Origin of the sequence: Pseudomonas sp. 58 R 12 (genome assembly GCF_900005865.1) — a bacterium.
Taxonomy (GTDB): Bacteria; Pseudomonadota; Gammaproteobacteria; order Pseudomonadales; family Pseudomonadaceae; genus Aquipseudomonas; species Aquipseudomonas tritici.
The window spans coordinates 1-55,051 of the sequence record NZ_CVTP01000019.1 but is presented as its reverse complement, the minus strand read 5'-3'; the positions used below and the strand labels follow the sequence as shown (position 1 = coordinate 55,051).

The following is a 55,051-nucleotide window of genomic DNA, read 5'->3' as shown; positions in this document are numbered from 1 at the left end:
ATACGCCAGGCTCAGCGCGTTGAGCAGGTCCAGGTCGAAAGCGTTGCGTTTGGCTACCCGGTCCAGGCCCAACAGCAGGACATGGCCCTGCAGTTCTCGGCTGACGCGGCTGCTGCTGGCTTGATTCATCGGGTGTGCCCTCGGGCGCGGGGAAGTGTTTCAGACCAAAGGGTCGGAAGGGTTGGGTGAACCGTTTAAGCGTAATGACCAACAGGGCCGGGCCTTTGAAAAATAGACCTTACACGCGTTATCTGCAAAGACTGTGACGCAGGGCGGTTTATCAATGCTTTACGATAAAAAAAGCTCCCTTTTTCAGCTATTTCCGGTATAGTGCGCGCCGGCCTTTAACCGGGCCGCGTTTAGGTAGCGCAATTCCCCGAAGTCAGCTTCGGCTGCACGTCCGCACAGCGGACTCTCCCTTGACGAATCTTTTTCATTCATTCGTTTTCGCAAATCCCCGCCGACAAAGCAGCCAGGGCGACTCTTGAGTCTCAACACGGCATGCGCAGCTTTGGAGCATGGGTCTTTGCGGATGCACTTAGAGGCAGACCCATGACCCAGGAAACCGGCGGCTTCGCCGCTTTTAATCTTAACCCGAACATTCTCGCTGCCGTCATCGCGACCGGCTACGAAGAACCTTCGGCGATTCAGCAGCAATCGATCCCGATCATCATGGCCGGCCAGGACATGATTGGCCAGGCGCAAACCGGTACTGGTAAAACCGCCGCGTTCGCCCTGCCTATCCTGCACTGCATCGATCCTGCCAAGCGCGAACCGCAAGCCCTGATCCTGGCGCCAACGCGTGAGTTGGCGCTGCAAGTAGCAACCGCTTTTGAAACCTACGCCAAGCAAATGCCAGGCGTTACCGTTGTGGCCGTTTACGGCGGCGCGCCGATGGGCCCGCAACTGAAAGCAATCCGTAACGGCGCACAGATCGTTGTCGCCACCCCGGGCCGTCTGTGCGACCACCTGCGTCGCGACGAGAAAGTCCTGTCGACCGTGAACCACCTGGTTCTCGACGAAGCTGACGAAATGTTGAAGCTGGGCTTCATGGATGACCTGGAAGTCATCTTCAAGGCGCTGCCACCAACCCGTCAGACCGTACTGTTCTCGGCCACCCTGCCACAGTCGATCCGTGCCATTGCCGAACGCCACCTGCGCGATCCGCAACACGTGAAGATCCAGACCAAGACTCAGACCGTTACCGCGATCGAACAGGCTCACCTGTTGGTTCACGCTGACCAGAAGACCTCGGCTGTATTGAGCCTGCTGGAAGTCGAAGACTTCGACGCCCTGATCATGTTCGTGCGCACCAAGCAAGCGACCCTGGACCTGGCCAGTGCCCTGGAAGCCAAAGGCTACAAAGCCGCTGCGCTGAACGGTGACATCGCCCAGAACCAACGTGAGCGCGTGATCGACTCCCTCAAGGATGGCCGTCTGGACATCGTTGTGGCGACCGACGTGGCTGCACGTGGTCTCGACGTTCCACGTATCACCCACGTGTTCAACGTTGACATGCCGTACGATCCAGAGTCCTACGTTCACCGTATCGGCCGTACCGGCCGTGCCGGTCGCGAAGGTCGTGCACTGCTGCTGGTGACTCCACGTGAGCGCCGCATGCTGCAAGTGATCGAGCGTGTGACCGGTCAGAAAGTCGCCGAAGTCCGCCTGCCGGATGCCCAGGCCGTTCTGGATGCTCGCATCAAGAAACTGACCAACAGCCTGTCGCCGCTGGTGGCTGACGCTGAATCGACCCACGGCGAACTGCTTGACCGCCTGACCGCCGATATCGGTTGCACCCCACGTGCCCTGGCTGCAGCCCTGCTGCGTAAAGCGACCAACGGTCAGGCCCTGACCCTGGCAGCCATCGAGAAAGAACGCCCACTGGTGCCGAACAACGCGCCACGCGGTGATCGTCCAGAGCGTACTGGCGACCGTCCAGACCGTGGTGATCGTGAGCGTCGTGCTCCGGTTCCATTGGCTGAAGGCCGTGCTCGTTGCCGTACCGCGCTGGGCGCGCGTGACGGTATCGCTGCCAAGAACCTGCTGGGCGCTATCCTCAACGAGGGTGGCCTGGCACGTGAAGCCATCGGTCGCATCCAGGTCCGTGACAGCTTCTCCCTGGTGGAGCTGCCGGAAGATGGTCTGGAAAAACTGCTGACCAAGCTGAAAGACACTCGCGTTGCCGGTAAGCAGTTGAAGCTGCGTCGCTACCGCGAAGATTGATCCGCCCTTGGGCTGATTGATCACACATAAAAAATCCCCGACTGGTTCGGGGATTTTTTTTGCCTTGGATTCAGGCTGTGTCCGGATCAGCACCCAATCCAATGTGGGAGCTGGCTTGCATGCGATAGCGATGTATCAGTGATAAATGTGCTTGACTGAACCACCGCCATCGCAGGCAAGCCAGCGCCCACAAGAGGAGGCGTTCGTTAGTCGAAGCGGTAAATGTCCATTCCTAGGGCGCCCATGGTGAACCCCTGGTGCGCCACGCTGAAATCGCCACCGGCGCCACGTGCAAAGTACAGCGGCAACAAATGCTCATCGCTGGGATGGCTACGTACCGCATGCGGTGCCTGACGGCGATAGTCGTGCAGCGCGGTCTCATCGTTGGCCGCCAGCTTATCCACCACCCAGTCCCGGAAATCCTGCGCCCAGGGCTCTATGCTCTCAGGCCCCGCGTGCCAGTCCAGTTCGCCCAGGTTATGGGTGATGCTGCCCGAGCCGATCAACAGCACACCTCTGTCGCGCAGGCTGGCAAGCGCATGCCCGACCCGCGTCTGCAGGGCAGGGCCCATGCGGCTGGGCAGGGAAACCTGCACCACTGGAATGTCTGCCGCCGGGTACATCAGCGACAACGGTACCCAGGTGCCGTGGTCGAACGGGCGTTGGTCGTCTATGCGTGCATTCAAATCATCGGCGTGCAACAACTCGACTATTTCGCCGGCCAACTGCGGATCGCCCGGCGCGGGGTATTGCACGGCAAACAATTCGCGGGGGAAGCCACCAAAATCGTGCCAGGTGTCAGGCGCGGCGCTGCCGCTGACCAGCAGCTCATGGCTTTCCCAATGCGCCGACACCACCACGATTGCCTTCGGCCGTGGTATCTCGGCGGCGAGTCGCTGAAGCGCCGGGCCGCTGGCGCCGGGTTGCAGGGCGAGCATGGGCGAACCGTGGGAGATAAACAGGCTGGGGAACATAAGTGGGGTCCTGAGCGTTAACATGGGCCCATCTTTAATCAGATCATTGATCTAAATCTAATATAAGTTTTAGCACCATTTGATCGAATTTTTGGGGGCATCCATGGAGCCTGAGTTTTGGCGGGAGCGCTGGGCGCGCAATCAGATCGGCTTTCATTTGCCCGAGGTCAATCCTTACCTGCAACGGCACTGGCCGAAGTTGGCCCTCGCCGAGGGCGCCAAAGTGCTGGTGCCATTGTGTGGCAAAAGCCTGGACCTGATGTGGCTGGCCAGCCTGGGGTTTCGGGTGCTGGGCGTGGAGCTGTCGGAACAGGCGGTGGAAGCCTTCTTCACAGAGCAGAGTCTGACACCGCGCGTCACCGAACGAGGCGCCTTCAAGGTGTATCAGGCGGATTTGATCGAAGTATGGTGCGGCGATTTCTTCGCCTTGGACGCGCAAGTCCTGGCTGATTGCACCGCGCTCTATGACCGCGCCGCGCTGATCGCCCTGCCACCGCTGCTGCGTGCGCAGTATGCCGAACACCTGAATACGCTTTTGCGGCCGGGTTGCCAGGGGCTGCTGATCACCCTCGATTATGACCAGACGCAAAAAGCCGGCCCGCCGTTTGCAGTGACGCATGATGAGGTGAAGGTGCTGCTTGGCTCGCATTGGGCCTTGGCGGTGCAGGAAGAGCAAGACATCCTGGGCGAAAGCTGGAAGTTCGTGCAGGACGGCGTTACGCGGCTTGAGGAGCGGGTGTATCAGCTGACGATGCGCTGAGCCCGCGATGACCACAGAGTAGGGTAGTGAGCGGGCTTGTCCCGCGCTGGGCTGCGGAGCGGCCCCAATAAGGCCGCTGCGTTTCTTCAGGTAAAGCTCGATATCAGGTTTTTAGGGCCGCTTCGCAGCCCAGCGCGGGGCAAGCCCGCTCACTACAGGATGCTTCTGCGCTTTCAAAAGAGGTGTAGATAGCTATGCCGCGATGGTCAAGGACGTACCCACGAAAAAGGGGCGATCAGATCGCCCCTTTCGGTGTCACTACCGAGCTATCAGCCCCGACGACGCAGTGCGTCGATACGCTCTTCCAGTGGCGGGTGGCTCATGAACAGGCGAGCCATGCCCTGCTTGATGCCACCGTTGATACCAAAGGCCGTCAGGCTGTCCGGCATATGCACCGGCAGGCCCTGTTCGGAGCGCAGGTGTTGCAGCGCTGCAATCATCGCCCCGGTACCGGCCAGGCGGGCACCGGCTTCGTCTGCGCGGAATTCGCGTTTGCGCGAGAACCACATGGTGATCGCGCTGGCCAGGAAGCCCAGCACCACTTCGGCGAAGATGGTTGCCACGAAATAGGCAATACCGCGGCCTTCTTCGTTCTTGAAGATCACCTTGTCGACAAAGTTGCCGATGATCCGCGCGAAGAACATCACGAAGGTGTTCACCACGCCTTGGACCAGCGCCAGGGTGACCATGTCACCGTTGGCCACGTGGCCGATCTCGTGGGCCAGCACCGCCTTTACTTCATCGTACGAGAAGCGTTCCAGCATGCCCTGGCTGACCGCAACGAGTGCGTCGTTCTTGTTCCAGCCGGTGGCAAAGGCGTTGGCTTCATAGGCCGGGAAGATCCCGACCTCGGGCATCTTGATGCCGGCTTCTCGGGACAATTGCTCGACGGTCTGCAGCAACCATTGCTCATGCCGGGTACGTGGCTGGGTGATCACCTGGGTGCTGGTGCTCATTTTCGCCATCCACTTGGAGATGAACAGCGAGAACAGCGAGCCGGCAAAACCAAAGACCGCACAGAAAACCAGCAGCTGATTGAGGTTCAGGTCAACCCCGTTGGCCGCCATGAACCCATTGAAGCCGAAAAGGCTCAAGGTAATGCTGGCAATCAGCACGACCGCAAGGTTAGTGGCCAAGAACAGCAGGATGCGCATCATGGTTGTAGAGTTCTCCTCATGCTTAATATGTCGCGTACTGCGGGGTATATAAGGTGCGGCATGGGGTGATTCAACCGAGCGACTATTTCAAACTGTGTCCTACAGCCTGAATGTAGAGCCTTGAAGGGATTTTCCGACGTGAAAAAGACCCCCTGATCGGTTCATCTATACCTTCCAGCCCAGTAATTATAGGGGGGAGATAGCTTTTGCTGCGCCAGCAAACGGCTGGAACGGAGAAGGGGCAGAGAAGTGTTGCCAGATACTCGCTGTACGACCGATTGTCGATCGTACAGCGCCGTTTCCGTTACTGGCGATAGGACTTGAGGAAGCTACCGATGCGACCAATGGCCATCTCCAGGTCATCCACACGCGGCAATGTGACCACGCGGAAGTGATCCGGCCACGGCCAGTTGAACGCCGTGCCTTGCACCACCAGCAGTTTTTCCGAGAGCAGCAGGTCGAGCACAAACTTCTCGTCGTTGAGAATCGGGCACACCTTCGGGTCGATCCGCGGAAAGGCGTACAGCGCTCCCATGGGTTTCACACAGCTCACGCCCGGGATGGCGTTAAGCAGTTCCCAGGTGCGATTACGCTGTTCCAGAAGGCGACCTTGGGGCAAGACCAGGTCGTTGATGCTCTGGTAGCCGCCCAGCGCGGTCTGGATCGCGTGCTGGCTCGGCACGTTGGCGCACAGGCGCATGTTGGCCAGCATGTCGATACCTTCGATGTAACTTTGCGCGTTGTGCTTGGGGCCGGAGATGGCGATCCAGCCGGAGCGAAACCCCGCCACGCGGTAGGACTTGGACAGGCCGTTGAAGGTCAGGCACAGCAGGTCTGGCGCCAGGGACGCGGTGCAGATGTGCACCGCGTCGTCGTAGAGGATCTTGTCGTAGATCTCGTCGGAGAACACCACCAAGTTGTGCTGGCGCGCCAGTTCGAGCATGCCCAGCAACACCTCCCTGGAATACACGGCGCCGGTCGGGTTGTTCGGGTTGATAATCACCAGGGCCTTGGTGTTCGGGGTGATCTTGGCCTTGATGTCGGCCAGGTCCGGGAACCAGTCGGCGCCTTCGTCACACAGGTAGTGCACCGGGTTGCCACCGGCCAGGGTCACGGCGGCGGTCCACAGCGGGTAGTCCGGCGCCGGCACCAGCACTTCGTCGCCATTGTTGAGCAGGGCCTGCATGGACATCACGATCAGCTCGGACACGCCATTGCCCAGGTAGATGTCTTCGATGCCAACACCTTCGACCTGCTTTTGCTGGTAGTACTGCATCACCGCTTTACGCGCGCTGAACAGGCCTTTGGAGTCGCTGTAGCCCTGGGCGGTGGGCAGGTTGCGGATCACGTCCTGGAGGATCTCGTCCGGCGCTTCGAAACCAAAGGGCGCCGGGTTGCCAATGTTCAGCTTGAGGATGCGATGGCCTTCCTCTTCCAGGCGTTTGGCGTGCTTGAGCACCGGGCCGCGAATGTCATAGCAGACGTTGGCGAGCTTGTTCGATTTGCTGACCTGCATGGCGATGTGATCCTGAAAATGAACGATCCAGACGGTGTGGACACTACCGTACTGTGAATCCCGCGGGGCCGCCCCCGTAAATACGTTTGAATGCCGGTAGCGCGGGTGCCAGACTGGCGTTTTGAAGAGGCGCAATCATACGTGCCGCCTGATCTACGGAAAAGACACAGATCAGGCTTTTTCAGTTGCCGAGGTGTACCGATGGAAAAGCTGCAGAAGACCATTGATGAATGGAAAGCCATGCTCGACCCCGAGCAGTACAACGTATGTCGTCTCAAGGGTACCGAGCGACCTTTCAGCGGCAAGTACAACGGCACCAAGACGGACGGTGTGTACCACTGCATCTGCTGCAACGAGCCGCTGTTCGATTCGACCACCAAGTTTGATTCCGGCTGCGGCTGGCCCAGTTTCTACGCGCCGATTGCCGACAGCGCGATGATCGAAATCCGTGACGTCAGCCACGGCATGATCCGCACCGAAGTTACCTGCGCCAAATGCGATGCCCACTTGGGCCATGTATTCCCCGACGGTCCGCCGCCGACTGGCCTACGTTATTGCATCAATTCGGTGTGCCTGGACCTCGTCCCGCGATAAACACATCTTCTGTGGCGAGGGAGCAAGCTCCCTCGCCACAGAAGCGGCTATCGTCTGATATCGGCCTATCATTCTGGTCAATTGAATTGCACACAATTGAATTGATCACTATGTTTATTCTTTCTTTCCGTTATCGAGGCACTGCCATGAGCGACAACCTGCTGAGCATCCCTTGCACCACCATCAAAGGTGAGCAAAAGACCTTGGCCGATTTTGCCGGCAAGGCCATCTTGGTGGTCAACACTGCCAGCAAGTGTGGCTTCACCCCGCAGTACAAGGGCCTGGAGCAACTCTGGCAGCAGTACAAGGACCAGGGGCTGGTGGTACTGGGGTTCCCTTGCAACCAGTTCGGCAAGCAGGAACCGGGTAACGAAGGGGCGATCTCCGAGTTCTGCGAGCTGAACTTCGGCGTCAGCTTCCCGCTGTTCAAGAAAATCGACGTGAATGGCAGCGATGCCCACCCGTTGTTCGTGCAACTGAAACAACAGGCCCCGGGCCTGCTTGGGTCCAAAGGCATCAAGTGGAACTTCACCAAGTTCCTCATCGGTCGTGACGGCCAGGTAGTCAAGCGTTTTGCCCCGACCACCAAGCCGCAGGACCTGACTCAAGAGATCGAAGCCCTGCTCAAATGAGCGTATCCCTGGCCCTCGATAACCAGCTGTGTTTCAAGCTCTACGCTGCGTCCAGGGCGGTGACCCGCGCCTATAAGCCGATGCTGGATCAACTGGGCCTGACCTACCCGCAATACTTGGTGATGCTGGTGTTGTGGGAATGGCACGACACAGCCCCCGCGCAACCCACGGTCAAGGCCTTGGGCGAGCGCTTGATGCTGGATTCGGGCACGCTGACGCCGTTGCTCAAGCGCCTTGAGCACCTAAAGTGGGTCAAGCGCCAGCGCAGCGCCAAGGATGAGCGAGAAGTGCACCTGAGCCTCAGCGAAAGCGGTGTGCAGTTGCGCGACCAGACCCATGCGCTCAAGACCCGGCTGCTGTGCGACAGCGGCATCGACCTGAACCAGGCCGATGCCTTGCGCGACGGCTTGGACCAGTTGCTGCTGCAGATCAGAGACGTGTCGTCTTCGGCACCCACACGTCCAGCAAAGCGCTGAGTTCCTCGCGCCGAAACGGCTTGGCCAGGTAGTCATTCATGCCCGCAGCCCGGCAACGCTCGCGTTCTTCGGAAAGGGCGTTGGCTGTCAACGCGACGATCGGCAGTTCCGGCCAGCGCCCGCTGCGACGGATCTGCCGGCTGGCTTCGTAACCGTCCATCACCGGCATATTGCAGTCCATCAACACCATGTCGAAGTGTTGTTCTTCAAGAAACTTGAGCGCCTCCCCACCGTGGGCGGCCACGATCACTTCACACCCCAGTTTGCTGAGCATGCCTTTGGCCACCAGTTGGTTGACCGCGTTGTCCTCCACCAGCAGGATGCGCGCCCGGCGTGCCAGGGGCACGGCTTCTATCTGGATGGGATCAAGGATGAGTGGGTGATCGCTGCGCAAGTTACGTTCCAGGATTTGATACAGCGCATTGCGGCTCAGCGGGCGCGCCTGTTGCTGCAACGGCGCCAGTGCCGCGACTTCTTCGCTGGGCATGAAATTGCCATAGGCGGTCACCAGCAGGATCGGCGCGGTGATGGAAGGCCGCAGGCGGAACAGGCATTCGGGGCAGTCGGTGATCAGCAAGTCCGGCGTTTGCCCGCTTAAATCCTCATCACGCGGGTAGCAGCGCGGTGTCAGCCCCCAGTGGGGCAGGAGGGTGGTCAGCAGTTCCGTCAGGCCGCTGCCGGCACTGGTGATGGCGATCACCTCACCCTTGAGCGGCACCTGTTGAACGGCGGGCAAATGGATCGGCAACGGCAGGTCGGCGCAGAACTGGCTGCCGAAGCCGACCTCCGAACTGATGCTCAGTCGGCCTTTCATCGCTTCGCACAGGTTGTGCGTCAACGCCAAGCCGAGACCCGTGCCGCCAAACTGGCGTGTGATACCGGCTCCGGCCTGGGTGAACGGTTGGAAAATCTTTACCTGGGCTTCCTGCGCAATGCCGATGCCGGTATCACAGACCTCGATGCGCACTCGGCCATCCAGCGCGCTGAGGCGCACATCGACCCGGCCGAAGCGCGTGAATTTTAAGGCATTGGACAGCAGGTTACTGACGATTTGCCGCACACGGGTCGGGTCGCCCAGCACCTGGGCGGGAAACTGCGGGTCGATCAGGCAGGTCAGTTCGACACTGGGTGCCGCGTTTTGTGACAGCAGGTTAGCGGTGTCCTCCACCAGCGAGCCGAGGTCGAAGGGGATGTGTTCCAGCTCCAACTGGCCAGCATCGAACTTGGACAGGTCGAGGATATCGTTGAGCAACTCCACCAGCACTTTGCCCGAGTCATGGGCAATAGACAGTTGCTGGCGCTGCTCGGCATTGAGCGGGCTGTCCAGCGACAGTGCGATCATCCCCAACAGGCCGTTGAGCGGGGTGCGAATCTCATGGCTCATGTTGGCCAGGAACGCCGCACGCGCCTGGGCCATGCCCAATGCATGCATCTTCGCCGCTTCCAATTCGTCGTTGGACTGGCTCAGCCGCTGGTTGCTGGCCTTGAGCTCCAAGGTGCGCGCGGAGACGATGTCCTCCAATTGCCCCAGGTATTCGGTCAGTCGGTCTTCCGCGTGGCGGCGTTGCTGGATCTCCGTCTCCATGTTTTCGAACTGTTGGTTGGCAACGTTCACCAGTACGCCGATTTCGTCGTGTTCATGGCCCGGCGGGCAATCCAGGCGTGCCTGCCTGCGGTTGCTCAGCTCGCGAATAATACACACCAGTGGCTGGGTCAGCATGACGTAGAACAGACCCAGCAGGATGCCGGTCAGCAGCAGGCTGCGGGCAAACCCGTTGAGCAGGGTGATCTCGGCACGGCGCAGGAAGCGGCTGCCAAAGGCATAAGTGTCCACGTCCAGCCGTAGCACGCCGAGGGACTCGTTGGGCATAGGGTTCAGGAACAGCCGATCTTCAAACTGGCGGTTGGCCCCAAACAGAAAATCGCTGAGGGGGCGGTAGGTGCTTTCTTTGCGCGGCCGGTCGACATCGGCCAGTACCACGCCATTATTGTCGATCAACTGGGCATGGATGATGGCGGGGGAGTGCAGCAGGCCCAGGGTCAGTTCCTGGGCCAGTTCGGCGTCGATGTTGTAGGCGATGCGTGACGCGGGGTTGTGGCTGATTTCGATCAGCGAGCGAATTTCACGGTTGATGGATGCGTCTTCGCTGGCATAATCAATGCCGATTTGGATCAGGCTGAGCAAGGTTCCCAACACGAAACCGACCAGCACAGTCAATCTGGCTTGTTTATAAGACAAGCGGTGGGCGAACTTGATATCCATTGAGTGTTGAACCACTTTACGTTTCCCTTCGCCCGGCAAGCATAGCTGAACATCCACAGGCTCTGGCTTACCCGGCATGAATCGTTTTTTACGCAGCCTCGTGCGGTCTGCCGCAGGGCTGCCAATACGCCATCTTTTGCAAGAACTTGCCAGAGGAATAATTGTGGATTCTCGATTGAGTGCCTTTCTTGAGCGGGCCGATGCAGTGCTCGCCCGCCTCGAACCCTTATTGCCTGCACCACGCCAAACCATTGATTGGAACCAGTGCCTGGCTGCCCGCTGGCAGCGCGAAGGCCGCAGTGGTTTCCTGTTGCCGTTGGACGTGAGCCTGGACATGCGCCTGTCGGACCTGATCGGTGTCGACAAGCAACGTGAAACACTGGCGCGCAACACCCAACAATTCATCGATGGCCTGCCCGCCAATCATGCGCTGCTATGGGGCTCGCGTGGCACGGGTAAATCGTCGATGGTGCGCGCCTTGCTGGCACAGCACGCCAAGGCCGGTTTGCGCCTGATCGAGATCGAACGCGACCATCTGGCCGACCTGCCGCGTGTGGTCGAGCAACTGCTCAAGCTGCCGCAGCGTTTTATCCTGTTCTGCGACGACCTGTCATTCGAGGCCGGTGAAGGCGATTACCGTGTGCTGAAAAGCGTGCTCGACGGCTCTCTCGAACAGGCCCCGGAGAACGTGCTGCTGTACGCCACTTCCAACCGCCGCCATTTGGTGCCGGAAAACCAGAGCGACAATGACAACTGGAAACGCGTGGATGGTGAATTGCACCCAAGCGAAGCGGTGGAAGACAAGATCGCCTTGTCCGACCGTTTTGGCTTGTGGCTGTCGTTCTACCCGTTTACCCAGGAACACTTCCTGGATGTCGTGGAGCACTGGATCGGCGAACTGGCGAGCAAGGCCGGTTTGCAGTGGCAGCGCGATGAAGCGCTCGACATTCTTGCGGTACGCTGGGCTACCGGACGTGGCAACCGCAACGGTCGTTGCGCGTACCAATTCGCTCGTTACTGGGTCGGCCTCAAATTACTGGAACGTCAACCATGATTGATTTACAAAGCGCCGGTACTGGCCTTGATGGCTATGCCATGCTCTGCGCGCAACTGGAGTCGCTGCTGGCCGATGAGCGAGATTTCATCGCCAACAGTGCGCAGTTTTCTGCCTTCCTGTTCAACCAGCTGGACGATTTGAACTGGGCCGGCTTTTACCTTAACCGTGACGAAGAGCTGGTGCTTGGCCCGTTCCAGGGCCAGATCGCCTGCGTGCGCATACCGTTCGGCCGCGGGGTGTGCGGTGCGGCGGCGGCGACGCGGCAGACCCAGCGTGTGGAGGATGTGCATGCGTTCCCAGGGCATATCGCCTGTGACAGCGCATCGAACAGCGAGCTGGTGGTACCCCTGGTCAAGGACGGCAAATTGATCGGCGTCCTTGACCTCGATAGCCCGTCGTTGGCGCGTTTTACCCCCCAGGACCAGGCGGGCATTGAACGGCTGGCAGCAATTTTCCTGCGCTTGACCAACTGCTGATCACGTAAGGGGCGGCAGCCGCCCCTTGCTGGCATCGAGTGCTTGAAGCTGCATCTGCAGTAACCTCTCCAGTTCCATCATGAGCTTTTCCAAGGATTTCGCACTGGCTTCAATCAACGCCCAGTCATCACCGCGGGCACAGGCTTGTTCAAGGGTTTCGCACTGCCTGGCCAATGGGGTCGCCTGAACAATACGGGCAGCGCCTTTGATTTTGTGAGCTTGCTCGATGATTTCCTGGAGCGGGGCATGTGCACTGATCAGCGCAGTCAGTTCCTGGCGATCATGTCGGCTGCTGCTCAACAGTTCCTCCAGCAAACGCCAGCTCAACTGTGGATCGCCGCCGGTCAGGGCCTCGAAGTTGCCGAGGTCCAGGTACAGGTCGCTGGGTTGAGGGGCGATCTTCGCCAGTTGTCGCTCCAATGCCGTCAGGCTGATCGGTTTGAACAGGCAATCGTTCATACCGGCTTCGGCGCAGCGTTGCTTCTCTTCGGGCTGGGCATTGGCGGTAAAACCCAGTACCACGCACGGTGCGAGTTGCTCACGCTGTTCGTATTCCCGGATCGAGCGACTCAGCTCGTAGCCATTCATGATGGGCATGTTGCAGTCGGCGATGATCAGGTCGAAGCGTTCCTGGCGCCAGGCCTGGAAACCGGTGGCGCCGTTCTGGGCGGCGGTGAACTGGTGTCCCAGGTAACCCAGTTGCTGGCACATCAGCAAGCGGTTGGCGGGATGATCGTCCACCACCAGCACATTGAGCACTGGCGCGGTCGCAGGGGCTTCGGGTTTCGGTTCGACCGTTGCCTGTTCCGGCTGCAGGCGCGTCATGTTCAAGCTGACATGCACCTGAGTGCCCACCATAGGCACGCTGCTCAGGCTCAGTTGCCCGCCCATCATTGCGCACAGGCTGCGGCAGATCACCAGCCCCAGGCCGGCACCGCTCCTGGCGAGCTGCCCGGAATTGTCGGCCTGGGCAAAGGGTTCGAACAGGCGTAACTGGTCATCCCGGCTGATACCTATCCCGGTGTCCTCGACCACCAGTTTCATCTCGACTTGCTGCGCCAGCTCGGTGGGCAATACCTCAACCTTGATTTTGACCTCGCCGCGCTCGGTGAACTTGATCGCGTTGCTGACGAGGTTGGACAGCACCTGCTTGAACCGCAGCGGGTCGATCAACACATCGGTGTCATCCAGGTTGGGCTTGAACTCAAGGGACAGGCTGAGGGTTTTCTGGCGGGCCAGGCCGTCGAACACACGCACCACCGACTCGATCACCTCTCGCAGGTTGACGCGTTCCGGCGCCAGGCTCAGGCGCCCGGATTCGATGCGCGCGATGTCGAGGATATCGCCGATCAGCTCCAGCAGGTCCTTGGCCGAGTTGTACGCCACTTCGATGGCCGGGCGATCAAGATGGCCCTGGTCGGCACGCTTGAGGGTCAGTTCGAGCATGCCAATCACCGCGTTCATCGGTGTGCGGATTTCATGGCTCATGGTGGCGAGGAACGTGCTCTTGGCCCGGTTGGCTTCGTCGGCGCGTTCTTTGGCGGCGCGGATTTCGTCGAACAGTTGGCGTCGCTCGCTGATGTCAATCCAGCCACCAATGATGCCCTGCACCTCTGCGGTAGAGTCGCGGTATGGCAGGATCCAGTGGTAGATCGTCAGTTTTTTTCCGTGGATATGCAGGGTGCGATCAAGGATCAGCGGGTTGCCTTCGGCCATCACCCGCTGGTAATCGGCGTGATATTGAACCGCGTCGGTTTCAAGGGCCTCACTCATCTGGATGGCGCTTTTGCCGATCACATCCTCGCGTTTGACGTCGAATACCTGCAGGTAGCTGTCATTGCAGGTCTGCAGCAAGCCTTTACGATCACGCACGTAGATCGGATGCGGGGTTTCATTGACCAGCGCACGCATGAACTCGAACTGGTCACTGAGCGCGCGCTCGGCCATCTTGCGGTGTTTGATCTGGCGACGCATATAGGCGTTCCAGCCCAGGGAGACCAACAGCAAAAGGCCCGTACCAATGATGATGCGTGCGATCAGTTGATGATAGTTGCGCCAGTAGCTATCGGAGGCGGAGGTGTAGCCTCGCCAGCGACTGTTGATCACCCCCAGTTCATCCGGGGCGATGCTCAGCAAGGCCTTGTCGAGAATCGAGCTGAGTTCGGTGGCACTGCGTGCGGTTGCCAGGGCAAACGTGGCGGGAAAGGTGCCGATACTGGTGCTGATCTGAAGTTTGTCCTGGAACATCTGGGACGACAGGAAGTAGTTGGCGACTACCAGTGAGTTCACTGCGCCTTCGACATGCCCTTGGGCCAGCATTTCCGAGGCCTTGAACGTGTCGCTGGCGTTGACCAGATGCACCTCTGGGAAGTCGCGGCGCAGGACGGTTTCCAGCGGGTTACCCGGCGTAATTGCCAGGCGCTTGCCGGCCATCTGCTCCAGGTTCAAGGGCGCATCGGGCTCTTTCCGGGTCAGCAGCACATAGGAATTTTCCAGGTAAGGTCGGCTGAAATTCAGCTGCGCTTCCCGTTCAACGCTGGGCACGATTGCGCCGATGATGTCGACTTTGCCGGCGTCCACCTGTTCGATCATCGCATTCACGTCACGCCCGCGCTCAATGTCGAAACGCAGCCCGGTGCGCAGGCGAACCAACTCCAGCAGATCGGCGGTAATGCCACGAAAATTGCCGTCGGTATCGAAGAACGTCAGGGGGGCGAAGGTTTCGTTCACCGCCACCTTCACCACCGGGTGGTCCTTCAGCCAACGCTCCTCACGTTGAGTCAGTTGTAGCTTCTCGTCGGTCAGCAGGATGTCGCTGCCGGCGCTCCAGCGCTTGGCGATCGCGTCCCGTTCAGCGGTAGGCACGGCCGTCATTACCGCATCGACGATACTCAAGAGGGTGCGCTGCTGCTGGGGCATGGCAAAGCTGAACCCATAGGCCTCGTGCTTGCCGAAATTGGCCATGCGGATGTTCTTCAGGTAGCCCTTGTTGATCATGTAATGGGTGGAAATGGTATCGCCGAGAAACACGTCCGCCTGGTCGAATGCCACCGCATTCAAGGCATTTTGATAAGAGGGATAGACGCGGATGCGCGCCTCGGGGTAAAGCTTTTCCACCTCGCCCAGTGGCAGGTAGTGGTAGACCAGAGCCAGGCGCATCCCGGCCAGGCCATCCTTCAGGCTGCGGGTCTCACCTTCGCGGGTGACCAGTACCGGCTGGTCCACTGCATAGGGTTCGGACAGCGTGAGATTCGGGTTTGCCGCCTCAAAGCCGTTGGACGAGCCCAGCAGGTCGATATCCCCCGCTTCAAGGGCGCGGATCGCGGCCTCTCGGGAGGGGTAGCGCAACACTTTCACCGGCAGTGCCAGTGCCTTGGACAGCAGGCCGGCGTAATCAGCGGTGAGTCCCTCGTAGTCGCGGCCGCTGGACGTGAGGTCAAAGGGCGGATAATCAGGGGACGCAGTGCCCAGCACCAACTCCCGCTTGTTTTGCAGCCATTGGCGTTGGGCCTTGTTGAGGTGGGTTTCCAGTTGAACCGAGCCTGCACGGCTCAACAAGGTGAAATGTTCCGGGCTCGCTGGGTGGTTCGCGAGCACGACCGTGCTGAAGCACAAGCCGGCACTCAATGTAATCAGATAGTCCTTTATACGCCTGGGCATCCGCTTTCTCACACTAGCGCGTTTCGTTTTGCCATCTCGATAAGTTCTACCAAGGATTTGGCTTGAAGTTTTTGCATCAGCCGCTTTTTATAAGTGCTTACTGTTTTATTACTCAGAAACATACCTTTGGCGATTTCCTTGTTGGTGCGGCCTTGTGCAAAAAGTTGCAATACCATTAGTTCGCGGTCGTTGACGGTCTTGAATAATTCGAGTTCCTGGGATTCCACACCGTCTACACCATTGCTGTTCAGTGCCTGGCTCGGGAAATAGTTGTAGCCGGACAACACCGCGCGAATGGCGCTCAGCAACTCACTCAAATCGCCTTCCTTGCACACGTAGCCATCGGCGCCCGAGCGCATGCAGCGTGTGGCGAAGAGGGTGGGGGACTGGGCTGTCAGGATCAGGGTCTTCATTGACGTGTTCATCGCGTTGAAGCGGCAGAGCACTTCCAGCCCATCCAGCTTGGGAATGCTGATGTCCAGGATAATCAGGTCAGGCAGGCATTCGCGGACCATTTGTATGGCGTCGCAGCCGTTATCCGTTTCGCCCACCACTTTGTACCCTTCGTGCTCCAGTAACATTCGGATGGCAAGTCGTATAACAGGGTGGTCATCGATAATAAAAACTGAGTTCATGATCACATTCCATGCAAGTGCAAATAAAGCGGGCACATTAGCTTAGAAGAGGAGGGAGGAGCATGAGTCGAGGGGGAAGTAGATATAAAACAGGAAAAGTCCTACATGAGAAAAGGTAAATGCCTACCGGCTGCTAAGGCGTTGTGAAGCGATATGTCAGTGCTGTGGCAGTGAGTGAACTAAATGCTGCTGTCATGGATTTAACGGGTGCGGCGCCGACGTTTTTCGTCAGTCCATGATGTTTAATTCCTACATTTGTAACTTAAGTAAAGGGCACAGCAAGTGCGCAAGTTCATTCTTGTTCAGTGGCTTTGATAAGTAACCGAGTAGTGGCAGGCCACGATCTGCCGCTTGGGATATCAGGCTGGCGAGTTCCGCCACGGGCAATCCGCTCAGCAGGATGGCGGTCGTGGTAAAGCGTCGGCGGCTGGCGATATCAATCAGTTCGAGTCCGGGCAGGTCAGGCAAGCATTGGTCACAGAGGATGATGTCGAAAGGCTCCTCGGCCCGTGACATCAAACAGATTGCCTGCTCGGCGTTTTCGGCTGGCGTCAGCCGGGCGAAGCCGAAGCTTCTGAGCAGGCACTGGGTGGCGAGAAGTTGAAAAGGATGATCCTCCACCAGCAGGATACGAAGTGGGTAGTTGGGCATTGGGGGCCACGCGGTGAGTCAAGCGTCGATGGGGGCGCGTAGGAACAGATCGCCAGGGTCGCCGGGAGCGTGCGTGATTATTCATCGGGTGGTTGTGCGAATTCGATCAGGCCGCTCTGTTCCCTTTGTAGGCAGATTCCTTTCAGGAAACAGGCGACGTGATCGTGCTCGTTATTGAGGGCTGGAGCGTCCGGTCATTTCCCGCGCCATCTCGGTGGCATAGCTGTCGGTCATGCCCGCGATAAAGTCGATCATGCGTAGGAACGACGCGTGTAACGGCCACTCGGGGTTCGGCGCGTTGTTGCCAAGCAAGTCGAGAATGCGCCGGTTCTTGAACGACGGCGTGCGCCCGCCATGTTGCTCAAGCGCGGCACCGCAGAAGGCGTTCAGGAGAATCTCGAGGGTGGTGTAGGCGCCGATCTCATGCAGGGTCTTGCGCTTGTCCTGAAAGATTTTCTTGCGCGCCATGTCTTTGGCATCCAGGACGCAGCGTTTGGCCGGGCCGTGCATATGCTCCACCAGATCCCCGGGCAGGGTGCCGGCCAACAAAGCGTCTTGCTGTTCCACGAAGGCCCGTGCCGCCGCGTTGGTCAAATGCTCGATGGCCTTGCCACGCAGGATCGCCAACTTGCGTCGACGGGAGTCCTGGGCGCCGAGCTGGCGATAGGTCTGTGGCAGGTCATCGCCCACCAGGTCCAGCAGCAGCGACTCGACTTCGGTGTACTCCAGCAACTCCATTTCCAGACCGTCTTCCAAGTCGATCAAGGCGTAGCAAATGTCGTCTGCCGCCTCCATCAGATACACCAGCGGATGCCGGGCCCAGCGCTGATCCTCGAGTTGCGGCAGGCCGAGCTTGTGGGCGATCTGCTCGAGGATCGGCAGCTCGCTCTGGTAGCAGCCGAACTTGTGTTTCTTGTACCCCAGCGAGTCCGCGTGCCGGGCGGTCCAGGGGTATTTCAGGTACGTGCCCAGGGTTGCGTAGGTCAGGCGCGTACCGCCGTCGAACTGGTGGTATTCCAGTTGGGTGAGCACACGAAAGCCCTGTGCGTTGCCTTCGAAGTTGAGGAAGTCATTGCGTTCGGCGCTGCTCATGTCGTCCAGCCAGCCGCGCCCTGCAGCCTGCTGGAACCAGTGGCGGATGGCGTCTTCGCCGGAATGCCCGAATGGCGGGTTGCCGATGTCGTGGGCCAGGCAGGCCGATTGCACCACCATGCCCAGGTCGCTCGGGTCGCACCAGTCGGGCAGGGCGCTGCGCAAGGTCTCGCCGACGCGCATGCCGAGGGAGCGGCCCACACAGCTCACTTCCAGGGAGTGGGTCAGGCGTGTATGGATGTGGTCGTTGCTGGAGACCGGGTGTACCTGGGTCTTGCGGCCCAGGCGGCGAAACGCGCCGGAGAAGATAATACGGTCGTGGTCTTTGTGAAACGGGCTACGCCCCAGTTCTTCCGGGCTGTGCAGCGGTTTGCCAAGACGTTCGCGAGTCAGCAGGGTGGGCCAATCCAAGGCGGGTACTCTCCGTACGGTGAATGACCCTCCCAGCTTCCCGGTTCAGCGCGGCCTGGGCAAGCGAAAATCTACAGCCCGGCTGCGTCGATATCGATTAACAGCAAACGCTGACCGTTATCGAAGAATTGTCCGGTCGTGAGGCAATACTGATTGGTGGTCGCGTCGCGGTAGGTCGAAGACAGGGTCAGGCGCCGCTCCTCCCACCCCTCGGCCAGCAGGTGATAGAAGTACGGGCGCCACGACCAGTTATGGCCCAGGTAGCGACTGTCGGCCTGCCAGGCGTCCTGGCGCCATTCGAAGTTGGGGGTCAGCTGCGTGCCATGCCGGTCGCACTGGTAGAAGCGCAGCAGCCAGGGAAAGGCCGGCAGTTGCGGCAACTCGCTCAGCGGCGCCTGGGCCTGCGCCCAGGTTTGCAGGATGTTCATCAGCTCGGCCAATTGCTGGCGCAATTGCATGATGCGCCCACGCTCTGCGAGCTTTTGTTGGACATACGCGGTGCGCAACTGGGCGAAACGCGAGACGAAGGCGTCGGCGGCGAACCAGTCCAGCTGCGCCTGGGCAAACAGATAGCCCTGCACATAGCGCGAACCACACTCCAGGGCGAAGCTTAACTGCGCCTCGGTTTCCACGCCTTCGGCGATGATCCAGCACCCGGTCTTCTCCGCCATTTGCGCCAATGCCCTGACCACTTCGCTGCTCGGCCCGCCGCGGGCGGCGGCCTGGAACAGGCGCATGTCCAGCTTGAGAATATCCGGCTGCAATGCCAGCACCCGGTCGAGCTGCGAATAGCCAGCGCCAAAGTCATCGATGGCGATTCGCGCGCCGGCCTCGCGATAACGCACCACCACGTCGGCCAGGCGCTGGATGTCGCCGCCCAGTTCGGTGATCTCGAACACGATGCGTCGTGGGTCGACGCCATGGCTGTGGATCTGCTTCAGGCTCGGCAAGGCTTGGCCCGGGCGCAGCCGATTGATCCAGCGCGGCGAGATGTTCAAGCTCAGGAACCAATCTTCGGGGGCTTCGTGCAAGCGGCTCAGTGCATTGTCACGGATCTGCCGGTCGAGACGGCGCAAGGTCACGCCCGGCGTGCGTGGGTCGGCGAACAGCGGGCCCACGGACTGCAAGAGGCCGTCAGCCTGGCGCAGACGGCCCAGGGCCTCAACGCCGGCGATGCGGCCGGTGGCGGTGTCGATAAATGGCTGGAAGCAGGCGAGCGGTTGCCCGTCGATCACGGGGCCTCCTTAAGCGAGGTGGCGAAAAAAAGGCCCGGCCCTCGAAAACGAGGGTCGGGCCGATTCTGTTAGCAAGAATGCAGCCAGCCAGGCTCAACCTTTGCGCGATGAACCCTGCATGGCCAGTTTGATCAGCGGGATCAAGCCGGCGCCCAGGCGCACCATGCGCGTCAGGCTGCCGATACCGCCGCCCTTGGCGCCCTTACCGGTAAAGAAGCCCATCAGCGTCACAGCGGCCACGCCCCACAGCGGCGCGTGCTTGATGCCCAGGCCGTCCTGAAAGTTCTGGCCCAGGTTGCGCACCTTGTTCAAGGGCGACATCAATTGCTGGGATTCGTGTCGAATCTCCTGGCGGTGCATTTCCATGCGCAGGCGAATCAACGCCTTGCGCATTTCCCGCCGTGAGGTGTTTGTCGGTAGTTGAGTCATGGCAGCAGGCGCTCCCGGTCATTGGCCAGCTCTTCGAGGGTGGCGTGGAACGGCGTGGACTCATCGAACACCGCCGCTTTCAAGCGTACCCCGCAGAACGCTGCGGCCAGCGTGTAGAACACGCAGAGGCAGATGATCCCGGTCAGGCGGTAGCCGGTGTCCCACACCAGGATCATCACCAAGGTCGACAGCCCCACCAGCAACAGCAGCGCAAACACCAGCGCCAGGCCGGCAAACAGCAGCAGGCTGACGGTGCGGGCCTTCTGTTCCTGCAATTCAATGCCAAACAATTCGACGTGGCTGTGCAGCAAGCCCAACACGGCCGCGCCCAAACGTCTTGAGGTAGTGCCCGTGGACGAGCCAGTTTCGCCGATAGACATGATTAGCGCCTTGTGGCCAACAGGCCGATCAGAAAGCCCACGCCGGCGGCAATGCCCACCGACTGCCAAGGGTTGGCCTGCACGTAATCTTCAGTGGCGGTGACCGCCGCCTGGCCACGTTCGCGCAGGGACTCTTCGGTCTGTTTCAGGGTTTCGCGGGCCTGCAGCAGCGTGTCATGAATCTTCGCACGCAGCTCATCGGCCTGGTCACCGGCAAGCACCTTGGTGTCATCCAGCAACCGTTCGGTGTCAGTCACCAAGGTTTGAAAATCCGCCATCAATATTTCTTGAGCAGTCTTTGCAGTTCTTCTGGCCATGGTTATCTCCGTGATTGGCTGATCGGTACGTCGGTTCGATACGTAGTGGTTTCGAGTCACCGGCATCGGTGAAGGTTCAGTGCAATTGTCTGGTACAGCTTTTGCTTTGCCTTGGTGCGCAGGCCCCGGGGCTTGCGCTGAATCCGGGCGGCTTTAGGCAATGCCTTGAAAAACCTTACCCTAAATAACTGAAACCCGCGGAAAAACCCTTTCGGCAACGGCCTGTTGTGTTGATCGCTGCGCTAAAGCGGTTCACATCCTCTGTAGAGGGGTGGGGCCGGCGGTGCCAATTTAGTGCGCGCAACCCTGGCTTGAACCGCTTTGGTGCTTTTTGCCTTTATTACAGGCCTGCCAACCTCCATGGAAAATCTGCAAAGTGCAGTGGACACCCTCGTCCATAGTTCCAATACCCTGTTTATCCTGATCGGTGCGGTCATGGTGCTGGCCATGCACGCCGGCTTCGCGTTCCTGGAAGTGGGCACCGTGCGCCAGAAAAACCAGGTCAACGCCTTGTCGAAGATCCTCAGCGACTTCGCCATTTCCACGCTGGCCTATTTCTTTATAGGCTATTGGATCTCCTACGGTGTGAGCTTCATGCAACCGGCCGCTGTGATCAGTGCCGATCATGGTTATGGGTTGGTGAAGTTCTTTTTCCTGCTGACCTTCGCGGCGGCGATCCCGGCGATTATTTCCGGCGGTATCGCCGAGCGTGCGCGGTTTGCGCCGCAGCTCTGTGCAACGGCGTTGATCGTGGCGTTTATCTACCCGTTTTTCGAAGGCATGGTGTGGAACGGCAATTTCGGCCTGCAGGCGTGGCTGCTCGCGACCTTTGGCGCCAGCTTCCACGACTTTGCCGGTTCCGTGGTGGTGCACGCCATGGGCGGCTGGCTGGCGCTGGCGGCGGTGTTGTTGCTTGGCCCGCGCAATGGGCGCTACCGCGACGGGCGCCTGGTAGCGTTTGCGCCGTCGAGCATTCCGTTCCTGGCGTTGGGCTCGTGGATTTTGATCGTCGGTTGGTTTGGCTTCAACGTGATGAGCGCGCAAACCCTAAACGGCGTCAGTGGCCTGGTGGCAGTCAATTCGCTGATGGCCATGGTCGGCGGCACGGTTGCGGCCCTGGTCATCGGTCGCAATGACCCAGGCTTCCTGCATAACGGTCCATTGGCCGGGCTGGTGGCGATCTGCGCGGGCTCCGACCTGATGCACCCGGTGGGCGCGCTGGTCACGGGGGCAGTCGCCGGTGGTGTGTTCGTGTGGTTCTTCATCGCGGCCCAGGATCGCTGGAAGATCGACGACGTACTGGGTGTGTGGCCGTTGCACGGCCTGTGCGGGGTGTGGGGCGGCATCGCTTGTGGCATTTTCGGCCAGACCGCCCTCGGTGGGCTGGGGGGTGTCAGCCTGATCAGCCAGTTGATCGGCACCGCCCTCGGTGTGCTGGTGGCGCTGGCCGGCGGCCTGTTGGTGTACGGCGTGATCAAGCGCGTGACCGGGCTGCGCCTGAGCCAGGAAGAGGAGTACTACGGCGCGGACCTGTCGATCCACAAGATCGGCGCGGTCAGTCAGGATTGATCGGCGCCTCTTCTGCGTTGTTCGGGTGCGAGTAAAAACCGTGCAGCAGGTGATAGCGGTTCTGCCGCACTTCATCGACACGCGCCTGTACCTGTTGGTCCGGCAGGCCTAGCAGGATCAAGGCATGGGAGGCGAGCATCAGGCTCGACTCCAACAGCTCGGGCACCACTTCATTGGCGCCCGCGGCTTTCAGTTCGGCCAGTTGGCTGTCATCGCGGGTGCGCACCAGAATCGGCACTTCGGGGTTGATCCGGCGCGCTTCTTTCAACACCACCAAGGCAACGTCGCTGTTGTCCACCGCAATCACCACCAACCGTGCACGCTCCAGGCCGACTGCACTGAGCAGGGCACCACGCCGGCAATCGCCGTAATGCACGCTGCTGTCTTCGGTCGTGGCTTCCTGGACCCGTTCCGGGTCGTCATCCAGGGCGATAAACGCCTGTTGCTCATTGCGCAGGAAACGTCCGATGGATTGGCCTACGCGTCCATACCCGCAAATCACTGCGTGCCCGCGCAACTCGGCGTTCAGCGCGGTGATTTCTTCCAACTGCACTTGCTGGTTGGGCTTGCGGTGCAGGCGCAGGGCAATGCGTGGTGCGGCGCGCAACAGCAGCGGCGTCAGCAACATCGAACAGAACGTGGCAGCGAGCAGCAGGCCGTTGAATTCATCCGGGATCAGACGGCTTTGCTGCATCTGCGCCATCAACGCAAAACAGAACTCGCCACCCTGGGCCAGGGCCAGGCCACTGCGCCAGGCGGTTTCACTGTCGCTGCCACGCAGCTTGACCAGCGCGGCGACCACACAGCCTTTGGCCACCATCAATGCCAGGGTCATGCCGAGGATCAGCAGGCTATGGCTGACGAACAGTTGCAGGTCGATGAGCATGCCGATGCTGACGAAAAACAGCCCCAGCAAGATGTCGCGAAACGGGCGGATATCCGCCTCGATCTGATGGCGGTAGTGGCTTTCCCCTAACAACATGCCGGCGAGGAACGCACCCAGCGCAGGGGAGAGCCCAAGCAGGTGGGTGAGCCAGGCGGTCAGCAACACAATCACCAGCGCCAGCAGCACAAACAGCTCTGCCGAATGGGAGGCGGCGACCTCGCGGAACAAACGCGGCAACAGCCAACGGCTGGCGAGCAGCAGGCCGACAAACAAGAACACGGTTTTGCCGAGTGTCAGCGGCAGCGCCAGGTACCAGGCTTGCTCACCGGTGCCGGCAAACACCGGCACCAGGGTCAGCAGCAACACCGCCACTACGTCCTGAAACAGCAACACGCCAATCGCGTTCTGGCCGTGGCTGCTGAAGATTTCACCAAGGCTGGTCAGCTCCTTGCTGACAATCGCCGTGGATGACAACGCCAGCCCGGCCCCCAGCAACAGGGCGATGCCCGGCGCCACACCAAAGGCCATCAATAATCCGCCCAGCAGTACTGCGCACCCCAGCACCTGCAAACTGCCCAGGCCAAACACCACACGGCGCAAGGCGAGCATCCTGGTCAGGGAAAATTCCAGGCCCAGGGAGAACAGCAGAAACACCACACCGAGTTCGGCGAGGTCGGGCAGGTCCTCGCTGTCATTCACCCAGTCCAGCGCGGTGGGCCCCACGGCCAGGCCGACGCACAGGTAGCCCAGCACGGGCGGCAATCGCAACCGGCGAAACAGCGCAATCACCACCAGGGATGAGGCCAAAATGATCAGCAGGTTGGCAAACACACGCATCTCCGTTGCTAGGGGGCAGGCAAAAAGCCGCGAGAATCGCCGAATCAGTTATACGCCATGGTGACCTGGGTCAGGGTTTTAGTGAGGGTGGGCGAGAGGCCGTAACCGAGCTTAGAATGGTGGCCTGTTTTCTGACCAGGTCCATTGCCATGCTTCCTGAATGCCAGTTATTCGGCACCCTGGGTTGCCATCTTTGTGAAATCGCCGAAGCCGAAATCATGCCGCTCGTCGAACACGGGTTGCTGGTGGAACTGGTGGATATCACCGACCCCGAAGACCTGACCGAAGCCTACGGCCTGCGGATCCCGGTGCTTCGCCGGGTAGACACCGGGGCGGAACTGGATTGGCCATTCGACACACAACAGGTTGTCGCCTTCCTTCGCTGAGTTTTATGCGATGGCAGGTTTCCGATTATTACGTTACTGTATGTTTGTACAGCGATTGAATAGAGGGAACGCCCGTGGTGAATGTTGAACAACTGAAAAGCAGCGTCAATCGCATGTCCGCCGATGTCGTGCGCGACGCGGTGAACGAGCTGCGCCTTGACGGCCTGGTCACGGAAGGCAAGACGCCGTTTAATAAAGTGCATTTCAATACTTGCTTCGCCGAGATCGAGGCGCTGTTCCAGCGCGCCGGTTATCACAAGCAGCTGGATGTGGTGGGTTACCAGGGCTTGTTGTACGCGTTGTACGACCCGGGCCGCTGGGAAGCGGTGGACGTGCTGCGCTGGCTCAAGGAGTTCACCGACGCCGCCAGTGCCTCGAAGGTTCTGCGGGCCGCGTTGGCCAAGGCCTGAGATTCGCCCTAGGCTCAATCCCGCGCAATGCGGGATAATGCCTGCCGGTTTTCCCAAGGCTTGAGCATCTGCATGTCCACTTCTGTTTTTATCGCCTCCGAGCATCAAGCCAGTACGTTGTACTTGCCACCGGGCCCTTGGGCGACGGTGCTGGATTGCCTGTGCGAACACTTCCCGGCGATCAGCCGTGAACATTGGCTGGACCGCATCGCCCGCAGCCGCGTATTGGATATCAACGGCAGCCCGATCAGCCAGGACCTGGCCTACAAGGAAGGGCTGTGCATCTATTACTTCCGCGAAGTGCCCAACGAGAAAATCATCCCCGTACAGGAAACCATCCTGTACGCCGACGAGCACCTGGTGGTGGCAGACAAACCCCATTTCCTGCCCGTGACCCCGGCCGGTGAATATGTCGAGCAAACCCTGCTGCGGCGCCTGATTCGCCGCCTCGACAATCCATCGCTGGTGCCCTTGCATCGCATCGATCGGCATACGGCGGGGTTGGTGCTGTTCTCGGCCAACCCGGCCAGCCGCTCCGCGTATCAACAACTGTTTCCCACGCGCAAGATCGATAAATTCTACGAGGCCATCGCACCGGCCTTGCCTGAACTGGCGTTCCCCAGGGTGCATAAAAGCCGCCTGGTCGATGGCGAGCCGTTCTTTCGTATGCAGGAGGGGTCTGGCGCCGCCAACACTGAAACGGCTGTGGAAGTGCGCGAAAAGAATGGCGATCTATGGCGCTACGGCCTGTTTCCCGTGACCGGCAAGAAGCACCAGTTGCGTGTGCACATGGCCGCACTTGGCGCGAGTATCTGTAACGACCCGTTCTACCCGGATGTGATCAAGGACGCGGTGGACGACTACGCCAACCCACTCAAGCTGCTGGCCCAGGGCGTGCGTTTTATCGACCCGGTCACCGGCGTAGAGCGCAGCTTCCGCAGCGAGATCACCCTGGACTGGTAACCCCTCGGAAACGACAAGGCCCGCGCGAGGCGGGCCTTGTGGCAAACGCTAAGACTTACAGGTCTTTAACGGTGCGAACCTGATCTTTGTTGATGCGGGTGCGCTTGCCGTCAAGTTGTTCGAATTCGTAGAAACCCGAATCTTCATTGTATTTCGGGGTGTCGACGGCCTGGATTTCGCGACCGTCATTCAGGGTGATCACTGTCGGCGAGGCGCAACCGGCGAGGGTGGCGAGGCCCAGTGCAAGCATGAGAGCGGCGATGGTCCGTTGAGTCATGAGTTTGTCTCCGAGAGAATACTTTTTAATTGCTGACCTTGTGACGCGTGCGGCGCCGACAAAGTTCCTGATGCGAGGTTCATTCTGACATGCCCGACAGCGTCTGTAACAGCTCGGGCGTATTAAGGTTGGCCAGTCGCGGGTCATCCGCCGGGCACTCCAGTCCCACGCCACCCAGTTGCAGGAAGATCTTGCGTGGGCTGCGTTCACCCGCACGCCATGCCTGTTCTACCTCAGTTTGCAGGTGGGTAGGGATGATGCAGATCAAGGGTTCCCAGAATTCACCATGGCGCACCATCACTGGCAGTAGCGGGTTGCGCTGCGCTGTCTGCCGCAGGTCGGCGAGCAATCGGGCGTCGATATGCGGTACATCGCACGGCAATATCAGCAGGTGCGCGTGGCGCGCGGCGGCGAGTCCCGCACGGATACCGGCGAGCGGGCCGGGAAAGTCCGGGCTGTCGTCATTCACCAGTTGGTCGGCATAGACGGCGTACTGTTGCGGGTTGCGGTTGCACGAGATGATCAGGTCATCCGTGAGCGGTCGCACCAGGCTCTGTAGATGCGCGATCAAGGGCTGGCCACGCCAATCCAACAGGCCTTTGTCCTGGCCGCCCATGCGCTGCCCGCGCCCACCGGATAGCAGCAGGATCGAACACGGCAGGGGGGATGAGTCGATAGGCATGGCGGTTCCGCAACGGCAGCAAAAGGGGGGCCTGTGATATAACATCGGGCTGTTCCTTCGACAACCGGACCGTGCCATGAACGCCAAGGCAGATGCGCCCTTCGTACCCCTGAATATCGCTGTATTGACCGTCAGTGACACCCGCACCCTGGACACCGACACCTCGGGCCAGGTCTTCGTCGACCGTCTCACCGCCGCTGGCCATACCCTGGCCGAGCGCGTGCTGCTCAAGGACGACCTTTACAAAATCCGCGCCCAAGTCGCCCACTGGATCGCCGAAGACGTGGTGCAAGTGGTGTTGATCACCGGCGGCACCGGCTTCACCGGCCGTGACAGCACGCCTGAGGCCGTCAGTTGCCTGCTCGATAAACAGGTCGACGGTTTTGGCGAGCTGTTCCGCCAGATATCCGTGGCTGATATCGGCACCTCTACCGTGCAGTCTCGCGCATTGGCAGGCTTGGCCAATGGCACCCTGGTGTGCTGCCTGCCGGGTTCCACCAATGCGGTGCGTACCGGCTGGGATGGCATCCTCGCCGAGCAGTTGGACAACCGTCATCGCCCGTGCAACTTCGTACCGCACCTGAAGCAGGCCGAGCCTTGTGAATCCCGTGGGTAAGCCTGGCAAGACCGGCGCCCTGATGCCGGTGGAAGAGGCCTTGCAAAAACTGCTGGCGATGGCCGAAGCCGCGCCGATCCGCGAGCAGGAAACGCTGCCCCTGGCTGACTGCGATGGCCGTGTATTGGCCCAGGACCTGATCTCTACGCTCGACCTGCCGCCTTGGCCGAACAGCGCCATGGACGGTTACGCCGTGCGCTTGGCGGACTGGACCGGTGAACCGTTGGCAGTGAGCCAGCGCATCTTCGCAGGTCAGTCGCCACAGCCCCTGGCCACCGGCACCTGCGCGCGGATCTTCACCGGCGCGCCGGTTCCCGAAGGTGCTGACTGTGTGGAAATGCAAGAAAACGCTGTGGTTCACGCCGACGAGCGCGTGAGCTTCACCGAAGCCCTGCACATCGATCAGAACATCCGCCCCCAAGGCCAGGAAACCACCGTAGGCGAGCTTGTGTTAACGGCCGGCACGCGCCTGGGCCCGATTGAGCTGGGCCTGGCCGCTTCCCTTGGCCGTGATTGCCTGGCAGTAGTACGCCGACCGCGTGTGGCGGTGTTGTCCACCGGCGATGAATTGATCGAGCCGGGCTTGCCGCTCGGGCCGGGGCAGATCTACAACAGCAACCGTGGCGTGCTCTGCTCATGGCTGGCGCGCATGGGTTGCGAAGTGATCGACGCCGGCATCCTGCCCGATGACTTGGACCGGACCCGCACTCGCCTGGCCGATCTGGGCAATGTCGACCTGATCCTGTCGACCGGCGGTGTGTCGGTAGGCGAGGCGGACTTCCTCGGCATTGCCCTGCGTGAAGAGGGTGAGCTGGCGCTGTGGAAACTGGCGATCAAGCCAGGCAAGCCGCTGACCTTCGGCCACTTCCGAGGCGTGCCGGTGATCGGCCTGCCGGGCAATCCGGCCTCGACGCTGGTGACGTTTGCGCTGCTAGCGCGCCCTTATTTGTTGCGCCGTCAAGGCGTGCAAGATGTCGAGCCGCTGCGCTTTGAAGTGCCGGTGGGGTTCGTGTGGCCCAAACCGGGCAATCGTCGCGAATACCTGCGCGGGCGTATCGAGCAGGGCCAGGCGATCATCTATCGCAACCAGAGTTCCGGCGTGCTGCGCAGTGCGGCGTGGGCGCAAGGGTTTGTGGAGGTGTTGGAAGGCACGACATTGACGATTGGCGACCGGGTCAACTTCATTCCTTTGAGTGAAGTAATGGGCTGACGCGCAGTTCATCGGTGGCTGACTGACGCTCAAGAAAAGTCCTATGAGTAAACCTGAGCGGGCAGGCTAATTTGCCGAGTTCTGGTTAACTGGAGGACTGACGATGACTATCCAACGTGCTACATCCATTAATAGCGTGGAGGCGCCCGTTTACGCCGAGCCCGGCATGCTCACTGCAGCCTCAATCAATTCAACCAATGCGCGTAGGGTCTTGAGCGAATTGATTGGCCGGCCGCCTTCCGAGGACAATTATCGAGAGCGACTTGCCTGCATGATCGCCGATCCGAATATTACTTCCTGGCAGGCGTTGACGCGCAACCCAGGGCAGTTGCAACGGCTGCAGGATAACGAGCGGTTGGGCTGGTCCAACCCGGCTGCGGCTGACAGCAGTATGCCAACACTGGCGCAGGCTCTGGGCAAAAGAAACGTCTGGCTGCCTGAGGTGGAAAGCCTCAATGCCAACATCCTGAAAAATCTGACGGCGCAGTTGGCAGAGAAGTACCTGACGCAGTTCCAGTCAATCCTCCACGACCAGGCACCTGCCGTGTCGCAAGATGTCTCGATAGTTCGCGGTGCGCCGTCAGCGGGTAAAACCACCTTTCTGACTGGCCAGTTCGCGCTCAACACCGATGTTGTGAAGAATATGATCCAGAACCGTATGCCCGGTACCAGCATGCTGCAAGTGCATGATCAGGGCGCGGCACTGGTTCAGCAGTTCATGGGGCCTATGGAAAAGCGCTTGGGGCAGCCATTGACGCGGGACGCGTTGTACCTGTGGCCAAATGACTTCAATCAGAAGATCGCCGATGTCGCACGTTTGAGCCAAGCGCCCAAGCTGCATTTCCATGATATCCAGGTGGACCTGGCGACCTTGTGCTGCCGGATTCTCAAACGTGGGACGGATGAGGCGGTGATGGACTTCAATGTCCTGAGCCAGTTTTTCAGTGCGGGTCTGGAGCATCGTGGCCAGAGTATCGAGTCGGTCAAGAGCAATCAGGGCAGGCTCAAAGAGTATTCACTGTCGGCCTGGGACGGTCAGCAAAACGTGCTCGTCGCCCAGCGCGCACCAGGTACGAAGGCGTTTGTGATCAAGGATCAGGTCCTGTTCGATCATGTTACTGCCCGAGATAGCCGTTCCATCAAGGCGGAGATAGACAATGTTCGCAACACCGTCATTAACGCGCAGTTCATCGAGGCCTTCACTGCTCCACTTCCGCCGGCTCAGGCCAGCGCGTTCGGTGCAGCATTGCGGCGGTACGAGGGGCAGACGTTCGAGCAGGCGTTGAAGCAGCATGCGCAGCGCAAGCCCGTTGCCACGTCGGTCGCGGCCCGCGTGTTGGCCGGTGTGATGCCCGGCTGATTCAGTAGTCATCCCCACGTTCGGTCACGTCGCGCTCCACCGGCCCCGCATGCGGGTCATACCCCACCGGAAACTTGCCTTTCAACGTCCAGGCAAACGCAATGATCTCGGCAATCGTGCGGTACAACTCCTCCGGAATGCTGTCGCCCAACTCCATGCGCGCCAGCAGCTTCACCAGCTCTGCGTTTTCATAGATGGGCACTTCATTTTCCCGCGCCAACTTCAGGATCGCTTCGGCCAGGGCATCATCGCCCTTGGCCGTCAGGTTGGGTGCCTGCTGGCCGTCGTACTTGAGGGCAATCGCCTGGCGCGGTGGGCTTGGGTTTTTCATGCGGTCTCATCCACCCAGCGTTGCTCCAATCCGGTTTTGGGCCCGCGCGGCGGGGTGCCGAGGTGGCAGTCGAGGTCGCCGACGTTGAGGCCCGAGGTCACCAGGCGTTCGCGCAGGTTGCCCAAGTGGCTTTCGATCAGGCTGGCGGTGAATGGCCGGGTCGCCCACAGTTGGCTGGACAGTTTGCCCTGGCTCAGTTGCGCCTGGACCTGCAACGGCCCCAGTGGCTCCATATCAAACGCCAACTCGACGCGCCAGAGCATCTGTTTGGCGTCCTTCTTGTCTTTGCGTTCGGGCTGGTCTTTGTCCGGCGCCGGTTCTTCGCGCTGGAACTTGACCTGCAAGGGCACGATGTCCTGCAGGGTGCGCATAGGGATTTCCAACTGCCACGTGGTTTGCAGGCGACCGTCGGCGGTGGTGCCGGTCTGCTCCAGGCTCGACAGTTGATGGCTTTGCAAGCGCGAGATAGCCCCGGCGGCCAGGCGCAGCAGGTTTTCCAGGTCGCCTTCGCCTTCCAGTTTGGCCATCAGGCGTTCGGGCAGCGGAAAGCCAGCGGGCAGCTGTCGGGCGCTGACTTGGCCGAGGGTGTTCAGCGGGCTGCGTACGAAGTTGGGCAGCACCTGGGCCAGGGTATTGGCGGCGAGGATGGCGTTCAGGTTGGTGCTGGCGGGCAGGGCGGGCAACAAGTCCGCGACCAGGCGCAGCAAGGCACCTTTCATGTCCAGTGGGGGAACTTGCGGGTTTTGCCCGGCAAGCAGCTTGGCTTCAAGAAACGCCCCGCTGTTCTGGATGACTTGCGCGAGCACCTTGGGGTTGCTGACCTGGGCCAAATCCGGCAAGGCGGCCAGCAAACGGTCGGCGGCGGCGCGCAGGTTGGCGGAGGTGCTGTCGCCGCGCGGCAGGTTTTGCAGCGCAGTGAACACCGCATCCAGCGAGCCTTGGCGACTTTGTTGGGTCGACAGTTGCTGCGTGACGGCCAACTGATCCTTGAGCCCGCTCAAGGGTACAAAATTCAAGGTTTGCGCGTTCTGCACCACGGCACTGAGCAGGCTGCCGACGCGCAACGGCTGCGGGCTTTCCACGGTCAGGGTGGCGCCCGTCAGTGCGCTGTTGAGCACGGTCACCAGTGAGCGGTAAATCGCCGGTTGCGCCGTGCCTTGGGGCAGCATTTGGGTGGTCAGCACCTTGGCCTGCAACAGCGTGCCCACCGGCATCTGATTGGTATCGATGCGGGTGAGGGCGGCTACATTCGCGCTCAAGGCCTGCTGCAGGCTGAGCGTCAGGTTGCCGGCGGGCGTCTGGCTGACCGCGACATTGCTGCCCAGCGGCAAGGGTTGGGCGCTGCTGGCTTGCACCAGGGTCTGGCGGCCACCTTCCAAGGTCAATTTGAGTAGCAACTGAAAGGCTTCACCGCCTTGTTTCAGGGCGATCACTTCGGCGTTCGCGGTTTTCCCGGGGTCGATCAAGCCGATCTGCGGCTCCAGCAGTTTCAGCAATTCACCGGCCGCAGGCGCAAGGCTGGGCCCGGCCGCAGTAGCAGGTGGAAGCGTAGGAAGGTTGATCTCACCGGTCATCGCGCGCGTCGTCTCTGGGGAAATTGCCCTCTTTAGAGTAGGGCATCACATGTATAATGCCGCCCGTCTGCAAAGAGAGCGCTAAAAACCTCACAACTATTTGATCCAGCTCTCTAAAATCGGTCGCCAAAGCCGTTATTGTGCATTTCTCTTTAACGGCCGCTGCACCGCCGACTTGAACCGTAAAGGCCCGCGATCTTTTGACCAGCCCTCTTCTTGAAGCCGTAGCGCTCTCCTGTGAACGCGACCTGCGCCTGCTGTTCGAGCATCTCGAACTGCGGCTGGCGGGCGGTGACATGGTGCAGATCAGTGGCCCCAACGGCAGCGGCAAGACCAGTTTGCTGCGCCTGCTGGCCGGGCTGATGCAGCCGACGGCCGGCGAGGTACGCCTCAACGGCAAGCCCCTCAACGAACAACGCACCGAACTGGCACGCAACCTGATCTGGATCGGCCACGCCGCCGGCATCAAGGACGTGCTCACCGCCGAAGAAAACCTCAGTTGGCTCAGCGCCCTGCATCATCCTGCTGCGCGCGATGCCATTTGGCAGGCTCTGGCCGCTGTTGGTCTCAAGGGTTTCGAAGACGTGCCCTGCCACACCCTGTCCGCCGGCCAACAGCGCCGCGTGGCCCTGGCGCGTTTGTATCTGCCCGGCCCGCCGTTGTGGATTCTCGATGAACCGTTCACCGCCCTCGATAAACAAGGCGTCGCCCAGTTGGAAGAACACCTGGCCCAACACTGCGAGCGGGGCGGCCTGGTTGTGCTCACCACTCATCACACGCTAAATCGCATGCCCGCCGGTTACCGTGACCTAGACCTGGGGCGGTGGTCGGCATGAGCGTATTCGCCCTGCTGGTTGCCCGCGAAGCGCGGCTGCTGTGTCGTCGCCCGGCCGAGTTGGCCAACCCGCTGGTATTCTTCGCCATTGTTATCGCGTTGTTCCCGTTGGCGGTCGGCCCCGAGACTAAACTGTTGCAAACCTTGTCCCCGGGACTGGTGTGGGTCGCCGCACTTTTATCCGTCCTGCTCTCGCTGGACGGGCTGTTTCGCAGTGATTTCGAAGACGGTTCCCTGGAACAGTGGGTCCTTTCGTCGCACCCTTTGCCACTTCTGGTACTGGCCAAGGTACTGGCACACTGGGCTTTTTCCGGCCTGGCGCTCGTCTTGCTCTCGCCGCTGCTGGCGATGATGCTGGGCCTGCCCACCGAATGCCTGCCGATCCTGCTCCTGAGCCTGCTGCTCGGTACACCGGTGCTCAGTTTGCTGGGCGCGGTGGGCGCGGCATTGACCGTGGGTTTGAAGCGCGGCGGCCTGTTGCTGGCCCTGTTGATTCTGCCTTTGTATATCCCGGTGCTGATCCTGGGCAGCGGTGCGTTGCAAGCCGCGCTCATGGGCATGCCGGCGACCGGTTACCTCCTGTGGCTTGGTAGCCTGACCGCCCTGGCGGTAACCCTGACACCCTTTGCTATAGCGGCCGGCCTGAAGATCAGCGTTGGCGAATAATGAGGTCTGACTGAGCGCTATACGTTCAGTCAGTAAAGACCCTACGCTTCTTGCCACGACAAGAAGCAACCGTGATGGAAACAGCAATGAACTGGACCTGGTTTCATAAGCTCGGCTCGCCCAAATGGTTCTATGGCATCAGCGGCAAACTGCTGCCGTGTTTGAGCATCGCTGCCGTGTTGCTGATCGGCATCGGCCTGGTCTGGGGCCTGGCCTTCGCGCCGCCGGACTATCAGCAAGGCAACAGCTTTCGCATCATTTATATCCACGTTCCCGCCGCGATGCTGGCCCAGTCCTGCTACGTGATGCTGGCCGTGTGCGGCGTGGTCGGGCTGGTGTGGAAGATGAAGCTCGCAGACGTTGCCCTGCAATGCGCCGCGCCCATCGGTGCGTGGATGACCGCCGTGGCGCTGGTCACCGGCGCGATCTGGGGCAAGCCGACCTGGGGGTCATGGTGGGTGTGGGATGCGCGACTAACGTCCATGTTGATCCTGCTGTTCCTGTACTTCGGTCTGATTGCCCTGGGCAATGCGATCAGCAATCGTGACAGCGCCGCCAAGGCCTGCGCGGTGCTGGCGATTGTCGGTGTGATCAACATCCCGATCATCAAATACTCGGTGGAGTGGTGGAACACCCTGCACCAGGGCGCCACCTTCACCCTCACCGAAAAACCGGCGATGCCTGTGGAAATGTGGGCGCCGCTGCTGCTGATGGTGCTGGGGTTCTACTGTTTCTTCGGCGCCGTGCTGCTGATGCGCATGCGCCTTGAAGTGCTCAAGCGTGAAGCCCGCACCAGCTGGGTCAAGGCCGAAGTGCACAGCAGCCTGGGAGCGCGTGGATGAGTTTTGCTTCTTTCAGCGAGTTTATCGCCATGGGCCACCACGGCCTGTATGTCTGGACGGCCTATGGCATCTGCCTGGCAGTGCTGGCCCTCAACGTCGCCGCGCCGATCCTGGCCCGCAAGCGTTACCTGCAACAAGAGGCGCGTCGTCTGCGCCGGGAGACCGAAAAGTGAATCCGCTGCGTAGAAAGCGTCTGTTGATCATCCTTGCCATCCTCGCTGGCGTCGGCATTGCCGTGGCCCTGGCCTTGAGCGCTCTGCAGCAGAACATCAACCTGTTCTACACCCCGACCCAGATCGCCAACGGCGAAGCGCCTGTCGATACGCGCATCCGTGCTGGCGGCATGGTTGAGAAGGGCTCCTTGAAGCGTTCCGGCGATTCCCTGGACGTGACCTTTGTGGTCACCGACTTCAGCAAATCTGTGACCATCACCTACCGCGGCATCCTCCCGGACCTGTTCCGCGAAGGCCAAGGCATCGTCGCCCTGGGCAAGCTCAACGCCGACGGCGTAGTGGTGGCCGATGAAGTGCTGGCCAAGCACGACGAAAAATACATGCCGCCAGAAGTCACCAAAGCGTTGAAAGACAGCGGCCAGTCCGCGCCAATGCCTGCCAAGGAGGGCTGAGCCATGACGTCCGCACTGTTTATTCCGGAACTGGGCCAGTTGGCGATGATCCTCGCCCTGTGCTTTGCCATCGTCCAGGCCGTGGTGCCATTGCTTGGCGCCTGGCGCGGTGACCGCTTGTGGATGAGCCTGGCGCAGCCGGCCGCCTGGGGCCAGTTCGCGTTCCTGCTGTTCGCGTTTGGCTGCCTGACCTACGCCTTCATGACCGACGACTTTTCCGTCGCCTATGTCGCCAATAACTCCAACAGCGCGCTGCCGTGGTACTACAAATTCAGCGCCGTGTGGGGCGCCCACGAAGGTTCGTTGCTGCTGTGGGCGTTGATCCTCGGCGGCTGGACCTTCGCCGTGTCGGTGTTCTCGCGCCAACTGCCGCAAGTGATGCTGGCGCGGGTGCTGGCGGTGATGGGCATGATCAGCATCGGTTTCCTGCTGTTCCTGATCATGACCTCCAACCCCTTCACGCGCATCTTGCCGCAGATCCCGGTAAACGGGCACGACCTCAACCCGCTGCTGCAAGACATCGGCCTGATCGTGCACCCGCCGATGCTTTACATGGGGTACGTGGGGTTCTCCGTGGCCTTCGCCTTCGCCATCGCCGCCTTGCTCGGCGGGCGTCTCGATGCAGCCTGGGCGCGCTGGTCGCGGCCGTGGACCATCGTCGCCTGGGCGTTTCTCGGCATCGGTATCACCCTCGGCTCGTGGTGGGCTTACTACGAACTTGGCTGGGGTGGCTGGTGGTTCTGGGACCCGGTGGAAAACGCCTCCTTCATGCCATGGCTGGTCGGCACGGCATTGATTCACTCGCTGGCTGTCACCGAAAAGCGCGGTGTGTTCAAGAGCTGGACCGTGTTGCTGGCCATCGCGGCGTTTTCCCTCAGCCTGCTCGGCACATTCCTGGTGCGTTCGGGCGTGCTGACCTCGGTGCACGCGTTTGCGTCCGACCCGGAGCGCGGCGTGTTCATCCTGATCTTCCTGCTGTTTGTGGTGGGCGGCTCACTCACGCTGTTCGCCCTGCGCGCCCCGGTGGTCAAGAGCCAGGTCGGCTTCAACCTGTGGTCGCGGGAAACCCTGCTGCTGGGTAATAACCTGGTGCTGGTGGTGGCCGCGTCGATGATCCTGCTTGGCACTCTGTATCCGCTGGTGCTGGATGCCCTCAGTGGCGCCAAACTGTCGGTCGGCCCGCCTTACTTCAACGCGTTGTTTATCCCGTTGATGGGCCTGTTGATGGTGGTGATGGCGGTCGGCATGCTGGTGCGCTGGAAAGACACCCCGGTGAAATGGCTGGCCGGCATGCTGATGCCAGTGTTGCTCGGCAGCGTGGCCTTGGCGGTGATCGCCGGCTTCGCTTATGGCGACTTCAACTGGGCAGTGCTCGCGACCTTCCTGCTCGCTGCCTGGGTATTGCTGGCCGGCGTGCGTGACATCTTCGACAAAACCCGCCACAAGGGACTGCTCAAAGGCTTGCCGACGCTGACCCGCAGCTACTGGGGCATGCAGATCGCCCACATCGGTATCGCCGTGTGCGCCCTGGGCGTGGTGCTTTCCAGCCAGAACAGCGCCGAGCGCGACCTGCGCCTGGCGCCCGGTGAGTCGATGGACCTGGCCGGTTACCACTTCATCTTCGAAGGCGCCAAGCACTTTGAAGGCCCGAACTTCACGTCAGACAAAGGCACCGTGCGTGTCGTCCGCAACGGCAAGGAAATCGCCGTGCTGCACCCGGAAAAACGCCTGTACACCGTGCAGAGTTCGATGATGACCGAAGCCGGGATCGACGCCGGTTTCACCCGCGACCTCTATGTGGCATTGGGTGAACCGCTGGGCGAGGGTGCCTGGGCGGTGCGCGTGCATGTGAAACCGTTCGTGCGCTGGATCTGGTTCGGCGGTTTGCTCACCGGTTTCGGTGGTTTGCTCGCCGCGCTGGACCGGCGTTATCGGGTCAAGGTCAAGAGCCGGGTGCGTGAAGCCCTCGGCCAGGGAGCGGCGGTATGAAACGTTGGTTGATGGTTGTGCCGCTGGCGTTGTTTTTGGTGGTGGCGGTGTTCCTTTATCGCGGCTTGTACCTGGACCCGGCCGAGTTGCCCTCGGCAATGATCGGCAAACCGTTCCCCGCGTTCAGCCTGCCGACGGTGCAGGGCGACAAGACCCTGACCCAGGCCGACCTGCTGGGCAAACCGGCACTGGTCAACGTGTGGGGCACCTGGTGCATCTCGTGCCGCGTCGAACACCCGGTGCTGAACAAACTGGCCGAGAAGGGCGTGGTGATCTACGGCATCAACTACAAGGACGACAACGCAGCGGCCTTGAAGTGGCTGGCCGAGTTCCACAACCCGTACCAGTTGGATATCCGTGATGAAGACGGCAACCTCGGCCTGAACCTTGGCGTGTACGGTGCCCCGGAAACCTTCTTCATCGATGCCAAGGGCGTGATCCGCGACAAATACGTGGGTGTGATCGATGAGGTGGTCTGGCGCGAACAATTGGCCGCCAAGTACCAGGCGCTGGTCGATGAGGCCAAGCCATGAAGCGCTTGTTAGCCGCCGCTGTTCTGGCGCTCGGATTGGCTGGCGTGGCCCACGCCGCCATCGACACCTACGAATTTGCCAACGACGCCGAGCGTGAGCGTTTCCGCGACCTCACCAAGGAACTGCGCTGCCCCAAATGCCAGAACCAGGACATCGCCGATTCCAACGCGCCCATCGCCACCGACCTGCGCAGAGAGATCTTCCGCATGCTGGGGGAGGGCAAGGACGACCAGCAGATCATCGACTTCATGGTCGACCGCTACGGTGATTTCGTGCGCTACAAACCGGCCCTCACCGGCAAGACCGCGCTGCTCTGGTTCGGCCCTGCCGGGCTGTTGCTGGCCGGCGTGGTGGTGATGGCCGTGATCGTGCGCCGCCGCCGCGCCGCGCCTACCGATGGTTCCGACGCGCTGTCCCCCGAAGAGCGTAAACGCCTCGACCAATTGCTGGACACCAAGACTGATGATTGATTTCTGGCTCGCAGCCGGCTTGCTGCTACTGATTGCCCTGAGTTTCCTGTTGATCCCTGTGTTGCGTGGCCGCCGTGCCCAGCGTGAAGAGGACCGGACCGCGCTGAACGTGGCGCTGTACCAGGAGCGCGTCGCCGAGCTGCAAGTGCAGCAGGACGAAGGCGTGCTGAATGCCGCGCAACTCGACACCGGTCGCGCCGAAGCTGCCCGCGAATTGCTGGCTGACACCGAAGGCGTGGAAAAGCCTCGCGAATCGCGTTTGGGCAAGCCGCTGCCATTGTTGGCGGCCTTTTTGGTGCCTGTCCTGGGCGTTGCGCTGTACCTGCATTACGGCGCGAGCGACAAGGTCGAGCTGACCCGCGAATTCTCCCAGCCGCCAGTGTCCATGGAAGACATGACCCAGCGCCTGGAGCGCGCCGCGGCCGCGCAGCCGGATTCGGCGGAAGGCCTGTATTTCCTCGGTCGCGCCTACATGGCTCAGGACCGTTCCGCCGATGCCGCGAAAGTCTTCGAGCGCACCGTGGCCATCGCCGGTCGCCAGCCGGAGCTGCTCGGCCAGTGGGCCCAGGCGCAGTACTTTGCCGACAATAAACAGTGGTCGCCCAAGGTTCAGGCCCTGACTGACGAAGCCTTGAAGCTCGATCCGAAGGAAGTCACCAGCCTTGGCCTGCTGGGTATCGCGGCGTTTGAAGGTCAGCGTTATCAGGAAGCGATCGATTACTGGAACCGTCTGCTGGCGCAATTGCCGCCGGGAGACAATTCCCGCGCGGCGCTGCAAGGCGGCATCGACCGTGCGGCCGAGAAGCTGAAAGAGAGCGGCGGCACCGTCGCCCCTCAAAAATCCGTGATGAACGTCCGGGTGGACGTGTCCGCCGACGTGAAGGCCAAGGCGCTGCCAACCGACAGCGTATTCATCTTCGCCCGCGCCGTGAAAGGCCCGCCTGCACCGTTGGCAGCCAAGCGCGTCACCGTCGCCGAACTGCCGATCACCGTCGAATTGGGCGATAGCGACGCGATGATGCCGCAGTTGAAACTGTCGAACTTCCCCGAAGTCCAACTGGTTGCGCGCATATCCCGGGCCGGTCAACCGACCACGGGCGAGTGGATCGGCCGCAGCCAACCCCTGGCCAGCTCCACCACTGCGCTGCAGCAGCTGACCATCGACAGTCCGGATAAGTAAACTTGAGGAAACGCCTATGACCGCACTCGCACGCATCACCCTGCTCAGCCTGGTATTGGGCCTGAGCGCTTGTGCGGTCCACCGGCCACCTCCTGCGCCTACCGGCCCGACCATCCCACCGTCGGGCCCGTCGACCCAGCCAGGCACCAAGCCTTCCGGTCCGGTGACCCCGCCGCCGAAACCAGTGCCAACCAAATCGCCAACCTTCGCACCACCTCCAGGCGCCGCCAGCCACTGGGACGGCAAGATGCAGGTGTATGTGCTGGAAGAGCAGCCCGACACCTTCTACCGCCAGCGCACGTATTACCGCTGGAGCAACGGCTGGAGCCGCTCCATCAGCCCGAACGGGCCGTGGGAAGAGACCGACGTGCAGGGTGTACCGCCGGGGTTGAGCAAGCAGTACGCGCAATGACAAAAGGCGACCTTCGGGTCGCCTTTTTCATGGCTTGAAACGCCTGCCTTCATCCAATGAAGCTGCCACAGGAGATCTCCTCGGCCATCAGCCCAGGGTACGCTACTGTAAACAACGAAATACCCGGTGGCGAACCGGCCTTCCTGGGGTAATGTGTGCGCCGTCGGCCTGGTGACCGGCGACAAGTAACGAGGGTGTTCTGATGGCAGGCAGGTTGATCTATCTCATCGGGCCTTCCGGCTCGGGCAAGGACAGCCTGCTGGATGCCGCACGTCCGCGTTTGGCCGAGCGCGGTTGCCACATCGTGCGCCGCGTCATCACCCGCTCGGCAGAAGCGGTGGGCGAGGCCGCGCGAGGTGTGAGCCCGGAGCGGTTTGCCGCGATGCAGGCCGAGAGCGCGTTTGCCCTCAGTTGGCAGGCGAATGGCTTGTCCTATGGCATTCCCAAGGCGATCGACGACTGGCTGGCGGCGGGGCACGACGTGCTGGTCAACGGCTCGCGCGCGCACTTGGCGCAGACTCGAGAGCGTTATCCGACGTCGCTGGTGTTGCTGCTGACGGTGGATCAGGCGGTGTTGCGCCAGCGCTTGATCGCACGGGGGCGTGAGGCGCTGGCGGATATTGAAGCGCGCCTGGCACGCAATGCACAGTTCACCGCCGAGCTGATCGACGGCAACGGTGCGGGGTTGTTCCTACTGGATAATTCCGGCCCGCTGGAGCATACGGTCGAGCGCCTGCTGTGCTGCCTCGACCACGGGCACTCGGCATGCGCTTGACTATCTGGGCCCCTAAACCCTGTGGGAGCAGGCAAGCCAGCTCCCACAGTTGATCTTCATTACCCTGCTGTTTCTATTCCAAACCGACCCGCCAATTCCTTGCGCCCCTTGGGCGTCACTCCCAATGCGCGGCTGTCCAGGTCCTGGGTCACCCATCCACGGCTGATCATGCTTTGCAGCAACGCCGCGCCCAATGCGCCGGCCAGGTGTGGGCGGCGCATGCTCCAGTCCAGGCAACCACAGGCAAAGCGACGGCGTTGCGCCCGCAGTGCGGTGACATCCAGACCCAGGTCAAGCATGGCTTTCTCACCCGGCGCGGTGAGCTGGTAATTACCGTCGCCGGCCAACCATCCGGTTGCTATGAAATGGTCGTGCAACTGCACGGCGAGTGTGCCGGCCATATGGTCGTAACAGGTACGCGCGAACTGCAGGCGACTGGGCGTGTTCGGCACAAACGCCTTGGCGCTGTGGCGGCTGATCACCATCAGGCTCTCGATGGCTTGGGCGATATGGGCCCCCGCCAAGCGGTAGTAACGATGACGGCCTTGGGTGTGCAGTTCGATCAAACCGTTCTCCTTGAGCCTGGCTAGGTGAGCGCTGGCGGTGGATGCGCTGACCTCGGCAATCACCGCCATTTCGGTGCTGGTACGCGCATGGCCGTCCATCAGCGCACAGAGCATTCGAGTGCGTGCGGGTTCTGCAATTGCGCCGGCGATGTGTGAGAGTGCGGCGTCATCGTCGTGGGCGTTCATACTTCGTTCCTGAGCGAATCATCACCGTGCGAGAGCGCCGATAGTAACGGTTCTTTTTGAACAGGACGTACTCAATGACGCCGCTTGAAGCCGCCACCCATGCAGACCCCTATGCCTACTACGCCCGTTTGCGGCGTAATGAAGAGCTGCTGTTCGATGCCGAACTTGGGCTGTGGGTCGCCAGCCGCGCAGAGACGGTCGGGGCTGTTTTGGCGCACCCTGACTGCCGTGTTCGCCCACCCCATGAACCGGTGCCTCCCGCCATTGCGCAACGTGCAGCAGGCCAGGTGTTCGCGCGGTTGATGCGCATGAATGAAGGCGCTGCCCATCGCTGCCCGAGGGCGATCATCGAACCGGCGCTGGCCGCTCTCGACACGCAGCAAATGGCTGTCGTAGTGAAGCAACTCAGCTCCCGTATGAATACCCCGGATGAATGGATGTTCACCCTGCCGGTATTGGTGGTTGCACAGCTATTGGGCGTGCCCAGCGAGCAGTTAAAAACCGTTGCTGATTCAACCCGGGACTTCGTGGCCTGCCTCTCGCCCTTGAGCAACGCAGCTCAACTGCAGAATGCCGATGCAGGCGTGTCGCAATTGAGGCAGGTGTTCAGTGGCGTGCTTGAGGAAACAGGGTTGCTGGCACTGATCCGCAGGGGGGATTGGCAGGACGCTGAAGTGCTGAATGCCAACCTGATTGGACTGTTGTCGCAGACCTGCGAAGCGACGGCTGGCCTGATCGGCAATACGCTGGTGTTGCTCTCGCGGCGTCCGGATCTGGTCGAACAGATCCAGCGCGCGCCGACCCTGGTCACCGCGTTGGTGGAGGAGGTGGCCCGCTATGATTCGCCGGTGCAAAACACACGGCGATTCGTTGCCGGGCGCTGCACGATTGGCCGCCGTGTTGTAGAGGCGGGGGATACTATTCTGGTGTTGCTGGCGGCGGCCAATCGCGACCCTGATGCGAACCCGGACCCTGACACGTTCCAGCTTGAACGTGCGCAACGGCGAGTCTTCAGTTTTGGTTCTGGGCGACACCATTGCCCAGGGCAGACGCTCGCGTTGACCATCGCCTCGAACGCGATTCTGGCAATGTTGCAGCGTCAGCCGAGCTTATTTGCCAGCGCTATCGCGTTCAGCTATTGGCCCTCGCTGAATGGCCGCATCCCCCGCTTCGACAGTACGGTCCTACAACGATAATCCCTGCACATACTCGACAAACGCCCGCGCCTTGGCACTCGCCATCCTGCCGGTGGGGAACACCGCCCATAAGTCCCTGGCCGGCAACGTCCAGTCGGTCAGTACTGGTTTCACTTCGCCACTGGCCAGTTCCGGCGCAAACATCCAGGTGGACGATAATGTCAGCCCCAAATGGCTCAACACGGCTGCGCGTACACCTTCAGCCGCAGTGACGCGCACGCGGCCGTGGGCGACGATCGGGTGCTCTGTGTCGCCCTGAGTGAAGGCCCAGTGCGAGCCTTCGCCGCGGGTATAGATGACTGCCTCGTGATGCAGCAAGTCCGCCGGTGTGAGGGGCTCGCCGAAGCGTTCGAAGTAGGCCGGAGTGCCCAGGATGATGCACGGCGATTCACCGATCTTGCGCGCGGTCAGGCTTGAATCATTCAGGTTGCCCATGCGCAGGGCCACGTCGATGCCTTCCTCGACCAGGTTGAGGCTGCGGTCGTCGAGCACCACGTCCACATTCAATTCGGGGAACTGCGAGAGGAAGGGGCTCAGGTGAGGAATGATATGCATCCGGGCGAAGGTCACCGGCGCGCTGATGCGCAGGTTGCCGGTGAGTCCCGCGCCTGCGCCACGGGCGGCGTCGTCGGCCGCGTTGGCTTCATCGATGGCGCGCTTGGCTTTCTCGAAAAAGGCCAGGCCTGCCTCGGTCGTCGTCAGGCCCCGTGTGGAGCGCAGTACCAGGCGCACCGCCAGGCGCGTCTCCAGTTGCGCAATGCTTTTGGAGACGGCGGGCTGGCCAATGCCCAGGCGTTTGGCGGCAGCGGAGAAAGAGCCGGTCTCGACAACGTGGACGAAGGTCTCCATGGCGGTGAGGCGGTCCATCGGTGATTCCTGTTTGGGTTGGCGGCGCCCAAGCCTAAGGCGATGGCCTGCGTGTGTCATGTGTTTAAGCGTTGAGCAGATGGGCCTTCAACATCCGGTAAAACAGCCGTCAGTCAGGATTGGTCATTTTATGTTTGAGTAAAGATAACTCTAGGGTTATTTTTATTCAGGCCAGGCCAAGGATGCTGAGGTGCAAAGCAGGTTATTGATCAAGGAACTGCAAGAGGCAGGCTGGGTGTTGGATCGAGTTACGGGCAGTCATCATATATTCACCCACCGCTATAACCCGTACACGATCCCCGCTCCCCATCCTAAAAAGGATTTGCCGCTGGGCACTGTCAGAAGCATCAGGAAACGCGCCGGCCTGTTTGAGTTTTAAGGAGAATATTCATGCAATACCCAATCTGTATCGAATGGGGCGATGACTTCACCGCCACCGGTATCCAGATCCCCGATATCCCAGGCGCGGTCACGGCCGGGGACAGTTTTGAAGAGGCCTACAAGGCCGCAGTGGAAGTCGCGCACATCAGGCTGCAAGAGATTGCCGCAGAGGGTGGGCCGATTCCGATGCCAACGTCGGTCGCCAATCATCACGCGCACGAAGACTACGCCGGCATGGGTTGGGGGATGTTGGAATTGGACATCTCGCCCTACCTGGGCAAGACCGAGAAGGTCAATGTGACGTTGCCTGGTTATGTCATCCAGCGCATCGACCGTTATGTGCGTGAGCATAAGATCAAGAGCCGTTCTTCCTTCCTGGCGGATGCTGCGCTTGAGAAGCTGGTGCGGTCCTGAGGAAGGGTTAATGGATGTGTCCTCAGCGCTGGAAAAACGGCGTACTTGAGTAACCACTGCTTTTTTAGATTTTGTTTTTCTCTTGCCAAAACAACTCGATACCGCCCGGGCATTTGTGTTGTCGAGTGTTTAAATTGCAAAGGAATTCCTGGGTGTATCGCCTTGTGTTTCGGGGCTCACAGGTGTTGCGGTTAGAACCAAATCTGCGTTGGTATCAGATTTTTCAACGTGCGAATTTACCTCTGGAGTGATTGGCCGACGATCCGTTGGCCGGCCCTATTTATTAAAACCAAAGGTGCCGCACAATGAACAATTATGACCTGCGTAGCGTTATTCCGCTTCACAACCTACCGGTATCGGACCCCGGCCCGTTTGGTGTGGGGGCTGGTAACAAGCCGACTTACACCACGGACCAGGCAGCCCAACACATCACGCGGGACAACCTGCGATTTCATGACCGTAACGGCGACTCGAAGGTCGACGTGAATTACACGGTGGACAACAGTTTCACCAAACCACAGCAGCAACGCGTCCGCCAGGCGGTGCAGTCCTGGCAGGACGTAGCCAATATCAATTTTCGCGAGCAGTCAGGCAACTCGGACGGCACGCTCAATATCCGCAATAACCCTCGCGGTGATCGTGGGGTTGCCACATTTCCCGGTCGCTCCACTGCCAACACATCTGCCACGATCGGCACGCTAAGAGAGAGCGGGTCGCCGGCATTGGGCAGTCACTTTTCAGTCACTGCGATCCATGAAGTGGGCCACGCCATTGGCCTGCACCATCCGGGGAACTACAACGGCGGTGGCTCCAATTACCAGAACGGCGCGGTCTACGCCGAGGATACAAAGGCGCGCACGGTGATGAGTTATTGGTCGGAGAAGAATCAGAAGGGGCACGACTTCAAGGGGCAGAACCCCTCTGCGCCGATGATGGACGATATCGCGGCGGCGCAACGCTTGTACGGGGCCAACCACCAAACCCGTAACACCGACACCACCTATGGCTTCAATTCCAATACCGAGCGAGAGGCGATGAGCCTCAATAGCGCCAAGGACAAACCCGTGTTCTGTGTCTGGGACGGTGGTGGTGTCGACACGCTGGATTTCTCCGGCTTTTCCCAGGACCAGAACATCAACCTGAATGCCGAATCGTTTTCTGACGTAGGTGGGTTGAAGGGCAATGTGTCCATTGCCAAGGGTTGCACGATTGAAAACGCGATTGGCGGCTCTGGCCGGGACACGATATCGGGGAATGAAGCCGGTAATCTGCTCAAGGGGGGTGGGAGGGGCGACACCCTGAGAGGCGGTGGCGGCGCAGACACCTTTGTCTACGACAAGGCCAGCGACTCCACGCCATCCGACCCTGACATGATCGAGGACTTCACCAGCGGCACCGATAAGATCGACGTTTCGGGCGCCATGAAGGACGCGGGTGTGGGGGCCCTGGTGTTTACTGACCGGTTCACCGGGCGAGCGGGTGAGGCGATGCTCAAGCATGACCCCCGTACGGGCCTCTCAAGCCTGGCTATTGACCTGAAAGGCACGGGCAACGCAGACCTGGTAGTCAAGAGCAAAGGGGAGATCAAGCCAGCCGACGTGCAGGGGGGCGGTAAGACACCTAACGTCCAGCCTTTACCTACGCCGACGCCTGCCCCTGCACCCGCCCCGTTGCAGGATAAGACACTGGAAGGCGCCGCCGGCTTGATCCAAATGTTTGCCATCACCCTGTTAGCGTTTTTCGCGCAGCTGATAAGCCTGATAACCTCGCCGTCCGGCCAGGCATCCGCGGGAAAACACCAGCCTTAAACCCGTCACTCAAGCGGTGGCAGCCGTGGCCTGACGCGAAGCGCTGAGGAACCGCAACAGCGCCAGCAACGGAAACGCGCTGCCCACCAGCATCACACCCAGCCAACCGCCGTGTTCATACACGCTGCTGGCAATCGCCGAGCCGAAAGCGCCGCCGATGAAGATGCTGGTCATGTACAGCGCGTTCAGTCGGCTGCGGCTGTTGGCGTCGAGGGCGTAGATGGCGCGTTGGCCAAGCACCATGTTCATCTGCACGCAGAAGTCCAGGACCACGCCGGTCACGGCCAGGCCGATGACGCTGTACAACGGATGTACGAAGGCTGGCAGGAAGCTCAGCGCGGCAAACAGCATGGCCAGCAACGAAGCGCGGTGGGTATGGCCGGCGTCGGCCAGGCGACCTGCGATAGGCGCGGCGATGGCACCCAGGGCACCGACCAAGGCAAACAGCGCGATTTCACTTTGGCTCAGGCCGTGGTTACGCGCCAGCTCCAGTGGGGCGGCGGTCCAGAACAGGCTGAAGGTGGCGAACATGCAGCCCTGGTAGAACGCCCGTTGGCGCAGTACCGGTTGCTGACGCAGCAAGGTGCCCAATGAACCCAGCAATTGGCCATAGCTGGCGGAGTGATCCGGCTGACGTTTAGGAATGGTCAGCATCAGCACCACGCTGATAAATGCCATCAACGCCGCCGCCGCCATGAACATTGCGCGCCAGCCAAAGTGGTCCGCGACCACGCTGGACACCGGTCGGGCCAGCAGGATACCCAGCAACAGGCCACCCATGATGCTGCCGACTACACGGCCACGGGACTCGGCGGGCGCCAGGTGCGCGGCCAGCGGGATCAGGATCTGCACCGACACCGAACTGAAGCCGATCAGCAACGACACCAGCAAAAACAGGTTGGGTTGTTCGGTGTACGCTGCCCCCAGCAGGCTGGCGATAGCGAGCACGGTAGTGGCGATCATCAGCTTGCGGTTTTCCAGCAGGTCGCCCAGGGGCACCAGGAAAAACAAGCCAAGGGCGTAGCCGATTTGCGTCAGCGATACGATCAGGCTGGCCATGGCAGGCGTGAGGCCGATGTCCGGCGCGATCAGTTCGATGATCGGTTGCGCGTAGTAGATGTTGGCGACGATGGCGCCGCAGCAAAACGCAAACAGCATCACCATGCTCCGGGTCATGGTGCTTGTAGCGTGGGAAGTAGCGTTCATGGTGTTCTCATAAAAGCGAAGGAAGTGGGGCGAGCCTAAAGACAACACCGTAGCCTGGGTAGGCTGGTGGCAGTGATAACACCCATGCCCGGTAATGATGAGTGAATCGTTAACTTTCTGCGCGAAGGGGGATGATACATTCAGAAACAACCGCCGAAACAGGAAATCCATTGCAATGAAGATCACGTTGAACAAGATGCTCCTGGCTTCCACGCTTGCTGCCGCCATGGCCGTAGGGCTGGCCCAGGCTGCCGAGGCCCCGCGCGTGGGCGTGCGCGGCGCCATCACCGCCATGGACGGCGATACGATGCAGGTCAAGGTCAACAGCGGCGAAGACGTCACGGTGCATTTGACACAGGCCACTCAAGTACGCGCCGTCACCCTGGCCAAGATCGACGAGATCAAGCCCGGCAGTTACATCGGTTCGGCGGCCATGCCCAATGCTGATGGCACGTTGACTGCGCTTGAAGTGCATGTGTTCCCACCGGCCATGGCCGGCACGGGCGAAGGGCACCGCGCGTTTGATTTGAAAGAAGGCAGCAGCATGACCAACGGCACCGTTGGCGACTTGGTGGTCAGCAACGGCCGTACCCTGACCGTGAAGTACAAAGGCGGCGAGAAGAAGATCGTGGTGCCGGAGGGTGTGCCGATCGTCAACCTGGAACCAGGGGATCGCAGCTTGCTCAAGGCGGGGGTGAAGGTGGTGTTGTTTGCGGCGCAGGGGGCGGATGGGACGGTCACTGCCCAGGCCATCTCGGCCGGCAAAGATGGCGTAACACCCCCTATGTAGTTGGCTTTTTCATATAGGCTGGTTCCGACGCAGTTACAGGACTTGTCTGGCAAGGCCGCAGGGGCTGCCTGTCGTAGATTCGACGCATGCACGCTCGCAGGCTGAATCAAGACAGGAACCTCACTATGCGGATTATCCAGATGTTGATGCCTTGCCTGCTCGTACCGGTCATCACAGTCGCCGCTGAAAAACAGCTCGAAACGATCACTCACACGGTTTACGTCGAGCGGATGGCCGCGGCTACCGCATCCGCCTGGCCGAGGCTGGCAACAATGGAGCGCCTGAAAGGCCAGACCGGATTTTATGCTCAGGCGCAGATTCTGGTGTACGACGGCGTTTCGGCCTGGCTGATCGATGCAAACGGTTATCGGGCGATTGCGGCGGGACCTGTACACGCGCTTGGTTTTTCGTCGGATTACAAATCCTTCAAGGAACTGCTGTGGGAGGGGCGACCCACCGTCTATATGGGCCTGGGTCAAACCTTGCCAGAGGTTGAAGCGCGCAACATGCTCAACAATCCCAGCGCAGTGCCAGCATTGTTTGCACTGGCAACCCATGAAGCCTTTCATTTCTTTGGTCAGGCCGGTTGGCAATTGATTTCGGGCTCGCGCGCCGGGCGTTATCCTCTTCAGGCCCAGCCCAGGCAGTACCGGCAACACTTGATCAACGCCTTATATGCATCGCTGCAAGGTGATCCCCAGGCGTTGGGCAAGGCGCGCTATTGGCATGACCGTTGGCAGACCGAATTTGCCCTGGAGGCTCAGGACATTCGCTACTACGACATTCTCGAAGGCACCGCCGAATACATAGAAGGGCTTGCTCGGACTTTTGCGAGTGTTGCTGCGGATGAGCCTGAAGCCTGGGCGCAAGGCGTGATGGCACGCTTCCCGAGCGCTGCAGCCTTGTCTCTGGATGGCGAAAGCTACGCGTTGGGCGCATTGGCCATTTATATCCTGGACCGTCTGGACGCCAATGGGTGGCAGTCAATCATCGAGGGGCAAACTCCCGTCCAACGTTTGCTGGCGAACGTGAGGCAGAGCGTCGATGTGCCTGATGCAGCGCTGAATCGACGGATCGCCGAGGAGATTAGCGAGCGCAATCGGCACCTGGCGCGGGTCATTGATCCTGTCATTACACAGCTGAAGCACCCCGACACGGTACGCCTCATGGTCCCCATGAGCGCTGTGGCCGGGTCTATCAGCATGAGCGGCAGCTATCAGGTTGAAGAGGCGCCCGACGAGATGCTCGTGGATTTCTCGGCACAGTTCTCACCATCAAAAGGTCGTGTCACGTTTGATCGTGCCACGGTTGCACTGGCCGTCAGCGAGGCCTGCGGTGAGAAGAGTGGCTTTGTGGTGGTGCCCATCGCCGCGAGTGAGTTCCCGAACGGTCCGGCCGGGCGACTGCGGTTGAAGGGGGCTGGGTTTGAAGTCGATGCGCCGTTTCCCAGGAAGGGTACAGGCAGTGAGGGTGTGTGGTGTATCCCTGCATAAAGCAAAAGCCCCTGAACTCAGGGGCTTTTGAACCAGGGCTTATTGACCGGAATAGATCTGGTCAAACACCCCACCATCATTGAAGTGAGTCTTCTGCACCGTGCGCCAGTCACCAAAGGTCTTCTCCACCGACAGGAAGTCAACTTTCGGGAAGCGGTCGGTGTATTTGGCCAGCACTTTCGGATCACGTGGGCGCAGGTAGTTGTTCGCCGCGATCTCCTGGCCTTCCGGCGACCACAGGTACTTCAAGTAGTCTTCGGCAGCCACGCGGGTGCCTTTCTTCTCGACCACCTTGTCGACCACCGACACCGGCGGCTCCGCTTCGGCAGAGACGCTTGGGTAGATCACTTCGAACTGATCACGGCCGAATTCACGGGCGATCATTTCAGCTTCGTTCTCGAAGGTCACCAGCACGTCGCCGATCTGGTTGGTCATGAAGGTCGTGGTAGCCGCACGGCCGCCGGTGTCCAGCACAGGCGCCTGTTTGAACAGTTTGCCGACGAAGGCCTTGGCCTTCTCTTCATCACCGCCGTTTTTCAGCACATAACCCCAGGCCGAGAGATAGGTGTAGCGGCCGTTACCCGAGGTTTTCGGGTTGGGCACGATCACTTGCACGCCGTCCTTGAGCAGGTCCGGCCAGTCTTTCAGGGCTTTCGGGTTGCCTTTGCGCACGATGAATACGGTGGCGGAGGTGAACGGTGCACTGTTGTTCGGCAGGCGGGTGACCCAGTTGTCCGGCACCAATTTGCCGTTGTCGGCCAGGGCGTTGATGTCGGTGGCCATGTTCATGGTGATGACGTCAGCCGGCAGGCCGTCGATGACCGAGCGCGCTTGTTTGCTGGAACCGCCGAAAGACATCTGCAGGGTCAGCTTGTCGTCTGGGTGCTCGGCTTCCCAGTGTTTCTGGAAGGCGGCGTTGTAGTCCTTGTAGAAATCGCGCATCACGTCGTAGGAGACGTTGAGCAGTGTGACCGGGGCAGCCTGTGCGGCGCCCGCCAGGGCAAGGCCGGCGGCCAGAAGAGAGGCGCTAACGAGTTTTTTCACTGCTCATTCCTTGTTGTTCGAGAAGGTTACTGTACGCGTGAGGGCATTTTGCCAGCGACTATAGCTGGCGGCGCATAGACGTTTAAAGATTAAAACGCACTTTGCTTATTCCACTTTACGAAAAAGATTACTCCCACACCGCGAGCAGAACGCGGCGTTGGGCTCATGGCTGTCTTTCTTGCACACCGGGCAGTCGGTCTGCAGCTGTTCGCCGCGCATGGCACTCGCCAGTTCGGCGGTGAAAATACCGGTAGGCACGGCGATGATCGAATAACCGGTGATCATCACCAGCGACGAAATCACCTGGCCCAGCGGCGTCTTCGGCACGATATCGCCAAAGCCCACGGTGGTCAGCGTGACGATGGCCCAGTAAATACCTTTGGGGATGCTGGTAAAGCCGTGTTCCGGGCCTTCGATCACGTACATCAAGGTGCCGAATACCGTGACCAGCGTGCACACGCTCACCAGGAACACCACGATCTTCTGCTTGCTGCCGCGCAGCGCCGCCATCAAGTAATTGGCCTGCTTGAGGTACGGGCTGAGCTTGAGCACGCGGAAAATCCGCAGCATCCGGATGATGCGGATGATCAGCAGGTACTGCGCGTCGCTGTAATACAGCGCGAGGATGCCGGGCACGATGGCCAGCAGGTCCACCAGCCCATAAAAGCTGAAGGCATAGCGCAACGGTTTGGGCGAGCAGTACAGCCGCAGCCCGTACTCGATCAGGAAGATGAGGGTAAACCCCCACTCGATATAGGCCAGCACGTCAGCGTAGTTCTGGTGGATCTGGTCGATGCTGTCGAGCATCACGATCACCAGGCTGGCGAGGATGATCAGCAGCAGGATGCCGTCAAAACGCCGTCCGGCCTTGGTGTCACTTTGAAAAACCATGACGTAGAGCCGCTGGCGCCAGTCGTTGTTGCTGTCCATAAATCCCGCCTGAAACTGATATCGGGCAAGCCTAGGGGGATTCGAAGGGCCTGTCCATGCAGGGTTTGCGTAGCACGCGACCGCCTGCGCGCACCAGCCAGCAAGCAAGGATGAATGGCGCGGTCAACGCGGGCAGGTGCAGGGCGGCAAAGCCCGGCGTGAGGAGGATCGCCAGCACGATGCCGAGCAGCGGCAGCCAGGGTTGCCGGCGCACTTGGCTCAATGCCAGCGCTGCCAATGCAGGGTTGTAGCTGTGCAGGCCGAGGAGGGCGCTGGCGTGTTCGTCCAGCCACAGCGCAATCAGCACGCCGACACTGGCGCCAATCAAGGCCCACACGGCGGCGCGGCGGTTGGCCAGCCACAAGCCCAGCGCAATCAGGGCCCCGGCGATGGGCTGGTCCAGCAGCATGATTTGGGCGAGTCCGATAAAAGGTGCCGTGAGGATGTTCAAGGTGTCGGGTTCGCTCAGGGTAAGTGTACTCTCCGGGACCATGCCCAGTAGCAACCAACCCAGTACGACAAAAGGCGCGGTATACGCTGGCAAGTCATCGGGCTGACTGGCGCGCTTCAACCATTGCCGGGTCAGGATCGCACTCAAGCCACCGCACGCCAGGATCAGCGGTGGCAACAAGGCCGACCAGGCGAAGCAATGGCTGATCAATACGCCCAGCAACACGCCGTTGTAGCTATAAAGGCCGGCCTGGCGCTCAGCCTTGGGATAGCCGCGGCGCTGAGCCGTGAGCAACCCCGCCACACCACCCAGCAACGCCCCGCCGAACAAGGCGGGGGCGCCGATCAGGATGGCCAGCAGGCACAGCAGGCCACACAGCGGCTGGCGCTGCAGGAAGATCTGGCTGAAACCGTTGAGCAGGGCTTCGGCCCAGTCGGGGCAGGATGGGTTGTGCATTTGGGGTCATTCAGTCAGACCGAGTTGCCCCCTTCGCGAGCAAGCCCGCTCCCACATTCGATCGCGTTCAGTCAGGTAAAACGCGGTCGAAAGTGGGAGCGGGCTTGCTCGCGAAGGGGCCCTTACAGACGCTAAATCAACGTCTCGATACGCAGTGAGTTGGTCGAGCCCGGCTGCCCGAACGGCACCCCCGCCGTAATCACCAACGTATCCCCGCGCTGCGCCATGCCTTGTGCCTGGGCAATCTCCAGCGCCGTGGAACACACCTCATCCACCTGGCGCAGCCGATCATTCACCACCGAATGCACGCCCCACGCCACGCTCAACCGCCGCGCCGTGGACAGGTTCGGCGTGAGGTTGAGGATCGGCGCCACCGGCCGTTCCCGCGCCGCGCGCAAGCTGGAGCTGCCGGACTCGCTGTAGTTCACCAGCACCGCCACCGGCAGGATGCTGCTGATGCGGCGGATCGCGCAGCTGATGGCGTCCGACACCGTGGCATCCGCCTTGGGCCGGCTGACATCCAGCTGGGTTTGGTAATCCGGGCCGTTTTCCACCTGGCGGATGATCTTGCTCATCATCTGCACGGCTTCCAGCGGGTACTCGCCGGACGCGGTTTCGGCCGACAGCATCACCGCGTCCGCCCCTTCGGCCACGGCGTTGGCGACGTCCGTTACCTCGGCACGGGTCGGCGCTGGGGAGAAGCGCATGGATTCAAGCATCTGTGTGGCCACCACCACCGGCTTACCCAACTGGCGGCAGGTGCTGATGATGTCTTTCTGGATCTGCGGCACGCTTTCTGCCGGCACCTCCACGCCGAGGTCCCCTCTGGCCACCATGATCGCGTCGCTGAGTTCGGCGATTTCCCGCAGGTGCTGCACGGCGGACGGCTTCTCGATCTTCGCCATCAGAAACGCCTTGTCGCCGATCAACTCGCGGGCTTCGCGGATATCTTCCGGGCGTTGCACGAATGACAGCGCCACCCAGTCCACACCCAGCTCCAGGCCGAAGCTCAAATCGCACCGATCCTTGGCGGTCAGTGGGCTGAGTTCCAGCAAGGCTTGTGGGACGTTGACGCCTTTACGATCAGACAATTCGCCGCCATTCAGCACCGTGGTGTCGATGGCGTCCGCGTGTTTGGTGATTACCCGCAGGCGCAGCTTGCCGTCGTCCAGCAGCAGGTCCATGCCCGGTTCCAGCGCCGCGATGATTTCCGGGTGGGGCAGGTTGACCCGGCACTGATCACCCGGCGTCGGGTCCAGGTCCAGGCGCAAGGCCTGGCCGCGCATTAGTTGCACCTTGCCCTCGGCAAAACGCCCGACCCGCAGCTTCGGCCCTTGCAGGTCCATGAGGATGCCCAGCGGGTAATTCAACTGGCGTTCGACTTGGCGAATCCACTGGAAGCGCTGGGCGTGGTCGGCGTGATCGCCGTGGCTGAAATTGAGCCGGAAAATATTCACCCCGGCTTCCACCAGCTCGCGGATGTCATCGATACCGTCGGTGGCCGGGCCCAGGGTGGCGAGGATTTTGACCTTCTTGTCAGGCGTCATGGTTGGCAGTCTCAAGAATCAGGATGGCGCGGAAATCGTTGACGTTGGTGCGCGTCGGCTCGGTGATGATCAAACCGTCGAGCGCGGCGAAATAGCCGTAGCCATTGTTGTTGTCCAGCTCGTCGCTGGCTGACAGGCCCAGGGCTTCGGCGCGGGCATAACTGCACGGAGTCATGATGGCGCCGGCGTTGTCCTCCGAACCGTCGATGCCGTCGGTGTCACCGGCCAGGGCGTACACGCCGGGCAAGCCTTTGAGGCTGTCGGTCAGGCTCAACAGGAATTCCGCATTGCGCCCGCCACGGCCATTGCCGCGCACGGTGACGGTGGTTTCGCCGCCGGACAGGATCACGCATGGCGCTGCCAGTGGCTGGCCGTGCTGCACGATCTGCCGGGCGATGCCGGCGTGCACCTTGGCCACGTCCCGCGCTTCGCCCTCGAGGTCGCCGAGGATCAACGGGCTGAAACCGGCCTGGCGGACTTTTACCGCGACCGCTTCAAGCGATTGCTGTGGGCGCGCGATCAGTTGGAAGTGGCTGCGGGCGAGCACCGGGTCACCGGGCTTGACGGTTTCCGAGGCTGGGTTCTGCAACCAACTGCGCACCGAGGCGGGGGCTTCGATGTTGTAGCGCTTGAGGATCGCCAGGGCCTGCTGTGAGGTGCTCGGGTCACCGACCGTGGGGCCGGAGGCGATCACCGTGGCCTGGTCACCCGGCACGTCGGAAATCGCGTAGGTGTAGACCGTCGCGGGCCATGCCGCTTTCGCCAGGCGGCCGCCCTTGATGGCCGAAAGGTGCTTGCGCACGCAGTTCATCTCGCCAATGGTCGCGCCGGATTTGAGCAGGGCTTTGTTGATGGCCTGCTTGTCGGCCAGGGTGATGCCTTCGGCGGGCAGGGCCAGCAACGCCGAGCCGCCGCCGGACAACAAGAAAATCACGCGGTCGTCTTCGGTCAGGTTGCTGATCAACGCCAGCACGCGCTTGGCCACGGCCAGGCCGGCCGCATCGGGCACGGGATGAGCGGCTTCGACCACTTCGATTTTTTGGCACGGTGCGCCGTGACCGTAACGGGTGACGACGAGGCCGGTGACTTCGCCCTGCCAGCAATTCTCGACCACAAGGGCCATGGCGGCGGCAGCCTTGCCGGCGCCGATCACGATCACACGGCCGCTGCGGTCGTCGGGCAGGCAGGGTTCAAGCACGTGCCGGGGGTGGGCGGCGTCGATAGCTGTGGCGAACAGCTGGCGAAGCAGGTGTTGCGGATCGACCGACATAAGCGGGCTCCCGGGGGGGTTCTTGTTATTAGGTGTGCAGCAAACTTGAGTATTGGAATGCGATCAAATGTGGGAGC

At 60.8% G+C, this 55,051-nt stretch carries 57 protein-coding genes (1 of these 57 cut by a window edge); 31 read left to right on the top strand and 26 right to left on the bottom strand.

The window, feature by feature from the left end; genetic code table 11:
• Positions 1-129 carry the start of a crotonase/enoyl-CoA hydratase family protein gene (locus BFP95_RS15885; protein WP_065909903.1) on the bottom strand. It extends 663 nt beyond the left edge of the window, so the window shows 129 of its 792 coding nt (coding positions 1-129); the start codon lies at positions 127-129; its stop codon lies beyond the left edge, outside the window.
• Between the two features lie 423 nt (positions 130-552).
• On the opposite strand from BFP95_RS15885, the gene BFP95_RS15880 reads away from it, so the two are divergent.
• Positions 553-2,226 (top strand): DEAD/DEAH box helicase, encoded by a 1,674-nt coding sequence (locus BFP95_RS15880; RefSeq protein ID WP_065872724.1) that lies wholly within the window; start codon positions 553-555, stop codon positions 2,224-2,226.
• A gap of 206 nt (positions 2,227-2,432) precedes the next feature.
• Here the strand turns inward: BFP95_RS15880 and BFP95_RS15875 are convergent, their stop codons facing one another.
• On the bottom strand, positions 2,433-3,200 hold the full coding sequence (locus BFP95_RS15875) for a DODA-type extradiol aromatic ring-opening family dioxygenase (protein ID WP_065872723.1): 768 nt from the start codon (positions 3,198-3,200) through the stop codon (positions 2,433-2,435).
• A 103-nt stretch (positions 3,201-3,303) separates the two neighbouring features.
• Here BFP95_RS15875 and BFP95_RS15870 point away from each other — a divergent pair, with 103 nt between their 5' ends.
• The gene (locus BFP95_RS15870; RefSeq protein ID WP_065909898.1) at positions 3,304-3,960 is read left to right on the top strand and encodes a thiopurine S-methyltransferase; all 657 of its coding nucleotides are present in this window, start codon (positions 3,304-3,306) and stop codon (positions 3,958-3,960) included.
• Positions 3,961-4,229: 269 nt separating this feature from the next.
• On the opposite strand, the gene htpX is transcribed toward BFP95_RS15870, so the two are convergent.
• Both htpX and BFP95_RS15860 read right to left on the bottom strand, forming a co-directional pair.
• Entirely contained in the window at positions 4,230-5,117 is an 888-nt protein-coding gene (gene htpX / locus BFP95_RS15865) for a protease HtpX (protein ID WP_034102803.1), read from the bottom strand.
• Positions 5,118-5,421: 304 nt separating this feature from the next.
• The gene (locus BFP95_RS15860; RefSeq protein WP_065872721.1) at positions 5,422-6,633 is read right to left on the bottom strand and encodes a pyridoxal phosphate-dependent aminotransferase; all 1,212 of its coding nucleotides are present in this window, start codon (positions 6,631-6,633) and stop codon (positions 5,422-5,424) included.
• Between the two features lie 201 nt (positions 6,634-6,834).
• Between BFP95_RS15860 and msrB the strand changes: the two genes are divergently transcribed.
• The 3 genes from msrB to BFP95_RS15845 all read left to right on the top strand — a co-directional run bounded on the left by msrB (position 6,835) and on the right by BFP95_RS15845 (position 8,335).
• Positions 6,835-7,227: a peptide-methionine (R)-S-oxide reductase MsrB gene (gene msrB, locus BFP95_RS15855; RefSeq protein WP_049709285.1), complete on the top strand. Its 393-nt coding sequence runs from the start codon at positions 6,835-6,837 to the stop codon at positions 7,225-7,227.
• Between the two features lie 146 nt (positions 7,228-7,373).
• The gene (locus BFP95_RS15850; protein WP_049709284.1) at positions 7,374-7,859 is read left to right on the top strand and encodes a glutathione peroxidase; all 486 of its coding nucleotides are present in this window, start codon (positions 7,374-7,376) and stop codon (positions 7,857-7,859) included.
• The gene (locus BFP95_RS15845; protein ID WP_065872720.1) at positions 7,856-8,335 is read left to right on the top strand and encodes a MarR family winged helix-turn-helix transcriptional regulator; all 480 of its coding nucleotides are present in this window, start codon (positions 7,856-7,858) and stop codon (positions 8,333-8,335) included. The genes BFP95_RS15850 and BFP95_RS15845 overlap by 4 nt, the downstream gene beginning before the upstream one ends.
• Here BFP95_RS15845 and BFP95_RS15840 read toward each other — a convergent pair.
• Entirely contained in the window at positions 8,289-10,598 is a 2,310-nt protein-coding gene (locus BFP95_RS15840) for a hybrid sensor histidine kinase/response regulator (RefSeq protein WP_065909897.1), read from the bottom strand. The genes BFP95_RS15845 and BFP95_RS15840 overlap by 47 nt on opposite strands.
• A gap of 163 nt (positions 10,599-10,761) precedes the next feature.
• Here BFP95_RS15840 and BFP95_RS15835 point away from each other — a divergent pair, with 163 nt between their 5' ends.
• Positions 10,762-11,652, top strand: coding sequence for an ATP-binding protein (locus BFP95_RS15835; RefSeq protein WP_049709281.1), 891 nt, complete (start codon positions 10,762-10,764; stop codon positions 11,650-11,652).
• The gene (locus tag BFP95_RS15830) at positions 11,649-12,131 is read left to right on the top strand and encodes a GAF domain-containing protein (protein WP_065872718.1); all 483 of its coding nucleotides are present in this window, start codon (positions 11,649-11,651) and stop codon (positions 12,129-12,131) included. The genes BFP95_RS15835 and BFP95_RS15830 overlap by 4 nt, the downstream gene beginning before the upstream one ends.
• Here BFP95_RS15830 and BFP95_RS15825 read toward each other — a convergent pair whose 3' ends face one another.
• From BFP95_RS15825 to BFP95_RS15790, 8 genes are all read right to left on the bottom strand, one after another.
• Positions 12,132-15,791, bottom strand: a complete 3,660-nt coding sequence (locus tag BFP95_RS15825; RefSeq protein ID WP_065882427.1) for a transporter substrate-binding domain-containing protein — start codon at positions 15,789-15,791, stop codon at positions 12,132-12,134. It abuts the gene before it with no gap.
• 8 nt (positions 15,792-15,799) lie between these two features.
• Complete coding sequence (locus tag BFP95_RS15820) at positions 15,800-16,426, bottom strand: response regulator transcription factor (RefSeq protein WP_065872716.1); 627 nt, start codon at positions 16,424-16,426, stop codon at positions 15,800-15,802.
• A gap of 249 nt (positions 16,427-16,675) precedes the next feature.
• Complete coding sequence (locus tag BFP95_RS15815; protein ID WP_065872715.1) at positions 16,676-17,077, bottom strand: response regulator; 402 nt, start codon at positions 17,075-17,077, stop codon at positions 16,676-16,678.
• 171 nt (positions 17,078-17,248) lie between these two features.
• A complete protein-coding gene (locus tag BFP95_RS15810; RefSeq protein WP_065872714.1) occupies positions 17,249-18,580 on the bottom strand; it encodes a deoxyguanosinetriphosphate triphosphohydrolase in 1,332 nt (443 codons plus the stop codon).
• Positions 18,581-18,651: 71 nt separating this feature from the next.
• A complete protein-coding gene (locus BFP95_RS15805; RefSeq protein ID WP_065909896.1) occupies positions 18,652-19,815 on the bottom strand; it encodes an EAL domain-containing protein in 1,164 nt (387 codons plus the stop codon).
• 93 nt (positions 19,816-19,908) lie between these two features.
• Complete coding sequence (locus BFP95_RS15800) at positions 19,909-20,244, bottom strand: hypothetical protein (RefSeq protein WP_065882429.1); 336 nt, start codon at positions 20,242-20,244, stop codon at positions 19,909-19,911.
• Positions 20,241-20,624: a phage holin family protein gene (locus BFP95_RS15795; protein WP_033901397.1), complete on the bottom strand. Its 384-nt coding sequence runs from the start codon at positions 20,622-20,624 to the stop codon at positions 20,241-20,243. The genes BFP95_RS15800 and BFP95_RS15795 overlap by 4 nt, the downstream gene beginning before the upstream one ends.
• 2 nt (positions 20,625-20,626) lie before the next feature.
• Positions 20,627-20,941, bottom strand: a complete 315-nt coding sequence (locus tag BFP95_RS15790; protein ID WP_065872711.1) for a DUF883 family protein — start codon at positions 20,939-20,941, stop codon at positions 20,627-20,629.
• Positions 20,942-21,301: 360 nt separating this feature from the next.
• Here BFP95_RS15790 and BFP95_RS15785 point away from each other — a divergent pair, with 360 nt between their 5' ends.
• Positions 21,302-22,510 carry an ammonium transporter gene (locus tag BFP95_RS15785; protein ID WP_065872710.1) on the top strand — a complete coding sequence of 403 codons (1,209 nt, stop codon included), beginning with the start codon at positions 21,302-21,304 and terminating at the stop codon, positions 22,508-22,510.
• On the opposite strand, the gene BFP95_RS15780 is transcribed toward BFP95_RS15785, so the two are convergent.
• Positions 22,497-24,233, bottom strand: coding sequence for a cation:proton antiporter (locus BFP95_RS15780; protein ID WP_083207091.1), 1,737 nt, complete (start codon positions 24,231-24,233; stop codon positions 22,497-22,499). The genes BFP95_RS15785 and BFP95_RS15780 overlap by 14 nt on opposite strands.
• A 149-nt stretch (positions 24,234-24,382) precedes the next feature.
• Here BFP95_RS15780 and BFP95_RS15775 point away from each other — a divergent pair, with 149 nt between their 5' ends.
• The 3 genes from BFP95_RS15775 to BFP95_RS15765 all read left to right on the top strand — a co-directional run bounded on the left by BFP95_RS15775 (position 24,383) and on the right by BFP95_RS15765 (position 25,992).
• Complete coding sequence (locus tag BFP95_RS15775) at positions 24,383-24,619, top strand: glutaredoxin family protein (RefSeq protein ID WP_065882540.1); 237 nt, start codon at positions 24,383-24,385, stop codon at positions 24,617-24,619.
• Positions 24,620-24,693: 74 nt separating this feature from the next.
• Positions 24,694-25,029, top strand: coding sequence for a transcriptional regulator (locus tag BFP95_RS15770; protein ID WP_065872709.1), 336 nt, complete (start codon positions 24,694-24,696; stop codon positions 25,027-25,029).
• Between the two features lie 72 nt (positions 25,030-25,101).
• Positions 25,102-25,992 (top strand): pseudouridine synthase, encoded by an 891-nt coding sequence (locus tag BFP95_RS15765; protein WP_065909894.1) that lies wholly within the window; start codon positions 25,102-25,104, stop codon positions 25,990-25,992.
• A 55-nt stretch (positions 25,993-26,047) separates the two neighbouring features.
• Here the strand turns inward: BFP95_RS15765 and BFP95_RS15760 are convergent, their stop codons facing one another.
• On the bottom strand, positions 26,048-26,269 hold the full coding sequence (locus BFP95_RS15760) for a YgdI/YgdR family lipoprotein (RefSeq protein WP_010211805.1): 222 nt from the start codon (positions 26,267-26,269) through the stop codon (positions 26,048-26,050).
• Between the two features lie 79 nt (positions 26,270-26,348).
• The gene (gene mobA / locus BFP95_RS15755) at positions 26,349-26,951 is read right to left on the bottom strand and encodes a molybdenum cofactor guanylyltransferase MobA (protein WP_065872707.1); all 603 of its coding nucleotides are present in this window, start codon (positions 26,949-26,951) and stop codon (positions 26,349-26,351) included.
• A gap of 76 nt (positions 26,952-27,027) precedes the next feature.
• Between mobA and moaB the strand changes: the two genes are divergently transcribed.
• The 3 genes from moaB (at position 27,028) to BFP95_RS15740 (ending at position 30,137) form a co-directional block, all read left to right on the top strand.
• Positions 27,028-27,567, top strand: a complete 540-nt coding sequence (gene moaB, locus BFP95_RS15750) for a molybdenum cofactor biosynthesis protein B (RefSeq protein ID WP_048729884.1) — start codon at positions 27,028-27,030, stop codon at positions 27,565-27,567.
• Positions 27,551-28,777 (top strand): molybdopterin molybdotransferase MoeA, encoded by a 1,227-nt coding sequence (gene glp, locus BFP95_RS15745; protein ID WP_065909893.1) that lies wholly within the window; start codon positions 27,551-27,553, stop codon positions 28,775-28,777. Before moaB ends, glp begins: the two co-directional genes overlap by 17 nt.
• Before the next feature lie 103 nt (positions 28,778-28,880).
• Positions 28,881-30,137 carry a hypothetical protein gene (locus BFP95_RS15740; RefSeq protein WP_139114655.1) on the top strand — a complete coding sequence of 419 codons (1,257 nt, stop codon included), beginning with the start codon at positions 28,881-28,883 and terminating at the stop codon, positions 30,135-30,137.
• Between the two features lies 1 nt (position 30,138).
• Here BFP95_RS15740 and BFP95_RS15735 read toward each other — a convergent pair whose 3' ends face one another.
• The gene (locus BFP95_RS15735; RefSeq protein WP_065909891.1) at positions 30,139-30,468 is read right to left on the bottom strand and encodes an EscU/YscU/HrcU family type III secretion system export apparatus switch protein; all 330 of its coding nucleotides are present in this window, start codon (positions 30,466-30,468) and stop codon (positions 30,139-30,141) included.
• Positions 30,465-32,042 (bottom strand): flagellar hook-length control protein FliK, encoded by a 1,578-nt coding sequence (locus BFP95_RS15730; RefSeq protein WP_065872703.1) that lies wholly within the window; start codon positions 32,040-32,042, stop codon positions 30,465-30,467. The genes BFP95_RS15735 and BFP95_RS15730 overlap by 4 nt, the downstream gene beginning before the upstream one ends.
• 200 nt (positions 32,043-32,242) lie before the next feature.
• Here BFP95_RS15730 and ccmA point away from each other — a divergent pair, with 200 nt between their 5' ends.
• The 11 genes from ccmA to phnN all read left to right on the top strand — a co-directional run bounded on the left by ccmA (position 32,243) and on the right by phnN (position 40,369).
• Positions 32,243-32,878: a cytochrome c biogenesis heme-transporting ATPase CcmA gene (gene ccmA, locus BFP95_RS15725; protein ID WP_065872702.1), complete on the top strand. Its 636-nt coding sequence runs from the start codon at positions 32,243-32,245 to the stop codon at positions 32,876-32,878.
• On the top strand, positions 32,875-33,543 hold the full coding sequence (gene ccmB / locus BFP95_RS15720) for a heme exporter protein CcmB (protein WP_017734375.1): 669 nt from the start codon (positions 32,875-32,877) through the stop codon (positions 33,541-33,543). The genes ccmA and ccmB overlap by 4 nt, the downstream gene beginning before the upstream one ends.
• A gap of 86 nt (positions 33,544-33,629) precedes the next feature.
• Positions 33,630-34,385: a heme ABC transporter permease gene (locus BFP95_RS15715; RefSeq protein WP_065872701.1), complete on the top strand. Its 756-nt coding sequence runs from the start codon at positions 33,630-33,632 to the stop codon at positions 34,383-34,385.
• Positions 34,382-34,558, top strand: a complete 177-nt coding sequence (ccmD, locus tag BFP95_RS15710; protein WP_049709263.1) for a heme exporter protein CcmD — start codon at positions 34,382-34,384, stop codon at positions 34,556-34,558. Before BFP95_RS15715 ends, ccmD begins: the two co-directional genes overlap by 4 nt.
• Positions 34,555-35,010, top strand: coding sequence for a cytochrome c maturation protein CcmE (gene ccmE, locus BFP95_RS15705; protein WP_065872700.1), 456 nt, complete (start codon positions 34,555-34,557; stop codon positions 35,008-35,010). The genes ccmD and ccmE overlap by 4 nt, the downstream gene beginning before the upstream one ends.
• Positions 35,011-35,013: 3 nt before the next feature.
• Positions 35,014-36,999 carry a heme lyase CcmF/NrfE family subunit gene (locus BFP95_RS15700; protein WP_065889464.1) on the top strand — a complete coding sequence of 662 codons (1,986 nt, stop codon included), beginning with the start codon at positions 35,014-35,016 and terminating at the stop codon, positions 36,997-36,999.
• Positions 36,996-37,532, top strand: a complete 537-nt coding sequence (locus BFP95_RS15695) for a DsbE family thiol:disulfide interchange protein (protein ID WP_010211784.1) — start codon at positions 36,996-36,998, stop codon at positions 37,530-37,532. Before BFP95_RS15700 ends, BFP95_RS15695 begins: the two co-directional genes overlap by 4 nt.
• Positions 37,529-38,002, top strand: a complete 474-nt coding sequence (locus BFP95_RS15690) for a cytochrome c-type biogenesis protein (protein WP_043050428.1) — start codon at positions 37,529-37,531, stop codon at positions 38,000-38,002. The genes BFP95_RS15695 and BFP95_RS15690 overlap by 4 nt, the downstream gene beginning before the upstream one ends.
• Positions 37,995-39,182, top strand: a complete 1,188-nt coding sequence (gene ccmI, locus BFP95_RS15685) for a c-type cytochrome biogenesis protein CcmI (protein WP_065872698.1) — start codon at positions 37,995-37,997, stop codon at positions 39,180-39,182. The genes BFP95_RS15690 and ccmI overlap by 8 nt, the downstream gene beginning before the upstream one ends.
• Positions 39,183-39,198: 16 nt before the next feature.
• Complete coding sequence (locus tag BFP95_RS15680; RefSeq protein ID WP_065872697.1) at positions 39,199-39,594, top strand: hypothetical protein; 396 nt, start codon at positions 39,199-39,201, stop codon at positions 39,592-39,594.
• Positions 39,595-39,796: 202 nt separating this feature from the next.
• Positions 39,797-40,369: a phosphonate metabolism protein/1,5-bisphosphokinase (PRPP-forming) PhnN gene (gene phnN, locus BFP95_RS15675; protein ID WP_065872696.1), complete on the top strand. Its 573-nt coding sequence runs from the start codon at positions 39,797-39,799 to the stop codon at positions 40,367-40,369.
• Positions 40,370-40,428: 59 nt separating this feature from the next.
• Here the strand turns inward: phnN and BFP95_RS15670 are convergent, their stop codons facing one another.
• A complete protein-coding gene (locus BFP95_RS15670; RefSeq protein WP_065872695.1) occupies positions 40,429-41,121 on the bottom strand; it encodes an ArsR/SmtB family transcription factor in 693 nt (230 codons plus the stop codon).
• Between the two features lie 74 nt (positions 41,122-41,195).
• Between BFP95_RS15670 and BFP95_RS15665 the strand changes: the two genes are divergently transcribed.
• A complete protein-coding gene (locus tag BFP95_RS15665) occupies positions 41,196-42,317 on the top strand; it encodes a cytochrome P450 (RefSeq protein ID WP_065872694.1) in 1,122 nt (373 codons plus the stop codon).
• Here the strand turns inward: BFP95_RS15665 and BFP95_RS15660 are convergent.
• Positions 42,306-43,184: a LysR family transcriptional regulator gene (locus tag BFP95_RS15660; protein ID WP_065872693.1), complete on the bottom strand. Its 879-nt coding sequence runs from the start codon at positions 43,182-43,184 to the stop codon at positions 42,306-42,308. The two genes, BFP95_RS15665 and BFP95_RS15660, sit on opposite strands and share 12 nt — an antisense overlap.
• Before the next feature lie 190 nt (positions 43,185-43,374).
• Here BFP95_RS15660 and BFP95_RS15655 point away from each other — a divergent pair, with 190 nt between their 5' ends.
• The 3 genes from BFP95_RS15655 to BFP95_RS15645 all read left to right on the top strand — a co-directional run bounded on the left by BFP95_RS15655 (position 43,375) and on the right by BFP95_RS15645 (position 45,787).
• The gene (locus BFP95_RS15655; protein ID WP_065872692.1) at positions 43,375-43,563 is read left to right on the top strand and encodes a type II toxin-antitoxin system HicA family toxin; all 189 of its coding nucleotides are present in this window, start codon (positions 43,375-43,377) and stop codon (positions 43,561-43,563) included.
• 11 nt (positions 43,564-43,574) lie between these two features.
• Complete coding sequence (locus BFP95_RS15650) at positions 43,575-43,979, top strand: type II toxin-antitoxin system HicB family antitoxin (RefSeq protein WP_065872691.1); 405 nt, start codon at positions 43,575-43,577, stop codon at positions 43,977-43,979.
• Between the two features lie 305 nt (positions 43,980-44,284).
• On the top strand, positions 44,285-45,787 hold the full coding sequence (locus BFP95_RS15645) for a M10 family metallopeptidase C-terminal domain-containing protein (protein WP_065909889.1): 1,503 nt from the start codon (positions 44,285-44,287) through the stop codon (positions 45,785-45,787).
• A 9-nt stretch (positions 45,788-45,796) separates the two neighbouring features.
• Here the strand turns inward: BFP95_RS15645 and BFP95_RS15640 are convergent, their stop codons facing one another.
• On the bottom strand, positions 45,797-46,993 hold the full coding sequence (locus BFP95_RS15640; protein WP_083207090.1) for an MFS transporter: 1,197 nt from the start codon (positions 46,991-46,993) through the stop codon (positions 45,797-45,799).
• A gap of 175 nt (positions 46,994-47,168) precedes the next feature.
• Between BFP95_RS15640 and BFP95_RS15635 the strand changes: the two genes are divergently transcribed.
• On the top strand, positions 47,169-47,783 hold the full coding sequence (locus BFP95_RS15635) for a DUF5666 domain-containing protein (RefSeq protein ID WP_065882453.1): 615 nt from the start codon (positions 47,169-47,171) through the stop codon (positions 47,781-47,783).
• 125 nt (positions 47,784-47,908) lie between these two features.
• Positions 47,909-49,276: a hypothetical protein gene (locus BFP95_RS15630; RefSeq protein ID WP_065882454.1), complete on the top strand. Its 1,368-nt coding sequence runs from the start codon at positions 47,909-47,911 to the stop codon at positions 49,274-49,276.
• Between the two features lie 39 nt (positions 49,277-49,315).
• Here BFP95_RS15630 and BFP95_RS15625 read toward each other — a convergent pair whose 3' ends face one another.
• The 5 genes from BFP95_RS15625 to BFP95_RS15605 form a co-directional block, all read right to left on the bottom strand.
• Positions 49,316-50,320, bottom strand: a complete 1,005-nt coding sequence (locus BFP95_RS15625) for a sulfate ABC transporter substrate-binding protein (protein ID WP_065909888.1) — start codon at positions 50,318-50,320, stop codon at positions 49,316-49,318.
• Between the two features lie 105 nt (positions 50,321-50,425).
• Positions 50,426-51,250 (bottom strand): ion transporter, encoded by an 825-nt coding sequence (locus tag BFP95_RS15620; protein WP_049709249.1) that lies wholly within the window; start codon positions 51,248-51,250, stop codon positions 50,426-50,428.
• Positions 51,251-51,281: 31 nt separating this feature from the next.
• Complete coding sequence (locus BFP95_RS15615) at positions 51,282-52,157, bottom strand: urea transporter (protein WP_065872685.1); 876 nt, start codon at positions 52,155-52,157, stop codon at positions 51,282-51,284.
• A gap of 131 nt (positions 52,158-52,288) precedes the next feature.
• Complete coding sequence (gene pyk, locus BFP95_RS15610; RefSeq protein ID WP_065909887.1) at positions 52,289-53,704, bottom strand: pyruvate kinase; 1,416 nt, start codon at positions 53,702-53,704, stop codon at positions 52,289-52,291.
• Positions 53,694-54,974: a glycerate kinase type-2 family protein gene (locus BFP95_RS15605; protein WP_065882456.1), complete on the bottom strand. Its 1,281-nt coding sequence runs from the start codon at positions 54,972-54,974 to the stop codon at positions 53,694-53,696. The genes pyk and BFP95_RS15605 overlap by 11 nt, the downstream gene beginning before the upstream one ends.
• Positions 54,975-55,051: the final 77 nt, after the last annotated feature.

What these genes read in the sequence shown, in the direction of transcription:
- BFP95_RS15850 (WP_049709284.1), top strand. Translation starts at nt 7,374, where the DNA reads ATGAGCGACAACCTGCTGAGCATCCCTTGCACCACCATCAAAGGTGAG.
- BFP95_RS15740 (WP_139114655.1), top strand. Translation starts at nt 28,881, where the DNA reads ATGACTATCCAACGTGCTACATCCATTAATAGCGTGGAGGCGCCCGTT.
- BFP95_RS15880 (WP_065872724.1), top strand. Translation starts at nt 553, where the DNA reads ATGACCCAGGAAACCGGCGGCTTCGCCGCTTTTAATCTTAACCCGAAC.
- ccmD (WP_049709263.1), top strand. Translation starts at nt 34,382, where the DNA reads ATGAGTTTTGCTTCTTTCAGCGAGTTTATCGCCATGGGCCACCACGGC.
- BFP95_RS15825 (WP_065882427.1), bottom strand. Translation starts at nt 15,791, where the DNA reads ATGCCCAGGCGTATAAAGGACTATCTGATTACATTGAGTGCCGGCTTG.
- BFP95_RS15840 (WP_065909897.1), bottom strand. Translation starts at nt 10,598, where the DNA reads ATGGATATCAAGTTCGCCCACCGCTTGTCTTATAAACAAGCCAGATTG.
- BFP95_RS15635 (WP_065882453.1), top strand. Translation starts at nt 47,169, where the DNA reads ATGAAGATCACGTTGAACAAGATGCTCCTGGCTTCCACGCTTGCTGCC.
- ccmB (WP_017734375.1), top strand. Translation starts at nt 32,875, where the DNA reads ATGAGCGTATTCGCCCTGCTGGTTGCCCGCGAAGCGCGGCTGCTGTGT.
- htpX (WP_034102803.1), bottom strand. Translation starts at nt 5,117, where the DNA reads ATGATGCGCATCCTGCTGTTCTTGGCCACTAACCTTGCGGTCGTGCTG.
- BFP95_RS15645 (WP_065909889.1), top strand. Translation starts at nt 44,285, where the DNA reads ATGAACAATTATGACCTGCGTAGCGTTATTCCGCTTCACAACCTACCG.
- BFP95_RS15875 (WP_065872723.1), bottom strand. Translation starts at nt 3,200, where the DNA reads ATGTTCCCCAGCCTGTTTATCTCCCACGGTTCGCCCATGCTCGCCCTG.
- BFP95_RS15800 (WP_065882429.1), bottom strand. Translation starts at nt 20,244, where the DNA reads ATGACTCAACTACCGACAAACACCTCACGGCGGGAAATGCGCAAGGCG.
- mobA (WP_065872707.1), bottom strand. Translation starts at nt 26,951, where the DNA reads ATGCCTATCGACTCATCCCCCCTGCCGTGTTCGATCCTGCTGCTATCC.
- ccmI (WP_065872698.1), top strand. Translation starts at nt 37,995, where the DNA reads ATGATTGATTTCTGGCTCGCAGCCGGCTTGCTGCTACTGATTGCCCTG.
- msrB (WP_049709285.1), top strand. Translation starts at nt 6,835, where the DNA reads ATGGAAAAGCTGCAGAAGACCATTGATGAATGGAAAGCCATGCTCGAC.
- BFP95_RS15735 (WP_065909891.1), bottom strand. Translation starts at nt 30,468, where the DNA reads ATGAAAAACCCAAGCCCACCGCGCCAGGCGATTGCCCTCAAGTACGAC.
- BFP95_RS15765 (WP_065909894.1), top strand. Translation starts at nt 25,102, where the DNA reads ATGTCCACTTCTGTTTTTATCGCCTCCGAGCATCAAGCCAGTACGTTG.
- BFP95_RS15870 (WP_065909898.1), top strand. Translation starts at nt 3,304, where the DNA reads ATGGAGCCTGAGTTTTGGCGGGAGCGCTGGGCGCGCAATCAGATCGGC.
- phnN (WP_065872696.1), top strand. Translation starts at nt 39,797, where the DNA reads ATGGCAGGCAGGTTGATCTATCTCATCGGGCCTTCCGGCTCGGGCAAG.
- BFP95_RS15860 (WP_065872721.1), bottom strand. Translation starts at nt 6,633, where the DNA reads ATGCAGGTCAGCAAATCGAACAAGCTCGCCAACGTCTGCTATGACATT.
- BFP95_RS15760 (WP_010211805.1), bottom strand. Translation starts at nt 26,269, where the DNA reads ATGACTCAACGGACCATCGCCGCTCTCATGCTTGCACTGGGCCTCGCC.
- BFP95_RS15715 (WP_065872701.1), top strand. Translation starts at nt 33,630, where the DNA reads ATGAACTGGACCTGGTTTCATAAGCTCGGCTCGCCCAAATGGTTCTAT.
- BFP95_RS15820 (WP_065872716.1), bottom strand. Translation starts at nt 16,426, where the DNA reads ATGAACTCAGTTTTTATTATCGATGACCACCCTGTTATACGACTTGCC.
- BFP95_RS15615 (WP_065872685.1), bottom strand. Translation starts at nt 52,157, where the DNA reads ATGCACAACCCATCCTGCCCCGACTGGGCCGAAGCCCTGCTCAACGGT.
- BFP95_RS15650 (WP_065872691.1), top strand. Translation starts at nt 43,575, where the DNA reads ATGCAATACCCAATCTGTATCGAATGGGGCGATGACTTCACCGCCACC.
- BFP95_RS15630 (WP_065882454.1), top strand. Translation starts at nt 47,909, where the DNA reads ATGCGGATTATCCAGATGTTGATGCCTTGCCTGCTCGTACCGGTCATC.
- moaB (WP_048729884.1), top strand. Translation starts at nt 27,028, where the DNA reads ATGAACGCCAAGGCAGATGCGCCCTTCGTACCCCTGAATATCGCTGTA.
- BFP95_RS15690 (WP_043050428.1), top strand. Translation starts at nt 37,529, where the DNA reads ATGAAGCGCTTGTTAGCCGCCGCTGTTCTGGCGCTCGGATTGGCTGGC.
- BFP95_RS15815 (WP_065872715.1), bottom strand. Translation starts at nt 17,077, where the DNA reads ATGCCCAACTACCCACTTCGTATCCTGCTGGTGGAGGATCATCCTTTT.
- BFP95_RS15790 (WP_065872711.1), bottom strand. Translation starts at nt 20,941, where the DNA reads ATGGCCAGAAGAACTGCAAAGACTGCTCAAGAAATATTGATGGCGGAT.
- BFP95_RS15700 (WP_065889464.1), top strand. Translation starts at nt 35,014, where the DNA reads ATGACGTCCGCACTGTTTATTCCGGAACTGGGCCAGTTGGCGATGATC.
- BFP95_RS15780 (WP_083207091.1), bottom strand. Translation starts at nt 24,233, where the DNA reads ATGCGTGTGTTTGCCAACCTGCTGATCATTTTGGCCTCATCCCTGGTG.
- BFP95_RS15620 (WP_049709249.1), bottom strand. Translation starts at nt 51,250, where the DNA reads ATGGACAGCAACAACGACTGGCGCCAGCGGCTCTACGTCATGGTTTTT.
- BFP95_RS15680 (WP_065872697.1), top strand. Translation starts at nt 39,199, where the DNA reads ATGACCGCACTCGCACGCATCACCCTGCTCAGCCTGGTATTGGGCCTG.
- BFP95_RS15605 (WP_065882456.1), bottom strand. Translation starts at nt 54,974, where the DNA reads ATGTCGGTCGATCCGCAACACCTGCTTCGCCAGCTGTTCGCCACAGCT.
- pyk (WP_065909887.1), bottom strand. Translation starts at nt 53,704, where the DNA reads ATGACGCCTGACAAGAAGGTCAAAATCCTCGCCACCCTGGGCCCGGCC.
- BFP95_RS15730 (WP_065872703.1), bottom strand. Translation starts at nt 32,042, where the DNA reads ATGACCGGTGAGATCAACCTTCCTACGCTTCCACCTGCTACTGCGGCC.
- BFP95_RS15845 (WP_065872720.1), top strand. Translation starts at nt 7,856, where the DNA reads ATGAGCGTATCCCTGGCCCTCGATAACCAGCTGTGTTTCAAGCTCTAC.
- BFP95_RS15665 (WP_065872694.1), top strand. Translation starts at nt 41,196, where the DNA reads ATGACGCCGCTTGAAGCCGCCACCCATGCAGACCCCTATGCCTACTAC.
- BFP95_RS15785 (WP_065872710.1), top strand. Translation starts at nt 21,302, where the DNA reads ATGGAAAATCTGCAAAGTGCAGTGGACACCCTCGTCCATAGTTCCAAT.
- BFP95_RS15695 (WP_010211784.1), top strand. Translation starts at nt 36,996, where the DNA reads ATGAAACGTTGGTTGATGGTTGTGCCGCTGGCGTTGTTTTTGGTGGTG.
- BFP95_RS15660 (WP_065872693.1), bottom strand. Translation starts at nt 43,184, where the DNA reads ATGGACCGCCTCACCGCCATGGAGACCTTCGTCCACGTTGTCGAGACC.
- BFP95_RS15775 (WP_065882540.1), top strand. Translation starts at nt 24,383, where the DNA reads ATGCTTCCTGAATGCCAGTTATTCGGCACCCTGGGTTGCCATCTTTGT.
- BFP95_RS15830 (WP_065872718.1), top strand. Translation starts at nt 11,649, where the DNA reads ATGATTGATTTACAAAGCGCCGGTACTGGCCTTGATGGCTATGCCATG.
- BFP95_RS15670 (WP_065872695.1), bottom strand. Translation starts at nt 41,121, where the DNA reads ATGAACGCCCACGACGATGACGCCGCACTCTCACACATCGCCGGCGCA.
- BFP95_RS15640 (WP_083207090.1), bottom strand. Translation starts at nt 46,993, where the DNA reads ATGAACGCTACTTCCCACGCTACAAGCACCATGACCCGGAGCATGGTG.
- BFP95_RS15795 (WP_033901397.1), bottom strand. Translation starts at nt 20,624, where the DNA reads ATGTCTATCGGCGAAACTGGCTCGTCCACGGGCACTACCTCAAGACGT.